This is a genomic window from Streptomyces sp. NPDC102451 (assembly GCF_044765485.1).
Taxonomy (GTDB): domain Bacteria; phylum Actinomycetota; class Actinomycetes; order Streptomycetales; family Streptomycetaceae; genus Streptomyces.
The window spans coordinates 57,040-114,710 of record NZ_JBIWKD010000009.1 but is presented as its reverse complement, the minus strand read 5'-3'; the positions used below and the strand labels follow the sequence as shown (position 1 = coordinate 114,710).

Sequence of the window (57,671 nt, the reverse complement as noted above, 5' to 3'; positions counted from 1 at the left end):
AGGCCTCCGGGGACGACGTCGCCTTGCTCTCCCGCTCGATCAGGACGTTGTACGTGCCGCTCGCCGCGCACGTGGTGCTGTCCTTCTCCACGGTCCGGTGGGCGTACGCGGCGATCGGCCGGGGGAACTCCGCCGACTCGAATGACGCGTCCTCGGAGCTGCACCGGGTGTCGTCGAGGTCCCTGATGCTGATCGTGATGCCGTCGCCGTAGGCGACCTTCCCGCCGGACTTCGGTACGGCCACCGCGGAGACGTACGCATCCGTCCTGTCGTCGAGCTCCAGCCGGTAGTAGAGCTTCTGCCCCTGCCCGATGGAGCTCCTGTAGACCGACCCGGGCTTCAGCTCCGACGCGTCGGCGTTGGTCTCCGTGCCCCGGACCGTCTTCGCCGCGGGATCGAAGGTGTACGCCGCGGGGCCGTCGGCCGCATGCGCCTGCCCCGGCAGCGCCGCCACCGCGCACACCGCCGCGATCGTCGCGAGCGTCACCCGGCCCCTGTTGCGCTGCCTGTTCACGCGCTTCCCCTCGTCGTCCTCGTACCTGCCCTGCGCCGGCTGCGTACGAGCAGGAGACCGGCGGCCAGGGCGGCCACGGCGCCCGCTCCGCCGGCGGCCGCGATGCCGGTCCATCCTGCCCCGCGCGCACCACCGCTGTCTGCGGCCCCCGGCGTATCGCCGTCATTGCCCGCCTTCGTACCGGCGGGCTTCTTCACCAGCGCCGGAGCCCCGTGTTCGGGTCCGGCCAGCTCGTCGCCGAGGACCGCCACCCGCAGCACCACACCGATGCGCGGGTTCTCGGCGATCTCGGCCGCCTTCGCCCCGAGGGTCACCGCGATGTAGAAGGCGCCTCCGGCGTGCACCGGCCGGACCGCCGGCCGGGTCTCGTGACGGTTGGTCCAGGCGACCGGGACGGACCCCATCCGCAGCGCCACGGGCTTGCCGCTGTACATCGCCGTCGTGCGGAACACGCTGCCCCCGCCGACCGGGAAGCGCGCCGGGGTGAACAGCTGTGTCCCGCCGTACGAGTAGGTCGCCGAGCCGCCGTCCACCGTGGGCTCGTTGGCGAACTCGACGTCGTAACGGACCTGCTGGCCCCAGCCCGCCGGCACCTTGTACCAGAGGGTCTGCGACGGCAGGATCCGGTCCCGCCACACACCCCGGCCGATCTCCGTGGCGTCGTTGAAGCCGGTGCCGCCCCGCACGTCACGGGGGTCTCCCGTCGGCAGCGCGGCATGCTCGCCGCCCTTCCCGTACTCCGTCTGCGACTGCGCGGGGGTGACTCCGGCGGCCGGCGGCGCCTCCACGCCGTACACGAGCTCGAGGGGCCAACGGGCGCTGTCGGAGCCCTTCTTGCTCTGCCGCTCGACCACCAGCCAGTAGCGGCCCGGCTCGTCGCACCGGCGGTCGCCGTCCTCGGACGGGATCCGGGCCACGGCCGAGGTCAGCGGGGTCGCACCCTCCTGCTGGAGGAAGCGCTCGGTGCTCGTCCCACAGGTGGAGCCGCCGTCCCCGTACACCAGACCGGTGTTCAGGGCGTCGAGGCTGTCGACGGCCGCACCGGGCTGCGGCACCGCCGTGGCCGCGAAGTCCGCGGTGGAGACCGCGTCCAGGTCCACGGCGTAGTACCGCTTCTCGCCGGGCCCGATGGTGTCCAGATACTGGCCGGGGGCCAGGGAGGGGGCCTTCGCCGTGGTGGCCCCTCCCTCGATGCGCCCGCCCTTCAACCGGTAGCCGTCGGCCGAGAGTTGCGCGGACCGCTGCAGTTGGCGGGCGAGCGCGTCGGCGTCCGGTGCGTCGTAGTAACGCCCGTTGCCCGCCTCCGCGATGCACTCCAGCTGCTCCCGGGCCGCCCCCTCGACCTGGAAGCCCACGGTGTCGATCCGCAGCCCGACCCCCTCCCTGCCGAGCTGTTCGGCCACCTCGCAGGGGCGCGGCGTACCGCAGGTGTCCTCGCCGTCGGAGATCAGAAGGATCGTGCGCGTCCCGATGGCACCGTCCGTGGGCGCCGGAAGGTCCTCGGCGGCCTTGCGCAGGGACAGCCCGATCGGGGTGTCCCCCCGGGGCTCCACGCCCGCGACGGCCTTCTTCACGGCAGCCCGGTCCAGCGCGCTCACCGGACGTACGAGCCGGGTGTCCGTGCAGCCACGGGGCCGGTCCGCGCCGTACACCCTCAGGCCGGTCGGATGCCCCTCGGGAAGCGCGTCGACCACGGTTCCCACGGCCGCGCGGGCGCTCTCCATCCGGGTGCGGCCGGTGCCGTCGTCGTCCGCCATGGAGCCCGAGGAGTCGAGCACCATGACGAGGCTGCCGCCGCCCGCGCCGTCCTGCCGGTCGTCACCCCCGGCCGCCGGTACGGACGCCACGGCGGGCAGCACCCCCGCCACCAGGGCGAACAGTGCTCCGCCGGCCATGAGCGCCGTCCTCGTCCCACGGCGGGCCCTCCCCGCCGGTGTCCCCGCCCTCATCCCTGCACCCACCGCATCCCCCTCGGCCGACCCGCATCTCACGATTGCTTTGCTCATGCAACCTAGTGATTTGCTTGGGTGAACTCAAGGGTGCGGCCGTCACGGTCACGCAACAGCGGGCCCCGGACAGCAGAAAGCCCCGGCCGCTCGGCGGCCGGGGCTTGTAGCAGACTGTTCCGTCTCACACACCTGAACCTGCGGGCACGGAGTCGGTCGCCTCCGTCCACAGATCCTGCTCGGCGCGATCCGCCTGGATCTGGCGGTACACGAGGAGCCCGCCGATGGCGGCCAGTGCGACCAGGAGAAGCTTCTTCACCGCGCGACCTCGTCTTTCCTTGACGTAAGGGACTTCTGGCGCCCGACTATACACACCGGCCGATACCGATCGGTGACCTCCCCGGCACCCGCCCACCACCCCTTCCGGACCCCTTTCGAGGCCCCCCGGCACCCCCCGGGACCGCTTTTTCGGGCCGGTTGAACCATAAGAGTGGTGTTCATCGGAAGATCGGCGCACCGGGGGCGTCGGTCCCGGATTCCAGGGCCCGGATCCACATCATCGGAAAGGTAAGCAAACCGGACCACCTGAAAGCGAGGGGCCATGAGCACCTTCAGGGTCAAGAGCATCTGGACCGCCTTCATCACCGCCTTCTTCGCACTTCTCGCGTCGCTGGGCCTCGCCACCGCCCAGGCCACGGCCGCGCAGCCGACGGTCACGAGCCACGAGCACACGGGTGCGAACCCGGCAACCGCGACCACGCCGTCGGTGCGATGGGCCCTTCCGCGTGACAGCGCGCTGCCACCCACGATGAAGCAGCGCATCCGCGCCGAGGCGCACGGCTCCTCGCCGGCCACCCGCCAGCTGTCCGCCGACACCACTGACTCCGCGTACGCGACGGACAGCACGAGCACCACACCTGCCGGGGACTCGGCCCCGCCACCCTGAGGGCGCCACGAACGCCACCCAGGCCCCTGGTCCGGTTCACACCGGCGGGGGCCTTTTCCGTGCGCCCGTACGCGCCTGGGGCCCGGGCCGGCGAGGAACGCGGCCCGGGCCACGCCGCCGAGGGGCTACCGGCCTCCGTGCCTGCCCGTCAGGAGGTCCTCGTCCGGCTCGCCGTCCCCGTACAGGAAACGGCGCCCACCGAGGTCGGGGTAGAAGTCTCCGGGCGGCACCTCCAGGTCCAGCTCCCCGTCGAGGGGCTCCTTGAGCATGCCGAGTTCCTCCCTCTCCAGATGCAGCTCACAGGCCGGGCAGTCGAAGACCATCGGCGTCAGCACCACCGAGTCCCCCGCCGGTGCGACACGCGTCTCGCCGCCGAGCCAGCCCTGCGACGAGCAGGCGGGGCAGACAGCGGCCTCGTCGTGCTCGATGTAGCCGGGCGAGGAGACGTTGGCGATCGCCGTCAGCACAAGCCCGCGGTCCTCCGCGGTGAAGTGGGCGTAGCGGTCCGCGTAGACCTGACGGGCCCTCGCGAGCTTCCCCTCCAGGTGCACCCGGGCTTCGATCACCCGGATGTCGAGAAGCTTGTCGTGCAGCCCCTTGTATCTGCCCCAGTAGTCGCCGAGCGGCGGCAGCTCGGGGAGGAGGGTGCCGATCACCCGCAGACAGGTGGTGAAGACCGCGTTGACCTCCGCCGGATCGTGGAACGCGGCATGGGCGACCCCGTTACGGGCATCGGCGAGCGGCTGCAGCTCCTGCCGGGAGACCGGCATCCGGCCTTTCAGCACCACCGCGACCCGCGTGTACGCGTCGACGAGCCCGATCGTCCTGGACCGGCTCCGCGGGGCCGAGGCATGGGCCCCGAGTCCTGTCGCGTGGAGCAACGAGTCGAAGTCCTTGCCCTCGACGATCAGCGCCGGGTGGAGATGGGCCAGGTACGCCTTGAGGAGGTGCTCGGCAGCCACTCCGGCGTGATGGACCGCCATGTCCTTCAGCATGGGGCCGTCGGAGAATGCCGTGAACGAAGCGGCCATCCACTTCTGTGACGAGTACCAGAGCCGTTGAGCGTCCCTATTCATGATCCGGACAGTAGAGCCGGAGCCCGGCACATGGGCAGCGATTTCGCCACCCGAGCGCCCCGCCCACAACGCCGAAGGCCCCCCACCGTCTCCGGTGAGGGGCCTTCGTGCTGGTGGGGCTAACAGGATTTGAACCTGTGGCCTCATCCTTATCAGGGATGCGCTCTAACCAACTGAGCTATAGCCCCGCCGCGCTGTTGCGCTGACTTCTGAAGATTAGCGCACGTCGGGGCCAGTCCCAAAATCGATACCCGTCGCCCTACTCGTCCTCGGCGAGCGTGAGCTCCACGCCGCCCACGAAGCCGGCCGACAGGTTGTAGATGAACGCGCCCAGCGTCGCCAGCGCGGTGGCCAGCACCACATCGATCACCGCGATGACCGAGGTGAAGATGAGGACGCGCGGCAGCGACAGGAACGACTGCAGATCGAAGCCGTTGCTCTCGTTCGAGCCGGTGGCCTCGCTGATCGTGCCGCCCACCGTCTCGAAGACGCCCATCGCGTCCATCACCATCCACAGGACGGCGGCCGCGACCACCGTGCAGATGCCCAGCGCGATGGAGAGCAGGAAGCTGACCTTCATCACCGACCACGGATCGGCCTTCGCCACCCGCAGACGTGCCTTACGGGTACGCGGAGTGGTCCGCGCCCCGGTCCGGGGCAGCCGGGTCGCCTGCGTACCTCCTGCGCCCTGTACACCGCCCTGCGTCCCGCCGCCCTGCGTACCGCCCACAGGGGACTGGTACGCCTGCGGCGGGTGGTAGGGCCCCGCCTGGCCCGGTGCGGGCTCCCGCTCGCCGGGCAACGGCCCGGTCGCGTACCCCTCGTACTGCGGCTGAGGTCCCCGAGTGTCCGTCACAGTGCCCCCTTGGGAGTCCGTGGCGGAGCCACGGGCGCCGTCTGCGCCTGCTCCGGAAGCGGCCGAACCGGCGCCCGTGGCTCCACTCACGCTCTACTCCTCGTGCTCCCCGGCCGAAGGCGCCGTGCCTTCGGCTGTGCCCTCGACCACGATCGCGGCATCGGCCTCGACCGTGGCGCCTTCGGCCTCATCGGTCCCGTCGACCTCTTCGGCCTCACGACCGGCCTCGGCGTTGCGCGCGATGCCGACGACGGCATCACGCTTGCCCAGATTGATCAGTTGGACGCCCATGGTGTCACGGCCCGTCTCCCTGACTTCATTGACTCGCGTACGGATGACACCGCCGCCGAGCGTGATGGCGAGGATCTCGTCCGCTTCCTCCACCACCAGCGCGCCGACGAGCGAGCCCCGGTCCTCGACGATCTTGGCGGCCTTGATGCCCAGACCGCCGCGGCCCTGGACGCGGTACTCCTCGACCGCGGTCCGCTTCGCGTACCCGCCGTCGGTGGCAGTGAACACGAACGTACCGGGCCGGACAACATTCATCGAGAGCAGTTCGTCGCCCTCGCGGAAACTCATGCCCTTCACGCCCGACGTCGCGCGGCCCATCGGGCGCAGTGCGTCGTCCGTCGCGGTGAACCTGATCGACTGGGCCTTCCTGCTGACGAGCAGCAGGTCGTCCTCGGCCGACACCAGCTCGGCACCGATCAGTTCGTCGTCGCTGCCATCCTGGGTCTCCCTCAGGTTGATCGCGATGACACCGCCCGACCGCGGGGAGTCGTAGTCCTTCAGCGCGGTCTTCTTCACCAGACCGCCCTTCGTGGCCAGGATCAGATAGGGCGCGGCCTCGTAGTCACGGATCGCCAGGATCTGCGCGATCTGCTCGTCCGGCTGGAACGCCAGGAGGTTCGCGACGTGCTGGCCACGCGCGTCCCGGCCGGCGTCCGGCAGCTCGTAGGCCTTGGCCCGGTAGACCCGGCCCTTGTTCGTGAAGAACAGCAGCCAGTGGTGCGTCGTCGACACGAAGAAGTGGTCGACGATGTCGTCTTCCCTGAGCTTCGTGCCCCGGACGCCCTTCCCGCCGCGCTTCTGCGAGCGGTAGTCGTCCGTCTTGGTGCGCTTGACGTAGCCGCCGCGCGAGATGGTGACGACGATGTCTTCCTCGGCGATGAGGTCCTCGATCGACATGTCGCCGTCGAAGGGGACCAGCTTGGAGCGCCGGTCGTCGCCGAACTTGTCGACGATCGCCGCCAGCTCCTCGCTGACGATCTGACGCTGCTTCGCGGGCGAGGCCAGGATCTCGTTGTACTCGTTGATCTTCGCCTGGAGTTCGTCGTGCTCCGCGGTGATCTTCTGGTGCTCCAGCGCGGCCAGCCGGCGCAGCTGCATCTCCAGGATCGCGTTCGCCTGGATCTCGTCGATCTCCAGCAGGCCCATCAGGCCCTCACGCGCGATCTCCACGGTGTTGCTGCGACGGATGAGCGCGATGACTTCTTCGATCGCGTTCAGCGCCTTGAGCAGGCCGCGCAGGATGTGCGCCCGCTCCTCGGCCTTGCGCAGCCGGAACTTCGTGCGCCGGACGATGACCTCGATCTGGTGCGTCACCCAGTGCCGGATGAACGCGTCGATCGACAGCGTGCGCGGCACCCCGTCGACGAGCGCCAGCATGTTCGCGCCGAAGTTCGACTGCAGATCGGTGTGCTTGTAGAGGTTGTTGAGCACGACCTTGGCGACCGCGTCACGCTTCAGCACGACGACCAGCCGCTGGCCCGTACGCGAGGACGTCTCGTCCCGGACGTCCGCGATGCCGCCGACCTTGCCGTCCTTCACCAGGTCGGCGATCTTCTGCGCGAGGTTGTCGGGGTTGGTCTGGTACGGAAGCTCCGTGACGACCAGGCACTGCCTGTTCTGGATCTCCTCGACCGCGACGACCGCCCGCATCGTGATCGAGCCACGGCCCGTGCGGTACGCCTCCTCGATGCCCTTGCGGCCCACGACCAGCGCGCCAGTCGGGAAGTCCGGGCCCTTGATCCGCTCGATGAGGGCGTCCAGGAGCTCCTCGTGCGAGGCCTCCGGGTGCTCCAGGTACCACTGGGCGCCGGCAGCGACCTCACGCAGGTTGTGCGGCGGGATGTTGGTCGCCATACCGACCGCGATGCCCGCGGAACCGTTGACCAGGAGGTTCGGGAACCGCGCCGGCAGAACCGTCGGCTCCTGGTTACGGCCGTCGTAGTTGTCCTGGAAGTCGACGGTCTCCTCGTCGATGTCCCGGACCATCTCCATGGACAGCGGCATCATCTTGCACTCGGTGTACCGCATGGCCGCGGCCGGGTCGTTGCCCGGGGAACCGAAGTTGCCGTTGGAGTCCACCAGCGGCATGCGCATCGACCAGTGCTGCGCCAGTCGCACGAGCGCGTCGTAGATCGAGGAGTCGCCGTGCGGGTGGTACGTACCCATGACGTCACCGACGACGCGGGCGCACTTGTAGAAGCCCTTCTCGGGCCGGTAGCCACCGTCGTACATCGCGTACAGCACCCGGCGGTGGACGGGCTTCAGACCGTCCCGTACGTCGGGGAGCGCACGCGACACGATGACGGACATCGCGTAGTCGAGGTAGGAGCGCTGCATCTCCGTCTCGAGCCCCACGGGCTCGACACGCATGCCCACACCCGGGACGGCGGGCTCCTCTTCGGGCATCACAGGGGTGTTCTCGTCGGCCATTGCTGGTCAAAGTCCTTTCGCGCTGCGGCTGCGGCTTGCTTGTACGGCCGACTCAGATGTCGAGGAAGCGGACGTCCTTGGCGTTGCGCTGGATGAACGAGCGCCGCGCCTCGACGTCCTCGCCCATCAGCACCGAGAACAGGTCGTCGGCCTGCGCCGCGTCGTCCAGCGTGACCTGGCCCAGCACACGGTGGTCGACGTCCATCGTGGTGACGCGCAGCTCCTCGGCGTTCATCTCGCCGAGGCCCTTGAAGCGCTGGATCGAGTCTTCCTTGATCCGCTTGCCGTTCTGCTTGCCGAGTGCCACCAGGGCGTCGCGCTCACGGTCCGAGTACGCGTACTCGAAGTCGTCACGGCCCCACTTGATCTTGTAGAGCGGCGGGCGCGAGAGGTACACGTGCCCGGACTCGACCAGCGGCCGCATGAAGCGGAACAGGAAGGTCAGCAGCAGGGTGTTGATGTGCTGACCGTCGACGTCGGCGTCCGCCATCAGGATGATCTTGTGATAGCGGAGCTTCTCGATGTCGAAGTCCTCGTGGACCCCGGTGCCGAAGGCCGAGATGAGCGCCTGGACCTCGGTGTTCTGCAGGATCTTGTCGATCCTGGCCTTCTCGACGTTCAGGATCTTGCCCCGGATCGGCAGGATGGCCTGGTACATCGGGTTACGGCCGGACTTCGCCGAACCACCGGCGGAGTCACCCTCGACGATGAAGATCTCGCACTTCGTCGGGTCGTTGGACTGGCAGTCGCTCAGCTTGCCGGGCAGCGAGGCGCTCTCCAGGAGCCCCTTGCGCCGCGTCAGGTCACGCGCCTTGCGGGCCGCGACACGGGCCGTGGACGCCGCGATGCCCTTGCGGATGATGTCGGCGGCCTCGTTGGGGTTCCGGTCGAACCAGTCCGTCAGCTGCTCGTGGACGACCTTCTGGACGAAGGTCTTCGCCTCGGTGTTGCCCAGCTTGGTCTTCGTCTGACCCTCGAACTGCGGCTCGCCCAGCTTCACGGAGATGATGGCCGTCAGGCCCTCGCGGACGTCCTCACCGGTGAGGTTGTCGTCCTTCTCGCGCAGCAGCTTCTTGTCGCGCGCGTAGCGGTTGACCAGCGAGGTCAGCGCCGCGCGGAAGCCCTCCTCGTGCGTACCGCCCTCGTGCGTGTGGATCGCATTGGCGAAGGAGTAGACACCCTCGGAGTACTGCGTGTTCCACTGCATGGCGATCTCGACCGAGAGGAGGCGCTCCTTGTCCTCGGCCTCGATGTCGATCACCGACTGGTGGATCAGCTCGCCCTTGCGGGAGTTGAGGTACTTGACGAAGTCGACGATGCCGTTCTCGTAGTGGTACGTGACGGTCCGGGTCGACTCCTCGTCGGGGACGTCGACCACCTCGGCGCTGTCGGCGCCCGCCGTGGCCTTCGCCGCCTCACGCTCGTCGGTGAGCTTGAGGGTGAGCCCCTTGTTGAGGAACGCCATCTCCTGGAAGCGGCGCGACAGGGTCTCGAAGGAGTAGTCGGTGGTCTCGAAGACGTCTCCGTCGGCCCAGAAGGTGACGGTCGTCCCGGTCTCCTCGGTGGCCTCGTGACGGGCCAGCGGGGCTGTCGGGACACCGAGCTTGTAGTCCTGGGTCCAGCGGTAGCCGTCGGTCTTGACCTCCACGGCCACCCGTGTGGACAGGGCGTTGACGACGGACACACCGACGCCGTGCAGACCACCGGAGACGGCGTAGCCGCCGCCGCCGAACTTGCCGCCGGCGTGCAGCACGGTCAGGACGACCTCGACGGCGGGCTTGCCCTCGGACGGCACGATGCCGACCGGGATACCGCGGCCGTTGTCGACCACGCGCACCCCGCCGTCGGCGAGGATCGTGACGTCGATGGTGTCCGCGTGCCCGGCCATCGCCTCGTCGACCGAGTTGTCGACAACCTCTTGCACGAGGTGGTGGAGACCGCGCTCACCGGTCGACCCGATGTACATACCGGGTCGCTTGCGGACCGCGTCCAGGCCTTCGAGCACGGTGATCGCGCTGGCGTCGTACGAGGCGGTGACCTCGCCGTGCTCACCGGCTGTGGACGGGATGTTCTCGTTGGGGTTGCCGGAATCGGCCACGAAGCGCCCTTTCTGGCACAGCACAGGCCGTTCTCCGGCAGGCGGGAGCGGCTGCGTCGTTCGGCTTGTATCGACGACTCCCGCGAGGAAGCGGGATTGTCCATCAGTCTACCGGTAGCGCCGACATGAATGGGGGTTTGCCGGTGCCTGAGTACGCATGTGCCGCCCTGAACCAGCGGCTGACGACTCCCCATATTCAGGAAGGGGCCCCGGGGGGCTCACGAGGGCTTTGTGCGCTTCGGGCTGTCAACCTCCCGCTACGGTGAGGGACGCCTCACGCTCCCCACGGGAACCAAACCAGCGCATACCCGGGCAGACCGGAAAGGCCGAGCCGTCGGTGAATCAGGACAGAAGCGGATGAGGCGCCCCTGGAGCGGCCCCCGGCCGAGGGCGGTGTCCACCTGCTCCGGATGGGGAAAAGCCCTGCTCAGCCGTAGGTGTCGCCCGGCCCCTTGCTCCCCGGGGTCCGGAGAGGGCCGAATCTGCGCTCCGGACCGCCGGGACCGAGCACTTTGATCATCCGCACGGTCCCGTGGCCCAGGTCCGTGTTCAGCCGGGCCACCAGCTGCGGCGCCAGCAGCCGGAGCTGCGTCGCCCACGCCGTCGAATCGCACTGCACGGTCAGAACCCGCTCGGCCGGATCCTCGTCGTACCGCACCGGCACACAGTGGTTGGCCAGGTCGCCACCGACGATCTGCGGCCAGCGGCCCATCACACCGCCGACGGCGGCCGGGGTCTCCCAGCCCCGCTCGGTGATCAGCCGGTTGATCGCGGATCCCAGAGGCAGCGGATCACGGCCGTCGGACCGTGCCCCCGACCGCAGACCGCCTCCTCGTCTTGCCTGCTTCTTCTGCTGCGCCGCGGCGCCACGGGCGCGGGCCTGCTCCTTCGCCGCGCGCAGGGCCACCCGCGCCAGGTCCACGCCCGACACGTCCGGCTGCTTCGCCGGACCCGGGGCGGAACCCTCGCCGGCCGGCCCCTGGGTGGGCCCGCTCTGATCCGCCGGGCCGCTCACAGCCGCTCCACCGCCCCGGCGGACACCGCGTACCGGGCGCCCGCCAGCACACCCGGGACGTCATCGTCCACAGCCGCCGTCACCAGCACCTGCTCACCGGGGGCCACCAGCTCGGCCAGCCGCTCACGGCGGCGCGCGTCCAGCTCGGCGAAGACGTCGTCGAGCACCAGCACCGGCTCGTTCCCCTCGGTGCGCAGCAGATCGTACGAGGCCAGCCGCAGCGCCAGGGCGTACGACCAGGACTCGCCGTGGCTCGCGTACCCCTTGGCCGGCATCCCTCGCAGGCCGAGCACCAGGTCGTCACGGTGCGGACCGACCAGGGTCACCCCGCGCTCGATCTCCTGCTTACGTGCCTGGACCAGGGCCGCCATCACCTGCTCGTACAGCTCCTCGCGGGTGCGCGCGGGCTCCACATCGGCACCGACGGAGCTGCGGTACTCCAGCGTGACGGGCCCGCCGCCGGGGGCGACATCGGCGTACGCCTTGTCCGCCAGGGGCTGCAGGGTCGCGATCAGATCCAGCCGCTGCGCCAGCAGTTCCGCGCCCACCCGGCCCAGGTGCTGGTCCCAGACGTCCAGGGTGGACAGATCCATCGACCGGCCGCCGTGCCTGCGGGCCATGGCGGCGGACTTCAGCAGGGTGTTGCGCTGCTTCAGCACCCGCTCGTAGTCGGAGCGGACCCCGGCCATGCGGGGGGACCGCGCGGTGATCAGCTCGTCCAGGAAGCGCCGGCGCTCACCCGGGTCGCCCTTCACCAGGGCCAGGTCCTCCGGGGCGAAGAGCACGGTGCGGACTATCCCCAGGACATCACGTGGTCTGACCTGCGACGACCTGTTGATACGGGCCCGGTTGGCGCGGCCGGGATTGAGCTCCAGCTCGATCAGCTGCGAGCGCTGCCCCTGGGTGACCGCGGCCCGTACGACGGCGCGCTCCGCGCCCATGCGGACCAGGGGGGCGTCGGACGAGACCCGGTGGCTGCCGAGCGTCGCGAGATAGCCGACCGCCTCCACCAGATTGGTCTTGCCCTGGCCGTTGGCCCCCACGAACGCGGTGACGCCCGGGTCGAGAGGGACCTCGACCCGGGCGTACGAGCGGAAATCGGCCAGCGAGAGATGCGTGACGTGCATGGTCGCCGACCCTTCCGACTGCGTGTTCTGCTCTGTGCGCCGCTGTGCCGCGGGCTGTCCGCCCGCGGTCCGCGGACTACTTCTTGTTCTCGACCGCGTGGCCGCCGAACTGGTTGCGCAGCGCGGCGATCATCTTCATCTGCGGCGAGTCGTCCTGGCGCGAGGCGAAGCGCGCGAACAGGGACGCGGTGATCGCGGGCAGCGGCACGGCGTTGTCGATGGCGGCCTCGACCGTCCACCGGCCCTCGCCGGAGTCCGCGGCGAAGCCACGGAGCTGGTCGAGGTGCTCGTCGTCGTCCAGCGCGTTGACGGCAAGGTCGAGCAGCCAGGAACGGATGACCGTGCCCTCCTGCCAGGAGCGGAAGACCTCGCGCACGTCGGTGACGGAGTCGACCTTCTCCAGGAGCTCCCAGCCCTCGGCGTAGGCCTGCATCATGGCGTACTCGATGCCGTTGTGGACCATCTTGGCGAAGTGGCCGGCGCCGACCTTGCCCGCGTGGACGGAACCGAAGTCACCCTCGGGCTTGAGGGCGTCGAAGACCGGCTGGACCTTGGCGACGTTCTCCTCGGTACCGCCGTACATCAGGGCGTAGCCGTTCTCCAGGCCCCAGACGCCACCGGAGACGCCGCAGTCGACGAAGCCGATGTCCTTGATGCCCAGCTCGACGGCGTGCTTCTCGTCGTCGGTCCAGCGGGAGTTGCCGCCGTCCACGACGATGTCACCCGGGGAGAGCAGCTCGGCCAGCTCATCGATGGTGGACTGGGTCGCGGCGCCCGCCGGGACCATCACCCATACGACGCGCGGACCCTTGAGCTTGCCCACAAGCTCTTCGAGGCTGTGGACATCGGCGACGTCCGGGTTGCGGTCGTAACCGATGACCGTGTGGCCTGCGCGGCGGATGCGCTCGCGCATGTTGCCGCCCATCTTGCCGAGGCCGACGAGACCGAGCTCCATCAGAGATTCCTTTAGCGTTGTGCCGATTCGTACCCAGGACCGAGCCTACGCCCGGCCGGGACAGCACGGCGGGGTGCAGCACGGTGGGCCCGCTCTGCGCTGAGCTGCCCGCCGGAGACTGCCATGACAGGGACGACCGGCCGGATCAGCCGGAGAGGCGGACCGGCATGATCAGGTACTTGTAGGCGTCGTCCGCCTCGGCGTCGACGGCCGGCCGGCCGCTGAGCAGGGCGGGCTTGGTCGACGTCGTGAAGGAGAGCTGCGCGACCGGGGAGTCGATGGCGCTGAGCCCGTCCAGCAGGAAGGTCGGGTTGAAGGCGATCGAGATGTCGTCGCCCTCCAGCACGGCGTCGACGCGCTCCACAGCCTGTGCGTCGTCGCTGGAACCGGCCTCCAGGATGAGCACACCCTGCTCGAAGCTGAGCCGCACCGGGGTGTTGCGCTCGGCGACCAGCGCCACACGCTTGACGGCCTCGACGAACGGGGCGGTCTCGATGACCGCGACCGAGTTGAACTCGGTGGGGAAGAGCGTCCGGTACTTCGGGAGATCACCTTCGAGCAGTCGCGTGGTCGTGCGACGGCCGGCGCCCTCGAAACCGATGAGCCCTTCACCCGCACCCGAGCCGGACAGCGCCAGCGTCACCGTGTCACCGCTGGTCAGCGCCTTGGCGGTGTCCAGGAGCGTCTTGGCGGGCACCAGGGCCACGGCCGAGGCGTCGGGGTTCTCCGGCTTCCACAGGAACTCGCGGACCGCGAAGCGGTAGCGGTCGGTCGACGCGAGGGTGACGGTGTCGCCCTCGATCTCGATCCGGACGCCGGTCAGGACGGGCAGGGTGTCGTCGCGCCCGGCCGCGATGGCGACCTGGGCGGCAGCCGAGGCGAAGACCTCGCCGGGGACGGTGCCGGTGGCCGTCGGCATCTGCGGCAGTGCCGGGTACTCCTCCACAGGCAGTGTGTGGAGGGTGAACCGCGAGGAGCCGCAGACCACGGTCGCCCGTACACCGTCTGTGGAAATCTCCACCGGCCTGTTGGGCAGGGCGCGGCAGATGTCGGCGAGCAGGCGGCCGGAGACGAGCACCGTGCCGTCCTCCTCGACCTCCGCGTCCACGGAGACCTTGGCCGAGACCTCGTAGTCGAAGCTCGAGAAGCTGAGGGCTCCGTCCTCGGCCTTCAGCAGAAGGCCCGCGAGAACGGGCGCCGGCGGACGGGCCGGGAGGCTGCGGGCCACCCAGGCCACCGCCTCCGCGAGTACATCGCGCTCCACCCGGATCTTCACCGGAACCGCCTCCTGCTGTTGCTCGCTCGCCCTGCTGGCCTTCGTCGTCTGATCGGGGCTCCCCGCCGAGGGGCTGGGGTCACCGCCGGGGTCCAGTCTGACGTACGGCGCCGACACTCGTTGCTGCTCGGGGTCAAGTCGCGCCAAGAGGTTCGCCGAGCTCGCCACTCGAGTTGTGCACAGGCCCCACTTCGAAGCGGATTCCTGGCTAACTCTGAGTGGTAGTAGTAGTAGGCCCTGTGGAAACCGTGGATAACGTCGTTTCTCCAGGTCAGAAGCCGTTTTTTGTCCACCGACCCTGTGGGTGGCACCGGTGGACAACCATGCGTTTCTGTGGACACGCGAAAGTTCTACACACCCGATGCACAGGGCGGGGTGACTTCTCCCCAGGCCTGTCCCCAGCTTTACCCACGTTCCCCACAGCTCAACCGAGGGCCCTCGTGTGACGCCTTTCACTCTGGGCAGTGAAAGGCGGTGTCGGGTTGCCGAACAGTGGACAGGGGTGTGGAGAAGCTGGGGACAACCGGGCTCAGCCTGTGGGCCGCCGGTGGACAACATCATTGTGACCCTGTGGACGAAAAATCTGTCCACAGGCTGTGGATCATCGTTGACCACAAATCCCCAGGCATGTGACCTGGCCTGATGGAGTATCGGCAGCCGGCCCTGTGGACGCAATCTGGACAACTTCGCAGTCCCCAGGCTGTGGACGCCTGTTTCCCCGTACTTCTGTGGAGAAGGGCCTGCTCAGGGCCCGTATTCGAACACTTCCCGCGGACCCGGCCGTCCCGTGAGCCGTCGGCCGGAGCCGGAGCGGGTGCGTGGAGCGGTCCGGAGAGGGGGTCCGGAGTCCTCCACGGCTGTATGTGGGAGGCGCTCCTGGAGGCTTCAGGAACGACGAAGGGCGCCCCGTGAGGACGACGTACGGTCCTCGGGGCGCCCTGGTCGTGCGGTGCAGCTGTCCGGCTGTCCAACTGTCTGGCGCTCTGGCGCTCTGCCGCTCTGGCGGCAGACCGGCGGCTGTTCTGAGCGGTCAGCCGTTCTTGATGCGGTTGGTGAGCTCGGTGACCTGGTTGTAGATGGAGCGCCGCTCCGCCATCAGGGCTCTGATCTTCCGGTCGGCGTGCATCACGGTGGTGTGGTCACGCCCGCCGAACTGGGCACCGATCTTGGGCAGCGAAAGATCCGTCAGCTCACGGCACAGGTACATGGCGATCTGGCGCGCCGTCACCAGGACGCGGCTGCGCGAGGATCCGCAGAGATCCTCCACCGTCAGGCCGAAGTAGTCCGCGGTCGCCGCCATGATGGCCGGCGCGGTGATCTCGGGGGCCGAGTCCTCGCCGCCCGGGATCAGGTCCTTGAGCACGATCTCGGTCAGGCCGAGGTCCACCGGCTGCCGGTTGAGGCTCGCGAAGGCGGTCACACGGATCAGAGCGCCCTCCAGCTCGCGGATGTTGCGCGAGATGCGGGAGGCGATGAATTCGAGTACCTCGGGCGGGGCGTTGAGCTGCTCCTGCACGGCCTTCTTACGGAGGATCGCGATACGCGTCTCCAGCTCCGGGGGCTGCACATCGGTGGTGAGGCCCCACTCGAACCGGTTGCGCAGCCGGTCCTCGAGGGTCACGAGCTGCTTGGGCGGCCGGTCCGAGGACAGCACGATCTGCTTGTTGGCGTTGTGGAGCGTGTTGAAGGTGTGGAAGAACTCCTCCTGCGTCGACTCCTTGCTCGCCAGGAACTGGATGTCGTCGACCAGGAGGATGTCCACGTCCCGGTAGCGCTTGCGGAAGGTGTCGCCCTTCCCGTCGCGGATCGAGTTGATGAATTCGTTCGTGAACTCCTCGGAGCTCACGTACCGGACGCGGGTGCCCGGGTAGAGGCTCCGCGCGTAGTGCCCGATGGCGTGCAGCAGGTGGGTCTTGCCGAGTCCCGACTCCCCATAGATGAAGAGGGGGTTGTACGCCTTCGCGGGGGCCTCGGCCACGGCGACCGCCGCCGCGTGCGCGAAGCGGTTGGACGCGCCGATCACGAAGGTGTCGAAGAGGTACTTGGGATTCAGCCGGGCGTGCGGTTCACCGGTACCGGGCGGGGGCGCGGACTGCGTGCCCATGGGGCCACCGCCGGCCCTTCCGGTCCCGGGGCCGCCCTGGCGGTGCTGCGGCTGCTGCTGGTCCTGCAGATCGTGGCGGTCTCGGCTGTCGCGCTGCTGCTCGTACCCCTGGTGCTCGGGCTGCTGCGGGCGGTAGTCGTGCTGCGGCTGCTGGGGGCGCGGGCTCGCGTACGGGTCGCGGTCCTGGTAGCCGCCGTGCCGGGGCTGCCAGGAGAGGTCCTCCTGGGTGCGGGGCCAGGCGCCGGGCTCGGGGCGGTGCTGCTGGTAGTCCGGGTAGGCCGGGCGGGCCGTCGGCATGCCGTCGTCCGAGGGCCGGGGGCCGTAGTTGTCGTACCCGTCGTTGCGCGGGGGCTCGTCGTGCTGCGGCCCCTGGTAGCGGTGCGACTGCTGCCCCTGGTGGGGCTGGTGCATCGGAGGTGCGGGCGGGGCGGGCGGTTCGCCCGCGGAATCGTCGACCGTGATCGCGATCCGGATGGGCCGCCCGCACTCACGGGTGAGCGTCTCGCTGATCAGCGGTGCGAGCCGGCCCTCGAGGACACGCTTGCCCCACTCGTTCGGGACGGCCAGCAGCGCGGTGTCGGCGACGAGTGCCAGGGGCTGGCAGCGCTCGATCCACTGCTTGTCCTTCGGCTCGATCCCCTGCTGGCCCTCCCCGAGGAGTTGTTCCAGCACTCGCGGCCACACTGCGGCAAGATCGGCAGGTACGTCAGCCACAAGGCACGCTCTCTCGCATGTCCCACGAATGTGTGCTTCTCGGGACGGGATGGGTCGGGTCGGGTGAGGCCCGGCAGGCAGGAAGGAAAGGAACCGGAGTTCAACCACGGTAGTCAGGCCGACCCGCGCGGTTCAAGTTGTTGTCCACAGGCTGTGTACAGCAGGGGGTCGCTCGGAGCTGGTTTGACCGGATGGCGTAGCCGCGCGTACCGTGACCAGGTCGAGTTGTCGATGGCTGCTGCCGCCTGCCTCCGATGGGCAAACATCACGATCTGTGATTGTGAAGCGGTGCACTAAGGCGTTTACGCGAGTTCCTCGTGGGCGCACGGTGACAGCCAGGCGATGTCCCGCCAACACACGAATCATTTCTGGAGCCCCCGAGTGAGCAAGCGCACCTTCCAGCCGAACAATCGTCGTCGCGCCAAGACCCATGGCTTCCGCCTGCGGATGCGTACCCGTGCCGGCCGCGCGATTCTCGCGAACCGCCGTGGCAAGGGTCGCGCCAACCTGTCCGCCTGATCGCGGCCAGGTCATGACGTGCTGCCTACCGAGAATCGGCTGAGGCGGCGCGAGGACTTCGCGGCCGCTGTACGCCGGGGACGTCGGGCCGGACGCCCGCTACTCGTCGTACATCTACGCAGCGGTGTTACGGACCCGCACGTGACAGGGGAGAGTGCTCCCCCGCCGCGTGCGGGTTTCGTTGTCAGCAAAGCAGTGGGTGGAGCAGTCGTTCGCACCGCGGTGAAGCGCAAGCTTCGCCATCTGGTCCGCGATCGGCTTGCTCAGCTGCCCCCCGGTAGCCTTGTTGTCGTACGAGCGCTGCCCGGATCGGGCGACGCCGACCATGCACAGCTGGCCCGAGACCTGGACGCCGCCCTTCAGCGGCTGCTGGGAGGGGGCGCGCGATGAAGTACCCGCTGCTGGCTCTCATCAAGCTGTACCAGTGGACGATCAGCCCGCTCCTCGGGCCCGTCTGCCGCTACTACCCGTCGTGTTCCCACTATGGATATACGGCGATCGACCGGCACGGTGCGATCAAGGGAACAGCGCTGACCGCTTGGCGCATCCTGCGGTGCAATCCGTGGTCACCCGGCGGCGTGGACTACGTACCGCCACGCAAACGTCCGCGTTGGCACGAAATGCTGCGCAACTGTGTGCGTGGCGGCAAGGGCGGGGACTCCGCCGCCGATGTGCCTTCCGGGGGGTCGGTCTCCGAACCCCTGAGCCCGGCCACAGAGACCTCGCCCAAAGCTCAAGGAGCCTGATTAGTGGACACGATTGCCAGTCTGTTCAGCTTTATCACCACACCTGTCTCATGGGTCATCGTCCAGTTCCACAAGCTGTACGGAGCGCTCTTCGGCGATGACACGGGGTGGGCCTGGGGCCTGTCCATCGTGTCCCTGGTGGTCCTGATCCGGATCTGCCTGATCCCGCTTTTCGTCAAGCAGATCAAGTCGACCCGCAACATGCAGGTGCTCCAGCCGAAGATGAAGGCGATCCAGGAGCGCTACAAGAACGACAAGCAGCGTCAGTCCGAAGAGATGATGAAGCTGTACAAGGAGACGGGTACCAACCCGCTCTCCTCGTGCCTTCCCATCCTGGCGCAGTCCCCGTTCTTCTTCGCCCTGTACCACGTGCTCTCGGCCATCGCCTCGGGCAAGACGATCGGCGTCATCGACCAGCCGCTGCTGGACAGCGCCCGTCAGGCACACATCTTCGGTGCCCCGCTGGCCGCGAAGTTCATGGACAGCGAGGAGAAGGTGCAGGCGCTCGGCGCCTCCCTGACCGACGTCCGTGTCGTGACCGCGATCATGATCGTGATGATGTCGGCGTCGCAGTTCTTCACGCAGCGCCAGCTGATGACGAAGAACGTCGACCTGACGGTCAAGACCCCGTACATGCAGCAGCAGAAGATGCTGATGTACATCTTCCCGGTGATCTTCGCCGTCATGGGCATCAACTTCCCCGTCGGTGTCCTCGTGTACTGGCTGACCACGAACGTCTGGACCATGGGTCAGCAGATGTACGTGATCAACCAGAACCCCACCCCGGGCAGCAAGGCGCAGGACCAGTACCTGAACCGCCTGCTGAAGAGCGTGACCGCCCATGGCGAGGTGCGCGGCAGGACACGGCGCAACACCGTCAAGCGGATCGTCTCCAAGGGGCCCGACCGCAACGACATCGAGCGCAAGTTCATCACCGGTCTGGGCAAGCTGGGTCTCGCCGCCCAGGAGGACGGGACGGTGGAGAAGAGTGAAGCCGCCGTTCTCGAGGCGGAGGGCGGTGCTGCGGCCAAGCGGCAGCAGCCCAAGCGCCAGACCAAGGCGCAGCGTCACACCGCAGCTACAGGGCCCGCCACGACGAAGGGCTCCGGCACCACCGACTCGGAGCCCAAGACGTCGCTGGAGAAGCAGGACGCATCGCAGGACGACAAGCCGAAGCAGGCGGGCAAGCCCGCCGCGTCCGGCTCCTCACGCCAAGCCAAGTCCGGACAGCGCAAGGGCCCGCAGCGGCCCAAGCACCCGTCCAAGAAGTAAGAAGGAGTCCATCCGTGACGGAAGGCACCACCACCACGGCCGCTGAGGGCAGCGACACTCTGACCCGCCTCGAGCAGGAGGGGGAGATCGCGGCTGACTACCTCGAAGGCCTGCTCGACATCGCCGACCTCGACGGTGACATCGACATGGACGTGGAGGCGGACCGGGCCGCGGTCTCGATCATCAGCGACTCGGCGCGTGACCTGCAGAAGCTCGTGGGCCGCGATGGTGAGGTGCTGGAGGCGCTCCAGGAGCTGACGCGTCTGGCCGTTCACCGTGAGACCGGTGACCGCAGCCGCCTGATGCTGGACATCGCCGGCTTCCGTGCCAAGAAGCGTGAGGTCCTCGCCGCGCTCGGCGCCAAGGCCGCGGACGAGGCCAAGAGCTCGGGCGAGCCGGTGAAGCTGGAGCCGATGACGCCGTTCGAGCGCAAGGTCGTGCACGACGCCGTCGCGGCAGCAGGTCTGCGCAGCGAGTCCGAGGGCGAGGAGCCGCAGCGCTTCGTCGTCGTTCTCCCGGCCTGACCGGATCCTTGTACTGTCGGCCCCGTCTGTTCGCAGGCGGGGCCGATCTTTGTCAGCCTGATAGTCAGCGTGCTAGAGCGGTACGGAAGGACGGTCCCCCGTGACGGAGGAAGCAGAGCTCCCTCAGGCGCCCGAGGAGGCGCAGGCGGTATTCGGTGAGTTCTTTCCAGAGGCTGTCAGGTACGCGGAGCTGCTCGCGGACGCGGGCGTCAAGCGCGGACTGATCGGTCCGCGCGAGGTGCCGCGCCTGTGGGAGCGCCACCTGCTGAACTGCGCGGTGCTCTCCGAGGTGGTTCCCGAGGGCGTCACGGTGTGCGATGTGGGTTCGGGGGCCGGTCTTCCCGGCATCCCGCTGGCCCTGGTGCGCCCCGACCTGAAGATCACGCTCCTGGAGCCCCTGCTGCGGCGCACGAACTTTCTTCAGGAGGTCGTCGAACTCCTGGGGCTGGACCACGTGACGGTCGTCCGCGGCCGGGCCGAAGAGGTGCTCGGGACGCTGCAGCCCGTCCATGTGGTGACGGCCCGGGCGGTTGCCCCGCTCGACCGGCTCGCCGGCTGGGGAGTACCGCTGCTCCGCCCGTACGGGGAGATGCTGGCACTCAAGGGGGGCACGGCGGAGGAGGAGATCCAGGGGGCTCGTGCCGCTCTGAGCAAGCTGGGAGTCGTGGAGACCGAGGTGCTGCACGTCGGTGAGGGCCTGGTCGATCCGACGTCCACGGTGGTGCGTGTGACGGTCGGGGAGAGTCCGGGCGGTGTGAGGTTCGCCGCAAAGCGGGCCAAGGCCGCACGAGTGGGCCGGACTCGGCGTCGTCGATGAGTGCTGGCCGAGCGGCGGCTCGGCCAGACCCCTATGAATGCTCTGATGTACTTCTGACTCTTTTGTGCTGATGCTCCATGCAAGCAGCGATATGTCCTGCCTGCGGAGTGTCGGGAGCCTGCCGCTGTACTGCAGGGGCATCGTGTTTCACGTGAAACGTCGCTCTCTGCTGCAGGGAATCATCGGCCGTGGTCGTGCGGCTGCCGCGCCGCGCGACCGCAAGCCCGTACGGGCTGCCGAGTTGTCCACAGAACCGGATTCATCCACAGAAGAGTCGGCCTCGCTGGTTCGCGACCCCGAAAGCATGGCAGGCTCTGTTCATTGCGAGCCTGAAGTCGAGGAGAGTGAATCCTTGCGGTCCGACGCCAACATCGCGGGACCGATGACCGATCCGGTCCCCGGTCCCCGTACCGAGTCCCTGGGGGACGGTGTTTCACGTGAAACACCGCCTCCGATGGACGACACACCTATTGGTCGTGCGGCTCAGCTGGCGGTCGAGGCCCTCGGCCGCGCCGGCGAGGGGCTGCCGCGACCAGACCGGACACGCGTCATGGTCGTGGCCAACCAGAAGGGGGGAGTGGGCAAGACGACCTCGACGGTCAACCTTGCTGCTTCACTCGCCCTGCATGGCGCCCGCGTCCTGGTGGTGGACCTCGATCCGCAGGGGAATGCCTCCACGGCTCTGGGGATCGACCATCACGCGGAAGTCCCCTCCATCTACGACGTCCTGGTGGAGAGCATGCCGCTCTCCGAGGTGGTTCAGCCGGTCCCGGACGTCGAGGGCCTCTTCTGTGCACCGGCGACCATCGATCTCGCCGGTGCGGAGATCGAGCTGGTCTCGCTGGTCGCTCGGGAGAGCCGGCTGCAGCGGGCGATCCAGGCTTATGACCAGCCGCTGGATTACATCCTCATCGACTGTCCGCCCTCGCTCGGCCTGCTGACGGTCAACGCGCTTGTGGCCGGAGCAGAGGTACTCATCCCGATTCAGTGCGAGTACTACGCACTGGAGGGCCTCGGTCAGCTGCTGCGTAACGTCGACCTGGTCCGGGGGCATCTGAACCCCGATCTCCACGTCTCGACGATCCTGCTCACCATGTACGACGGCAGGACCAGGCTGGCTTCACAGGTCGCGGAGGAGGTGCGCAGCCACTTCGGCAAGGAGGTGCTGCGGACCAGCATCCCGCGTTCCGTGCGCATCTCTGAGGCTCCCAGCTACGGGCAGACCGTCTTGACGTACGATCCGGGCTCCAGCGGTTCCCTCTCCTACCTGGAGGCGGCCCGTGAGATCGCGCTGAGAGGCGTCGGAGTGCACTACGAGGCCCAGCACGCCCCGGCGGGCGAGCCTGCCCACACGGGCGTCCAGAACAGTCAGCAGAGTCATTCGGAGGGCATGCAGTGAGCGAGCGTCGTAGAGGGCTGGGGCGTGGACTCGGTGCACTGATCCCCGCGGCTCCGCAGGAGAAGCAGGTCGCGAGCCCGGCGTCCGGTACGAATGCGGGGGCCGCGTCACCCGTCATGACCGCTGAGCGTGGTGTGGCCGCCGCAAAGCTGGCCGCGCTGCCCTCCGTCCCGGAGCCGAGCTCTCCGGTCGGTGAGCCGCAGCCGGCCACGGGCCAGACCGATTCCGCCGGGGCGTACTTCGCTGAGATTCCTCTTCCTTCGATCACGCCCAACCCCAAGCAGCCTCGTGAGGTCTTCGACGAGGACGCTCTGGCCGAGCTGGTCACCTCCATCAAGGAGGTCGGTCTTCTCCAGCCCGTCGTCGTACGCAAGGTCGACGAGGACCGCTACGAGCTCATCATGGGTGAGCGCCGTTGGAGGGCGTGCGGCGAAGCCGGTCTGGAACGCATTCCGGCGATCGTCCGGGCGACCGATGACGAGAAGCTCCTCCTGGACGCACTGCTGGAGAACCTGCACCGGGCTCAGCTGAACCCTCTGGAGGAGGCGGCGGCGTACGACCAGCTGCTGAAGGACTTCAAGTGCACGCATGATCAGCTGGCGGACCGGATCGGCCGGTCCCGTCCGCAGGTCTCGAACACGCTCCGTCTGCTGCGGCTCTCCCCGCCGGTGCAGCGCAGGGTTGCGGCAGGGGTCCTCTCCGCAGGGCACGCGAGGGCCTTGCTGTCGGTGGACGACTCCGAGGAGCAGGATCGGCTGGCCCATCGCATCGTGGCTGAAGGGCTGTCGGTGCGGGCCGTCGAGGAGATCGTCAACCTTCTCGGATCCGAGCCCACGAGTTCGGCGAAGCCCCGGGGGCCCAGGGCCGGTGGCCGGGTCTCGCCGGCTCTGACCGATCTCGCGTCGCGGCTCTCCGATCGGTTCGAGACGCGGGTGAAGGTCGACCTCGGGCAGAAGAAGGGGAAGATCGTCGTCGAGTTCGCCTCGATGGAGGATTTGGACCGCATTCTCGGCAGTCTTGCTCCGGGCGAGGGGCGCGTGCTGGAGCAGAGTATCGAGGAAGAGCAGGCGGAGGCCGACGAGGCCTGAGGCAGTCCGCAGTCAGAGGGCGGGCCGAGTTCCGGAAAGTTCTCCGGAACTCGGCCCGCCCTTTGCCGTCTCTCGGTATCCCCATCACCTCTGGGTGGATACGATGCGATCTGGTATGGCGTATCCACCACCGTGATCCACCTCAGAGGAGGCGGGGGCCGTGCGATCAGTGAATCGCAGCCACCTGGTGACAGTCGGTTTGGGGCTTGGTGCTGTCGGGGGGTTCGTCGGCAGCCTGTTCCGAGAACGGAGTGCGCTGGCAGCCGCACGGGATGCGGCGGGCGAAGGAAGTGAGGAACCGCCTACATGGGGCGACGGCTCGTACCGCTCACACTGGACAACCTTCCGGATCTCCCCAGGCGCTGCCGCTCGTGTGTCTTCTGGGAGCTTGATCCGGTCAGCGGGGAAGCTGCGGTAAAAGCGGGCAGACCCGAACTCGAGAAGGAAGCCTGGATCTCCGCTGTCCTGCTGGAGTGGGGCTCCTGTGGGCGGCTCGTCTATGTGGACGATGTCGCGGCCGGGTTCGTTCTGTATGCACCTCCCGCCTACGTCCCCCGCTCCACGGCGTTTCCCACCAGCCCGGTGTCCCCCGATGCCGTCCAGCTGATGACCGCATTGATCGTGCCTGGTTTCCAGGGGCAGGGTCTCGGGCGGGTGATCGTGCAGACGGTCGCCAAGGACTTGCTGCGACGGGGCTTCAAGGCGATCGAGGCCTTTGGCGACGCCCGCTGGAAGGAACCCGCGTGTGTGCTGCCGGCGGATCATCTGCTTGCGGTCGGCTTCAAGACGGTGCGGCCTCACCCCGCTCATCCGCGGCTGAGGCTCGAGCTGCGTACGACGCTCTCCTGGAAAGAAGATGTCGAGCTGGCCTTGGACAGACTTCTGGGCGCCGTCCAGAAGGAGCCGGCGCTTCGGCCGCTCTGACTCCTGCGTCCGATGGCTGAGGAGCATACGGAAACGGGCCCACCCCGAAGGGTGAGCCCGTTTCACGTGAAACAGTCAGGTGCTACTTCGGGGCGATGAAGCCCTCCAGGTCGCGGAGAATCGCGGCCTTCGGCTTTGCACCGACGATGGTCTTGGCGACCTCGCCACCCTGGTACACGTTGAGCGTGGGGATCGACATCACGCCGTACTTCGCCGCGGTGGCCGGGTTCTCGTCGATGTTGAGCTTGACGATCTCGATCTCATTGCCGTACTCAGCCGCGATGGCCTCCAGCGAAGGCGCGATCTGGCGGCACGGGCCGCACCAAGCGGCCCAGAAGTCCACCAGCACGGGCTTGTCGTTCTTCAGGACGTCCTCATCGAAGGAGTCGTCGGTTACGTTCTTCAGGGCGCCGGCCACGGCGACCTCCTTAGCTTCGCGGGGTGTGGGTTGGGGGATGCAGTCAGACTGCCGGGGTCTTCTCCGGCTCGGCGAGGTGCTCGTCGGAGAGCGCAGCCAGGAATCGCTCCGCGTCGAGAGCCGCCGAGCAGCCGGTACCGGCTGCTGTGATGGCCTGTCGGTAGGTGTGGTCGACGACGTCACCGGCGCCGAAGACACCCTTCAGGTTGGTGCGCGTCGAGGGGGCCGCGACCTTGAGGTAGCCCTCGTCGTCGAGGTCGAGTTGGCCCTTGAAGAGCTCCGTGCGCGGGTCGTGGCCGACGGCGATGAACAGGCCCGTCACCGGGAGCTCGGAGGTCTCGCCCGTCTTGGTGTTGCGGAGGGTGAGGCTCGAGAGCTTCTGGTCCCCGTGGACCGTGGCGACCTCGCTGTCCCATGCGAACTTGATCTTCGGGTCGGCGAAGGCGCGCTCCTGCATGGCCTTGGAGGCTCGCAGGGAGTCGCGGCGGTGCACGATCGTGACGGACTTGGCGAACCGGGAGAGGAAGGTCGCCTCCTCCATGGCAGTGTCGCCGCCACCGACCACGGCGATGTCCTGGTCCTTGAAGAAGAAGCCGTCGCAGGTCGCACACCAGGAGACACCGCGTCCGGACAGGGCGTCCTCGTTGGGCAGACCGAGCTTGCGGTGCTGGGATCCCGTGGTGACGATGACGGCCTTGGCGCGATGCACCGTGCCTGCGGTGTCCGTGACGGTCTTGACGTCTCCGGAGAGATCGACGGACACGACATCGTCGGGGATGAGCTCGGCGCCGAAGCGCTCGGCCTGGGCACGCATGTTGTCCATGAGCTCGGGGCCCATGATGCCGTCCTGGAAGCCCGGGAAGTTCTCCACGTCGGTGGTGTTCATCAGTGCACCGCCGGCGGTGACGGCGCCCTCGAACACCAGCGGCTTCAGCGACGCGCGAGCGGTGTACAGGGCGGCGGTGTAACCAGCCGGCCCGGAGCCGATGATGATCACATTACGGACGTCGCTCACGGGTTCTTCCTCGTCTCTGCGGACTGCCTACTGCCTACTGGGGTCGGTTCCACGACTCTCACCCCACCCAACGGATCCTACGGGGCATGCATTCCCGAATGACCGGTCCGGCTCCCGGCAGGGACCTCAGGGGCGTGTGTAGGAGTGCGTGAGCAGCAGCTGGCCCTTTGCCGCGGGGGTGGAATCCACGCAGGCAGCGTCGACGACATAGGCCTGGACACGTGTCGGGTCCGTCGCATGGGGCAGCACGACAAGGAAGGCGGCTGTTCCTTCGTAGCTGCCCTCTTCGACTGCCAGAGCAGGGGCGTTCCGGCCGGTGCCCTGCTGGACGCAGGGCGGAACATCGACGATCGGTGCGCGGAGGGGCGTACGAGGGGACGCGGCTTCGGAGGACGGGTCCCCCGGGGACGACTTGGTATCCAGGGACGGCTTGTCCACGTCGTAGCCCGGAGTCTCGGAAGTCTCACCCAGGAGCGTATGGACGTGGCCTTCCAGCGTGCCCGCCGAAAAGTCCCCCTGGCTCTTCGCTGCGGCGCTGACACCACGGTCGGCCGTCTTGCTGGCCGAGTCCTGGGACACCTGCAGGGACTGGAGCAGGAAAACGCTCATGCCGACGGCTGCCGCGCCGAAGGCGGTGCCGAGGATCACCGTGCGGCGTCGACGTCGGGACGGGCTCCGGCCGGGGCCGGTGGCGCCACGCGGGCGACCCGCGGGCCGAGGAGCAGCCGCGCTCTCCGCCGCTGTTTCACGTGAAACAGCGACGGGTGCGTCGGGATCCGGGGCGGCCGCGGCTTCCGAGGCCAGCGCCGCGTCGATCCGGTCGGCCACGTCGTCAGGCATGCGGTCGCCGGGAGACCACGTGGCCCCCAGCAGCGAGCGGATCTCCTCCAGTGAGGAGTGGATGTCGGCGCACTCGTCACACGTGTCGAAGTGCTGACGGAGCTCTGCCTCGCGGGACGGTGGGAGAAGGCCTTCGGTGAAGTCGGAGATCTCCGGGACGTCCGGGTGCTGTGCCGTGTCGGCTGTGGATGTCATGCGAGCCCACCTCCACCCTTCACGCCGGCAGGATCACCATCACCTGCGTCTCTCGGTCCTGACGCCGGTGGGACGGATGGCCCCTGCGTCCGGTTCCTTCCCATGGAGACGTCCTTGCCGTCCTCTCTGTTGCTGCGCAGATGGGCCAGGAGAGGAAGCAGTCTGGCCCGGCCTCGTGCACACCGGCTTTTCACGGTGCCGGTCGGTACGTCGAGGATGCGGGCTGCCTCGGCAACGGGGTAGGCCTGCATGTCCACGAGGACGAGCGCGGCGCGCTGCTCGGCGGGCAGGGTTGCCAGTGCGGCCAGAAGCTCTCGGTGCAGGTCCTGCCGTTCGGCGGGAGCCTCGGCGGATTCGTGGGGCTCCATGAGCTGATCGAGCCGCTCGGCGTCGTCGACCGGCGAGGTCTTCCGGGAGGCGGCCTTGCGGGCGCGGTCCAGGCAGGCGTTGACGGTGATCCTGTGCAGCCAGGTGGTGACGGCCGACTGGCCACGGAAGGTGTGAGCGGCGCGGAACGCGGAGACGAGGGCGTCCTGCACGGCGTCAGCGGCCTCCTCGCGGTCGCCGAGTGTGCGCAGGGCTACCGCCCAGAGCCGGTCACGGTGTCGTCGCACGAGCTCACCGAAGGCGTCCGGTTCGCCTGCCACGTGCTGCGTCAGGAGATCCTGATCGCTGATGTCGGCGAATCTGGCGTCGTTCAACGGTGAGCCCCCTCCCCTGGTGCTGCCGTCAGCTCGTGATCTTGATGTCCGAGACCTTGCCCCTGTAGTTACCGTCGTCACTCATCGGGAGCTTGGTCAGCCAGACCAGAACGTACCGTGCCTGCACCGGCTTGTCGGGCTTGAGGGACACCTTTGTTCCGGATCCCTTGGTGACCTTGGTGAAACCGTCCGGCATCTGAGGAACGGACGAGCTCTCGGTGGTCCTCAGCTCGACGGACGTACTGCCGCCGAGGAAGGAGACCTCGACGTTGCCCACCTGCTGGACCTTGCCGAGGTCGAGCACGACGCCGACGCCTTCCTTGAGGCGTCCGAAGTCGGCGCTGAAGTAGCCGTCCGTGTTCCAGTAGGAGCTCGTGTCCCCGTCGTAGACGTTCTTTATCGAGGCGGGCTTCTCGGAGCCGTCCACGCCGAGCGGGTCGTAGTCCTGGGCTCCCACGATGGTGACGGGCTTGCTGGGCTCGACGGCGTTGTTGTCGTCCTGCCCGTCCTCGGCAGTCTGTGTCGGGGTCGGTTCCCCGGAGTCGCCGCCCTGGGCGAGGACGGTTTCCGCCAGCTGCCAGCTTCCGAGGCCCAGAGCGGCGATGAGCAGGGCGGACACGGCCCACTTGAGCGCCTTGCCCGTGCGGCTCTGGAGCGGCGGCGGGGGAGCCGCGATGACGGGCTGCGTGGCTGAGGTGGGCCGTACCGAGGGACGTCCGTAGGTGCCCTGCTGGTACGTCGTGCGCTGGTACTCGGGAGGCGCGGTGAAGGCGGGTTCCGGGGGCAGGATGCGCGGCATGGCCGCGACGGCCTTCGCCAGCTCGTCCGGGGTGGTGCACGGCTGTTCCTGGCGCGATGCGGTCGCGCCGTCGTTGGCCAGCGCGCGCATGGCGAGCTCGGACAGGCCTCGGTGGACGCCGGCCCGCACCTGGTCCGGAGGGATCAGGCCCAGGTCCTTGGGGAGGCCGGTGAGACCGTACGCGTCGCTCTCGTAGGGCCAGCGCCGGGTCAGGGCGGCATAGAGGAGTGCGCCGATGGCCTCGGTGTCCGTGCGCAACGGCTGATCGGCGGTGATGCCGCGCAGAGCGGCGTTCACGGCCAGGCCGCGGATCCGGTACTGGCCGGTCGAGCTGCGCAGCACGGCGCCGGGTGTGAGGCGCAGATGAGCGAGGCCTTCGCGGTGTGCGGCGGCCATGGCCTGGGAGATCTGGCTCACGAGCTGGTAGGCGTCGTGGGCTTCGAAGGGGCCGGCGGCCAGCAGCGCCGTGAGCTCGGTGGCGTCGGGGAGCCATTCGTGGACGACGTAGACGAGGTCGTCCTCCTCCACGGCGTCCAGGACCTGGACGAAGCGGGGGTCACCGAGCAGCGCGGAGGAGCGGGCCGCGGCCAGCACCGAGCGGGCGCGCGGGTGGTCGGCGGGCAGCAGGTGGACGCCCACCGCGCGCCGCAGCTTCTCGTCGACAGCCCGCCAGCTGCTGAATCCGTCCAGTCGGGTGACGCACTCCTCGAGGCGGTAGCGTCTGGCCAGTTTGTGGCCGCTGTGCAGATCGGGCGACGCCGGAACGGCGTCCGAGCTGTCGCCCACGCTCTCCGCGTCCTTCGAGGTTGCGCCCTCGGCGCCCTCTGTGTCCTGGGTTGCCGTCCCGTCGGTCGTGGCCGCGTCCGCCTTGGCGGTCAGCGGCTCGTCGCCGCTGTTGTCGGCCACGTCGACAGCAGCCGTGCTACGTTCCGCCACCGTCGTTCCTGCCTCCCCATCCGTTGCGCGATGCCAGCCAGCTCTGCACAGTCACGCCAATTGTGCCCACACTCCGGCGCTATGCACGACACGCGGTGTCCAGCGATGGTTGTGCGACGCGGAGCGCATTCAGCGTCCGAGCCGTCCCCGGACCATGCCGACCATGCCGTTGAGCTCCTCGATACGCATCTTCTTCGCGGCGGCGAAGAAGATGCCCAGCAGGATGACGCTGCCACAGACCAATGCCACCACGGAGCCGCCGGCTCCTTCGCCGAGGGCCTTCAGAAGAACGAAGCCCACGCCGCCGCCGACCACTGCCGCAGGGATCGCGGCCAGGCAGAGACGGGCGTAGGTCCGCACCACACGGGCCCCGTCGAGGTCGCCGCCGAGCCGGTTGCTGAGACGTCGCCAGGCGATGCCGACACCGACCGCGTAGGCCAGCCCGTAGGAGGCCGCCATTCCCACGACTGCCCACTGCGCCGGAAGAATCACGTAGCAGAGGGCGGAGGCCGCGGCATTGACCGCTGCGACGATCACCGTGTTGTAGAAGGGGGTCCGGGTGTCCTCGTACGCGTAGAAGCCGCGCAGCACGACGTACTGCACGGAGTACGGGATGAGGCCGAGGCCGAACGCCATCAGGATGAAGCCCATCGACCGTGCGGCCTCGGTGCCGCTGGAGGCGTAGAGCAGGGTGCACATCGGCAGGCCGAGCGCCAGGAACGTGAAGGCGACCGGCACGATGGCCACCGCCGAGTTGCGCAGACCCTGCGAGATGTCGTCGCGGACGGCCCCGGGGTCGTTGTCGTGGGCGGCGCGGGAGATGCGGGGCAGCAGGGCCGCCATGACCGAGACGGTGATGATGGCCTGGGGCATGCCCCAGATCAGTTGGGCGTTGGAGTAGGCGAGGAAGCCCGAGCCGTCCCTGCCCGCGAGTTTGCCCGCGGAGGTCGCCAGCTGGGTGACGACCAGCACGCCGGCCTGGTTGGCCAGGACGAACAGGACCGTCCACTTGGCGAGCTTTATGGTCTTGCCGAGCCCGTGGCCCCTCCAGTCGAAGCGGGGGCGGAATCGGAATCCGGCCTCGCGGAGGTACGGGATCATCGCCAGCGCCTGGACCACCAGGCCGAGCAGCGTCCCGATGCCCAGGAGCCTGACGCCCTCCGGCGGGATCGTCTCCACGCCCATCCGGGATTCGGCCGAGGTCCCGTAGACCCAGATGAACAGGCCGAAGGTGAAGATCATGACGATGTTGTTGAGGACCGGGGTCCACATCATCGCGCCGAACTTCCCACGGGCGTTGAGGATCTGGCCCATCACCACATGGACGCCCATGAAGAAGATGGTCGGCAGGCAGTAGCGGGCGAAGGTGACCGCCACCGAGTCCGCTGCCGGATCGTTCGCGATCGTGCGTGACATGAGGTGCACCAGCTGCGGTGCTGCGAACACCGCGACCGCGACGATCACTCCGAGCGCGACCATGACGAGCGTCAGCAGCCGGTTGGCGTACGCCTCGCCCCCGTCCTCGTCGTCCTTCATGGACCGGACGAGCTGAGGAACGAAGACCGAGTTCAGCCCACCGCCCACGGTGAGGATGTAGATCATCGTCGGCAGGGTGTACGCGATGGTGAAGCTGTCACCGAGCAGCGCGGCACCCAGCGCCGCGGTGATCACGAGGCTGCGGACGAAGCCGGTGAGCCGGGACACCAGGGTGCCCGCCGCCATCAGCGCGCTGGACTTCAGTATCCCGGCGGCCCGGCCGCCGGACTTCGGCGGCACGGGTGCCGGAGCGGCTTCGGGCTCGGCCGGAGGCCCGGGAGGCCGGCCCGACCCCTCCTGGTCGCGGAAGAGGTGGGCGAAGGCGTCCTGCTCGTCGCGGTCGCCGGAAGCCTGGGTGACCAGGTCGTCCACTCCTACGTACTGGGTGGTCGAGGCGTGGTCCCCGTAGGGCAGGTGGCGGGAGGGGCCTGCGGGCTCCGGTGGCGGCGTCTGGGCCCAGATCCGGGGGTCGGGGGCGTGCTGGGCGGCGGGAGGCTGCTGATAGAGGGCCTGCGGCTCCTGGTAGGTGCCCGGAGGCGGTGGGGGGTGTGAGGCGCGGTCGTACAGCGCCTCGGCCACCGGATCCTGGGCGGCGAGGTCCTGGGCACGGTACGGGTCGTGGTCGTACGCGTGCTGCAGGTACGGATCGGGTGCCTCTCCGTCCTGCCCGGCGCCCGGTGGCACCGGCGGCCCGCTGGAAGACCCAGCTCCGCCCGCGCCCTGGCCGCGGTCACCGTCGTACGGCGCGTTCATCGAAACCCCACCTCATTGTCCCCGGCCGACAGGCCCCGACAGACATCGCTCAACGGTCCACTTTCTCACCCGGGCCCGACGGGTTCCCGCTTTCCGGACCGGTGTCCGGCGTCGGGTCACTCGGCTGCTCGGGTTCGCCGCCGTTGTTCTCCACTGCGCCGCCCGCGACGGTGCGCTTGCGGTGGGTGTACATCCTGATGCCTGCCAGGACCAGCAGCAGCAGTCCCCCGGCGATCACCAGAAGCACGGTCGGTGTGACTTCCGAGACCTTCACGGTGAAGGTCATCTCCTCGCCGTAGGGCACGCCGTCCGTGGTGAAGAGCCGCGCCGTGACCTGGGCCTGTCCGTTGGCGTTGGCCGAGGCGTCGAACTTCACGGACTGGCTGTGTCCGCCGGCGATCTCGACGCGTCGTTCGGCGACCGCTCCGCCGTCGTTGAGCTTGAGCCGAGTGGCGTTGCCCGATGTGAGACGGAGCACGAGGTGATCGACATCCTGAACCAGTTGGTTCTGCACGGTCACAGGAATCGTCGCGCTGCGCCCGGAGAGAGTGACGTCCGACTTCGTGATCAGCCGCACCTCGTTGGTGAGGCCCTGCAGGTAGGTGCGGACCGCGTCGCGGTACTGCTGCGCCTGCAGTGGCCTGCCGCGCCACGACGTCGAGACGGCCCGGTTGATCGCGTTCCCGAAGGGAGTCACCACCCGGTCGGGCTGCGTGAGGATGACCTGGAAGCTGTTGAGCGAGTCCTGTGTCGTCCTGATGTCCTGGAACGCCTGGGTGGGCAGCTCCTGGTTGCGCAGCCTCTTCGGGTACTGGGAGGCCCTGGGCACCTGAGTGGTGGCCTGTGCGTCGGGCTTCTGCTCGGCTGCCTCCGTCAGGTCGAGAGGCTGCGTCCAGCGTTCGGCCGTGAGGGCCTGCAGGGCACGCGCCATGCTCTGTGCCTGGGCGGCGGTGGGAGTCCGCTGGGGCGCGACGACGATGCTGCGTTCGTTGTCGGGTGCCTGCTCCGTCACTGCCAGCGTCTGGGCCAGGAACTTCTGGACGGCGAGGGTCGAGGCACCGGCCTTGGACAGGTCGCCGGTGAACGCGGTGGAGAGCCGGTAGTCGGAGACGACGGCGGTGGTGCCACCGCCGATCGGCCGCGCCGACGTCGGTGTGTAGGGCAGCCCGCCGGTCTCGTCGAGGCTGTCGCTGCGGGCGATCACCTTGTGTGCCCCGGCAGAGGTGGCGACGTCGACCACGGAGGGGTCGATCGCGCCGTCCACCGGCCAGGCGAAGTCGGTGGACGGCTTCACGTGCAGAACGGTTTCCACCGTCGTGCCAGCGACCTCGGTGGCCGTCTGCAGATGGCCGAGGGCTCCTGAGACGTTCTTGCCGCGATGGGCGATGGAGGCGAGATCGGGGTCGGCGAACGGCAGGGCCACCACCGTCCCGTCCTTCACGGCCGCTTGCAGATCCGTGAGCCACTTCTTGGCGATGGCCTGGTTCGTCCCCGCGGCGGTGGTGTCACCGACCTTGACGCGGTAGTTCTTCGTCATCGCGTCGACAGAGGCGAGCAGGTCCGGATCGATCACCCAGGTGACGTCGAGCTGCCGCCCCAGTGAGACCAGCTGCTCCAGCCGGCCCCCGGGAGCGAGCTCGAGAGCCAGATCGTCGTCGGCGAAGACAGGGGTCTGCTGTTCGTCGGAGCCCGTCTCGGCGGTGACGTGTGCCGATGCGATCAGCGGCCAGAGGAAGGTGAGCTTGGTCTTGCTCTCGGCGTCCTGCGCCTGCCACGGAAGGAAGGTCCGCTGGATGCCGAGCACCTGGTCGTAGGCGTAGTCGGTGGTCCGGCCCGTGAGGGACACCCCGAGCTGGTAGACCCCGTCGGCGCCCAGGTCCAGCTTGTCCACCGGAACGGCGAGGCTGAAGTCCTGACTGACCCCGGACGCGAGTTCGGGGACCTTCAGTGTGTACGCGCCCCCGAGCTTGGCCGGGTCGCTGCCCGGCAGGTACCCGGTGCGCTTGGCGGCCTCGTCGATCGCCCCTCGGCCGGACAGCCTCGGCCCGACGCGCAGGTCGACCTCCGCATCCGTGACCGCCTTCTTGCCCTTGTTGGTCAGGGTGCCGGAGATGGTGAGGGTGTCGCCCTCGACCGGTGCGCTGGGGGCGAGCGTGTCCAGAGACACATCGACGGTGTGTGATCCGGTCGGGGTCTTCGTGGCCGCCTCGGCCTGAGCCGAGGGCGCTGCGGGGCCGGCCAGGAGGCCGGCGATCAGCGGTACCCCGACGATCAAGGAGGCTGTGCGCCGGAGCCACCGGCGGGCAGGGGAGGGATTCATCCCCTGAAAGTCTGCCGCCTCGGCCACGCGTACCCGTCCCTCGTCGTCGTCAGCTGGTGCCGGTCCTGCCGGTCTCTGCGTCCCCGCATGGTAACGATGCGCCCGACGCCTGAGTGCCGGGGACCGTGCCACATGATCGGGAGAGTCTCGCAGGGCACCGAGAAACGATGACGCCCGGGCCGGTCGGTGCACGTACCCTTTTCTGTTGTGCCGAACGCCAACGAAGACAGCCCCCGTGCACTGAGTCAGGTGCAGCACCGCGCAGTCAGCGAACTGCTGCGGGTGTCCCCCGTCGCCGATGACCTCGCCCTCCGATTCCAGGAGGCCGGATTCGGACTCGCCCTGGTCGGCGGGTCGGTCCGCGATGCGTTGCTCGGCAGGCTCGGAAACGACCTGGACTTCACGACCGACGCCCGCCCGGAGGACGTACTCAAGATCGTCCGCCCCTGGGCCGACTCGGTCTGGGAGGTCGGAATCGCCTTCGGCACCGTCGGCTCGCAGAAGGACGGCTACCAGATCGAGGTGACGACCTACCGGTCGGAGGCGTACGACAGGACCTCACGCAAGCCCGAGGTCTCCTACGGCGACTCGATAGAGGACGACCTCGTGCGCCGTGACTTCACGGTCAACGCCATGGCCGTCGCTCTGCCGCAGAAGGAGTTCATCGACCCGCACGGCGGCCTCGACGACCTGGCGCAGCGCGTACTGCGTACCCCGGGCACGCCTGAGGCGTCCTTCTCCGACGATCCGCTGCGCATGCTGCGGGCCGCTCGCTTTGCCGCGCAGCTGGACTTCGAGGTGGCCCCCGACGTCGTCAAGGCCATGACGGACATGGCGGAACGCATCGAGATCGTCTCGGCCGAGCGGGTCCGTGAGGAGCTCAACAAACTGCTGCTCTCCGGTCACCCCCGCAAGGGGCTGGGACTTCTCGTGGACACTGGACTGGCCGACCGGGTGCTGCCCGAGCTCCCCGCGCTGCGCCTGGAAAGTGACGAGCATCACCGCCACAAGGACGTCTACGAGCACTCCTTGACGGTCCTGGAGCAGGCCATCGACCTCGAGGAGGACGGTCCGGACCTCGTGCTGCGCCTCGCGGCCCTGCTCCACGACATCGGGAAGCCGAGGACGCGGCGCTTCGAGAAGGACGGCCGCGTCTCGTTCCACCACCACGAAGTGGTGGGGGCCAAGATGGCCAAGAAGCGGATGACCGAGCTCAAGTACTCCAACGACATGGTCAAGGACGTCTCCAAGCTGGTGGAGCTGCATCTGCGCTTCCACGGATACGGCGACGGGGAATGGACCGACTCCGCGGTGCGCAGGTATGTGCGGGACGCGGGACCGCTGCTGGACCGGCTGCACAAGCTGACGCGCTCCGACTGCACGACGCGGAACAAGCGCAAGGCGAACGCTCTGTCGCGCACCTACGACGGGCTCGAGGAGCGCATCGCGCAGCTGCAGGACCAGGAGGAGCTGCAGGCGATCCGGCCCGACCTGGACGGCAACGAGATCATGCAGATCCTGGGCGTGGAGCCCGGGCCGGTGATCGGTAAGGCGTACTCGTTCCTGCTGGAGCTGCGGCTGGAGAACGGCCCCATGGAGCGCGATGCCGCGGTCTCCGCCCTCAAGGAATGGTGGGCTGCGCAGAGCTGAGTCCGGCTGCGGATCGAAGGACTCCGAGCCGGGAGCTGAGCGGGCCGTCGTGTTTCACGTGAAACACAACGGCGCCGGGTGGCGGTCCGGGTGTCAGTGAGGGGCGTTGTTTCACGTGAAACAACGCCCCTCACTCCTTGATGCGGGCGCGCTGGAGCGCGATGCTCACGCGGCGCCGACGGAGCATGGCCACCGAGACGATGGCGTAGAGCACGGCAACAGTGAGAACCACGACGACGGACCGCCCGTCAGGAGGAAGCACGAGGGCGGACATTCCCGCGGCGGCGACGAAAGCGACGTTGAACAGCACGTCGTAGAGCGCGAAGACCCGGCCGCGGTAGGCGTCGTCCACCGAGGTCTGCACCTCGGTATCGGTCGCGATCTTCGCCCCTTGGGTCACGAGCCCGAGAACGAAGGCCGCAGCCAGCATCGGGCCGGGGGTGAACGGAAGCCCCAGGGCGGGCTCCAGGAGGGCTGCCGCTCCGGCGCAGCCGGCCAGCCAGCCGTATCGCCCGAAGCGTCCGACCGCCCATGGGGACATCAGGGCGGCGACGAAGTACCCCGCGGCCGAAGCGCCGAGCGCGAGGCCGAGGAGCGCCAGGCCGTCGGACTCGCCGTCGGACCAGGCGTAGCGGCACAGCATCAGCACCATCACCGTGAGCGCTCCGTAGCAGAAGCGGAGCACCGTCATGGCCGCAAGAGCGTGTGCCGCGTCCCGCCGCTCGGCCAGATGGCGCAACCCGGCGGTGAGCCCTCGTGCGGTCGTACCGAGCGCCTCGCGCACGGGTACACGGTGCAGGTCCCGGTCCGGTCCGAGGAGGGTGCGGGGCAAGGTCAGGGAGGCGAGCGCCGAGAGGAGGTAGAGGACCGCCCCCAGCAGGACCACGGCCGCATCGGACCCGTCCGTCAGCAGTCGGATGCCCAGGGCCAGCCCTCCGCCCGCGGTGGCGGCCAGCGTGCCGGCCGTCGGGGAGAGGGAGTTGGCGAGGACGAGCCGTTCGGTGTCGACGACGCGAGGGAGGGCTGCTGACAGCCCGGCCAGCACGAAACGGTTGACGGCGGTGACGCAGAGGGCGGAGACGTAGAAGAGCCAGTCCGGCACGGAGCTCAGGAGTAGCAGGGCCGTGCAGCAGGCCAGTGCGGCGCGCAGCAGATTTCCGTACAGGAAGACCTGGCGGCGGGGCCAGCGGTCGAGCAGGACCCCCGCGAACGGGCCGATCAGCGAGTACGGGAGCAGCAGCACGGCCATGGCCGAGGCGATGGCACCCGGCGTCGCCTGGTTCTCCGGAGAGAAGACGACGTACGTGGCGAGCGCGACCTGATAGACACCGTCGGCCGACTGGGAGAGCAGTCGTACGGCAAGCAGGCGACGGAAGTTCCGAAGGCGCAGGAGCACGCCCAGATCACGCACGACAGGCATGTGTGCAAGGGTCACACAGGTGGGGGGCCTCCGGGCGGATTGCCCGGGGACCCCCCACATGGAGAAGCGTCGGTGAAGCAGTGACCGCTGGGTCAGCGCTCGACGTCGCCGGCGATGAACTTCTCGACGTTCTCGCGGGCCTCGTCGTCGAAGTACTGGACCGGCGGGGACTTCATGAAGTACGAGGAGGCCGAGAGGATCGGGCCGCCGATGCCGCGGTCCTTGGCGATCTTCGCGGCGCGCACGGCGTCGATGATGACACCGGCGGAGTTCGGGGAGTCCCAGACCTCGAGCTTGTACTCCAGGTTCAGCGGGACGTCACCGAAGGCACGGCCCTCGAGGCGCACGTACGCCCACTTGCGGTCGTCCAGCCAGGCCACGTAGTCCGACGGGCCGATGTGTACGTTGTCCGCACCGAGCTCACGGTCACGGATCTGCGAGGTGACGGCCTGCGTCTTCGAGATCTTCTTGGACTCCAGGCGCTCACGCTCGAGCATGTTCTTGAAGTCCATGTTGCCGCCGACGTTCAGCTGCATCGTGCGGTCCAGGATGACACCCCGGTCCTCGAAGAGCTTCGCCATCACACGGTGCGTGATGGTGGCGCCGACCTGGGACTTGATGTCGTCACCGACGATCGGGACACCGGCCTCGGTGAACTTGTCGGCCCACTCCTTGGTGCCGGCGATGAACACCGGGAGGGCGTTGACGAACGCGACCTTGGCGTCGATGGCGCACTGCGCGTAGAACTTCGCAGCCACCTCGGAACCGACGGGGAGGTAGCAGACGAGAACGTCGACCTGCTTGTCCTTGAGGATCTGGACGATGTCGACGGGGGCCTCGGCGGACTCCTCGATCGTCTCGCGGTAGTACTTGCCCAGGCCGTCGTGGGTGTGACCGCGCTGAACGGTCACGCCCGTGTTCGGCACGTCGGCGATCTTGATGGTGTTGTTCTCGCTGGCGCCGATGGCGTCCGCGAGGTCGAGGCCGACCTTCTTCGCGTCGACGTCGAAGGCGGCGACGAACTCGACGTCGCTCACGTGGTACTCGCCGAACTGGACGTGCATCAGACCGGGCACCTTGCCGGCCGGATCGGCGTCCTTGTAGTACTCGACGCCCTGCACCAGCGAGGCGGCGCAGTTGCCCACGCCGACGATGGCTACGCGAACCGAACCCATGCCGATTGCTCCCTGTGTGTTCTCGTGTTCCCCGATGACGCCTTGCGGTTCTTCGGGGATGTCACTTGGTGTCGTCGGACGGATCCGGCCGGGTGTCGTCTCGGTGCCGGGGCAGGCCGCCCGTCTCTCCTGATGTGTCGTGCTGAGTGGAGCTCTCGGGCGAGGATCGTCGCTGATCCCGTCCCGACCGCTCGCTCTCGATGAGCTCGTTCAGCCAGCGCACTTCGCGCTCCACGGACTCCATGCCGTGTCGCTGCAGCTCAAGCGTGTAGTCATCGAGTCGTTCACGGGTGCGGGCGAGGGAGGCGCGCATCTTCTCGAGGCGCTCCTCCAGCCTGCTGCGGCGGCCTTCGAGGACGCGCATCCGCACTTCGCGCTCCGTCTGCCCGAAGAAGGCGAAACGAGCGGCGAAATGCTCGTCCTCCCAGGAGTCCGGACCGGTGTGCGAGAGCAGCTCCTCGAAGTGCTCCTTACCTTCTGCCGTCAACCGGTAGACGATCTTGGCGCGGCGGCCGGCCAGGGAGGACGCGGGAGCGACCCCACGTCCGGTGGCAGGGGGCAGTGCCGGAACGCTTCCCGGTTCCTCGATCAACCAGCCGTTGGCGACCAGCGTCTTGAGGCAGGGGTAGAGGGTGCCGTAGCTGAAGGCGCGGAAGATCCCCAGCGAGGTGTTGAGGCGCTTGCGCAGCTCATACCCGTGCATGGGTGACTCGCGGAGCAGGCCGAGTACGGCGAATTCGAGGATGCCGGAGCGTCTGCTCACCTTCGCCTCCTCTTCCGTCCGGTGCTTCCACGGGCCTGTCGGGCCCACCTTATGCCGTGCTGATGTATCGACTCGATACATCAGCACGATAGATCGACTCGTGATGTACGACAAGGGGAGGCTTAGTGAGCGGCGTCACATCCCGGATTCATAGGGAGTGACTTGCGTAATTTGGGGTGAAGTTCGGTCCCCGGAGGTTTTTGACCGTGCGTAGTCTGTGCGGCATGCAGACCACCGGGAACCGTGAGACGACGCCGAGCGTCCGTTATCGCGGACTGCCGGATGTACTGCGGGTGAGCCTTCCGCAGGGCTTGTCCGTAATTCGGGGGGACCGGATCTCAACTGCCGCTTCCAGGCGCTCTCGCCTGCCCGAGGAGTAGTCGTTCGATGAGCGAGCACCGTCGCAAAGCGCCGCAACCGCAAGGTGGCGGGCGCGCAGCGGCCAGACGAGCCGCCCAGCAGCCTTCTGGACGCCGCACCGATGCGTCACGCAGAGCAACGCAAGGATCACCTTCCGGAGCGCACGGCGAGGAGCCGTCGTACGGCGGCCGCGCCGAGGCCCGTCGAGCCGCCCAGCGGGGCGGGGGCGGCCGGCGGCGGGGAGGTGGCGACGGCAGCGGTCACGAAGGCCGCGGGCGGGGCCGCGTGGACGCCGGTAAGAAGCGCTTCATCGACTACCCGCGGGCCGGTAAGTACGGCGTCCGCCGCTGGGTCCCGTCGTGGAAGCTGGTCTCCGGTCTGTGCCTGGGCTTCCTGGGTCTGATGATGGGGGCGGCCGGCATCGCGTACGCGCTGGTCGTGCCGCCCGAGGTCAATAAACTCGCCACCGCGCAGAACAACGTCTACTACTGGGCCGACAACACTCAGATGGTCGCCACGGGCGGTTCGGTCAACCGCCAGGAGATCGAGTACGCCCAGATCCCCGAAGCGATGCGCAACGCCGTCATCTCGGCCGAGAACAAATCGTTCGAGCACGACAGGGGCATCGACCCCATGGGTATCGCCCGCGCCTTCTACAACATGGCCCGGGGAGGTGAGACCCAGGGCGGCTCCACGATCACCCAGCAGTACGTGAAGAACTCCATGCTGTCCCAGGACCAGACCCTGAGCCGGAAGTTCAAGGAACTCTTCATCACGCTCAAGGTCGGCGAGACGGTGGGCAAGAAGAAGGTCATGGAGGGGTACCTCAACGTCTCCTACTACGGCCGGGGTGCATCGGGTCTCCAGGCGGCGGCGCGTGCCTATTACGGCAAGGACGCCACGGACCTGGACGAGAGCGAGTGCGCCTTCCTGGCGACGCTGCTCAAGGGCGCGAGCTACTACGACCCGGCAGGCGCCCCCGACGTCGACCCGGTGAAGGCCTCCGCCAAGGAGAACACCCGGCGTGCCAAGGCACGCTGGAAGTGGATCCTCGACGAGGAGGTCAAGGACAAACGGCTGAGCGCGGCCAAGCGCGCCACGTTCACCGAGTTCCCCATGCCGGATCCTCCGAAGAAGGACGCCAAGCTGGGGGGCCAGACCGGCTACCTGGTCGACCTCGCCACGAAGTACTTCCTCGCGCACAACGAGGACGGCGTCACCGAGAAGGAACTCTCCCGGGGCGGCTACGAGATCCACACGACCTTCGACAAGAAGAAGGTCACCCAGCTCGAGAAGTCGATCACGAAGGTCTACAAAGCCAAGATCGACGAGAAGGAGCGCCCGGACAAGGACACGCATGTCGAGTTCGGCGGAGCGTCGGTGGACACCAAGACGGGCGCCATCCTCGCCACGTACGGCGGTCAGGACGCGACGAAGCACTACACCAACAACGCCGACGCGACCGGTGCGCAGGTCGGTTCGACGTTCAAGCCGTTCGTGCTGGCGGCCGCCATGCAGTACGGGAAGCGCGACCCCGAGGGCGACCCGGACCAGAGCGAGTCGGAGCGTACGCCCGTCTCCCCGAAGAGCATCTACAACGGCGACAACAAGCTGAAGATCAACCAGTACAACGGCGACGTCTGGATGAACGATGACGGCAAGGAGTGGCTCCAGACCAACGACGGCGACCACAGCTACGGAGACATCACCCTCCGGACCGCCATGCAGGAGTCGGCGAACTCCCCGTACGTCCAGCTCGGCATGGACGTCGGCACCGACAAGGTGAAGCAGGCCGCCATGTCCGCGGGGCTGCGCGACGACGACTACATGGCGAACGCGAACGTCCCCTCGTTCTCCATCGGGACGTCCTCGCCGAGCGCCATCCGGATGGCCGGCGCGTACGCCACCTTCGCGACCAGCGGTAAGCAGCGGGAGCCCTTCTCGGTCACCGAGGTCAAGCACGAGGGCGAGGTCATCTACCAGCACAAGACGGAGACCAAACCCGCGTTCCCCAGCGTCGTCGCGGACAACGTCACCGACGTGCTGAAGAACGTCGTCGAGAACGGCACGGGTACACCCGCCCAGCTGCCGGGCCGCGATGTGGCCGGTAAGACCGGTACCACGGACGGCAACAAGTCGGCCTGGTTCGTCGGCTACACCCCGCAGATCTCGACGGCCGTCAGCATGTTCCGGATGGACGACGACGAGACGAAGAAGGACCGCAAGTTCCTGGAGATGTACGGCACGGGCGGTGAGAAGTCGATCCACGGTGCCTCGTTCCCGGCGCAGATCTGGCACGACTACATGACCGACGCGACGAAGGGCATGAAGGTCGTCAGCTTCCCGAAGCCCGAGCCGTACGGCGACACCGTCTTCGGCGGCGGCGCGGTCAGCCCCAGCCCCACGCCGAGCCCGACGCCTTCGCCCTCGGAGTCCAGCGCGGAGCCGACGCCGTCTGCCACCCCGTCGTCCCCGTCCCCCTCGCCGAGCGACACGTGTGCGCCGCTCGACTGGGAGTGCAGGAACAACCAGAACGGCGGGACCACCACCGGTAACGACAACGGGGGGACCACGGACGGGTCCACCGACGGTGGGACGGACACCGGGGCCACGAACGGCGGGACGGACACCGGAACGACCGACGGAACGACCGACGGGTCGACCGAGGGCGAGGAGAACAGCCGCGGCGGGATCTTCGGCGGCGGCGGATAGCACCACCCGGGGCGCGTGGGCCGGACAACCCGCACCACGCGCCCTCCGGGGGCCCTGAGGGCCCGCCGGGCACGCGTACGAGGGCTGTCTGCACCCGCCAGGTGCCGGACGGCCCTTTCGTGTGTGACGGCCCTTTCGTGTGTCCCGGACGAGGCCCACGCCCGCACACAGCGCCGTACGGCAGGATGTGCGGCATGCCAAGCGCAGAAGACACGAGCGTGCACCAGGAGCCGTCCGTCGTACCGCCCACGCGACAGGACGAGATCGCCGCGGCGGGCAGCGAACTGATCGGCGGGCCCGCGGGCCGCTGGGCACGTTTCGGATCGGGGCCGCTCACACCGGTGCGCGTCATCGTGCTCGTGGCGATCGGGATGTTCGCGCTCGGCATGGTGCAGAAGATCCCCTGCTACGACTGGGCCTGGTTCCGCGGGACCAGCTCGCAGTACACGCACGCCTGCTACTCCGACATCCCGCACCTCTACGTCGGACGCGGCTTCGCCGACGGCCTCGTGCCGTACGTCGACCGGCTGAGCGGCGACATGGCGTACCTGGAGTACCCCGTCCTGACCGGTCTCTTCATGCAGATCGCGTCCTGGCTGACGCTGACCCCGTCCTCGGACCCCGCACAGCAGCGCGAGCAGATGTACTGGATGGTCAACGCGGGCATGCTGATGATCTGCGCGGTGATCCTCGCGGTGTGCGTCGCCCGTACGCACCGGCGCCGCCCCTGGGACGGCCTGCTGGTGGCGCTCGCCCCCGCCCTCGCGCTCACCGCGACGATCAACTGGGACCTGCTCGCCGTCGCGCTGACGGCCGCGGCGATGCTCATGTGGTCGCGCGGCAGGAGCCTCGCCTTCGGCATCCTCATCGGCCTCGCGACCGCCGCCAAGCTCTATCCCGTACTGCTCCTCGGGCCCCTGTTGGTGCTGTGCTGGCGCGCCGGGAAGTGGCGGGAGTACGGATCGGCGCTCCTCGGTGCGGCGGCGGCCTGGCTGGTCGTGAACCTGCCGGTGATGCTGTACGCCCCGGAGGGGTGGAAGAAGTTCTACACGTTCAGCCAGGAGCGGCAGATCGACTACGGCTCGTTCTGGCTGATCATCACCCAGCGCACCGGTCGGCCCATCGATGTGTCCACGGTGAACACGGCCTCCGTGCTGCTGATGGTCGTGCTGTGCGCCGGGATCGCCGGGCTGGCCCTCACCGCCAGGCACCGGCCGCGCTTCGCCCAGCTGGCGTTTCTCGTGGTGGCCGCGTTCATCCTGACGAACAAGGTCTACTCACCGCAGTACGTGCTCTGGCTGATCCCTCTGGCCGCGCTCGCCAGGCCCCGGTGGCGGGACTTCCTCGTCTGGCAGGCCTGCGAGGTCATGTACTTCCTGGGGATCTGGTTCTACCTCGCGTACACGACGAGCGGTGACAAGCACCAGGGGCTGCCGCAGGAGGGCTACCAGGTCGCGATCGCCCTGCATCTGGCGGGAACGCTCTACATGTGCGCGGTGATCGTCAGGGACATCCTGCGGCCGGAGCGGGATCCCGTACGGCAGGACGGGTCCGACGATCCTTCGGGCGGGGTACTCGACGGGGCGCCGGACCGGACGGCGCTCCTGCAGGTGCACCCTCACCCGGCCCGGCACGCGGAACCCGCGGTCGAGGGACCGCGGGTGGAGTGGGGCACCGCCGGAAGGGCGGCCTCCGACTGAGGGGAGGCCGGCCCACCGGCCCGTGAGGACCGGCTCTACCGGTCCACGAGGCGGTCGAACTGGGTGGTGGTGTGGCGCAGGTGGGCCACCAGTTCGTCGCCGACCCTCGGCTCCTGGGAGTCCGAGGGCACGAAGAGGATCGAGACCTGCATGTGCGGCGGCTCGGCGAACCAGCGCTGCTTGCCGGCCCAGACGAACGGCGACAGATTGCGGTTGACCGTGGCCAGCCCGGCGCGCGCCACGCCCTTGGCACGAGGCATCATCCCGTGCAGGGCCTTCGGCGCCTCCAGGCCGACACCGTGGGAGGTCCCGCCGGCAACGACGACGAGCCACCCGTCGGACGCGGCCTTCTGCTGGCGGTAGCCGAAGCGGTCGCCCTTGACGACACGCGTGACGTCGAGCACCGCGCCCCGGTACTCCGTCGCCTCGTGGTCACCGAGCCAGAGCCGTGTGCCGATGCGGGCGCGGAAGCGGGTCTGCGGGAACTGCTGCCGCAGCCGGGCCAGTTCCTCGGCCCGCAGATGGCTGACGAACATGGTGTGCAGCGGCAGCCGGGCGGCGCGCAGACGGTCCATCCAGGTGATGACCTCCTCAACCGCGTCCGACCCGTCGGTGCGGTCGAGTGGCAGGTGCAGCGCGAATCCTTCGAGGCGTACGTCCTCGATGGCCGCGTGCAGCTGGCCGAGCTCCTCCTCCTTCACGCCGTGGCGCTTCATCGAGCTCATGCACTCGATGACCACGCGCGCGCCCACCAGGGCGTGCACGCCGTCCACTGAGGAGACCGAGCGGATGACGCGGTCGGGCAGCGGCACCGGCTCCTCGCCCCTGCGGAAGGGGGTGAGCACCAGGAGGTCGCCGCTGAACCAGTCCTTGATACGGGCGGCCTCGTACGTGGTCCCGACGGCGAGGGTCTCGGACCCGAAGCGGATCGCCTCGTCGGCCAGACGCTCGTGTCCGAAGCCGTATCCGTTGCCCTTGCAGACGGGGACGAGGTCCGGGAACTGGTCCAGCACGGACTTCTGGTGCGCCCGCCAGCGCGCGGTGTCGACGTAGAGGGAGAGCGCCATGGCCGGCCCGGAACCTTTCTGGTGGCTGCGGTGTGAGGGAGGAGGGGGAGCTGATGGACGGTGGTCGGGATGCGGTCAGCGGCGCGACATGTACATATCGAGCGCCTTGTGCAGCAGCTTGTTGAGGGGGAAGTCCCACTCGCCGACGTATTCGACGGCTTCCCCGCCGGTGCCGACCTTGAACTGGATCAGACCGAAGAGGTGGTCGGTCTCGTCCAGCGAGTCGCTGATGCCGCGCAGGTCGTAGACGGTCGCGCCCATCGCGTACGAGTCGCGGAGCATCCGCCACTGCATGGCGTTGGAGGGCCGGACCTCGCGCCCGATGTTGTCCGAGGCGCCGTAGGAGTACCAGACGTGCCCGCCGACGACGAGCATCGTGGCAGCCGACAGGTTCACGCCGTTGTGCCGGGCGAAGTACAGCCGCATGCGGTTGGGGTCCTCGGAGTTGAGCACCGACCACATGCGCTGGAAGTACGAGAGGGGGCGCGGCCGGAAGTGGTCGCGCACCGCGGTGATCTCGTACAGCCGCTGCCATTCGGCGAGGTCCTCGTAGCCGCCCTGGACCACCTCGACGCCGGCCTTGTCGGCCTTCTTGATGTTGCGCCGCCAGAGCTGGTTGAAGCCCTTGAGTACGTCCTCGAGGGAGCGGTTGGCCAGCGGGACCTGGAAGACGTAGCGGGGCTGGACGTCACCGAAGCCGGCGCCGCCGTCCTCGCCCTGCTGCCAGCCCATCTTCCGCAGCCGGTCCGAGACCTCGAAGGCGCGCGGCTCGATGTGGCTGGCCTCGACGTCACGCAGCCGCTTCACGTCGGGGTCCTGGATACCCGACTTGATGGCGGCCGAGTCCCAGCGGCGGATGACCACGGGAGGGCCCATCTTCACCGAGAAGGCACCCTGCTGCTTCAGGTGGGCGAGCATCGGCTGGAGCCACTCGTCGAGGTTCGGGGCGTACCAGTTGATGACCGGGCCCTCGGGGAGGTACGCGAGATAGCGCTTGATCTTGGGCAGCTGCCGGTAGAGCACCAGCCCGGCGCCGACCATCTCGCCGTTCTTGTCGAACCATCCCAGGTTCTCCGAGCGCCATTCGGTTTTCACATCAGCCCACGCCGGGACCTGGCAGTGACTGGCCGAGGGCAGACTCTGGATGTACGCCAGATGCTGTTCTCGGCTGATGGTCCTCAGGGTCAGGCTCATGCGGGGCGCTCCTCGGCAGGTGTGTCCCCATCGGTCAGGGGCTCCGGCTCTCGCGCCGAAGCCTACTGTGACCGAGGGGCGCCCGGTCTGGCCCCGTCCGGACCGGACCGGGCACCGCCCGCGCGGGACTGCCTCGCCCGTGGACCGCACCGGGGGCCGAGCGTGCCGGCCCCCGGCTCTGCCGGTCAGGTGATGACGCCGCCGAAGAGACCGCCGTGCGCCATGCCGAGGTAGAAGCCGACGGCGGAAGCGCCGATCCCCATGATCAGACCGAAGCGCTCCCAGGTGGTCCTGGAGATGTACTGCCCGTAAGCGCCGGTCAGGATCCCGATCAGCCCGGCCCACGAGCTGACCAGGTGCAGGCTGTGGAACATCGCCGTCACGAACGCGAGGATGCCGAGGACCCCGGTCACCACCATCAGTGCTTCCTGCAGCGGATGTGGCTTGCCGTCCGTGGCGAAGAGGGACCCGGTGGCCGGACGGCGGTTGGCCATCCGGCTGGGGGCGGGCCTGCTTCCGGCAGGTCGGACTGTCTGAGCCATGGAGCACCTCCTGGCGGGAAGGGCGGTGCGATGTAGCGCCTCTCACACCGCATCTGTCTTGATTGTGCGCCCTGAACACCGGATTTCAACCGGGAGCCGGTCTGCGGGTAGTCTGTACGGTCTGCACCGGTGTCTGCCTTGAGCCAGCACTGCAGCTCCCCTCGACTCTCGAAGACGGGCGTTGTCAGTGGCGGCTGTTTTACTCGGAGACACTGATGCTTACGCATCACGACCCTCCTGCCACGGAACGACCGTGGCCGCTGAGTCCAAAGGAGGTGGGTTCCACATGCGTCACTACGAAGTGATGGTCATCCTCGACCCCGATCTCGAGGAGCGAGCAGTCTCCCCGCTGATCGAGAACTTCCTCTCCGTCGTCCGTGAGGGCAACGGAAAGGTCGAGAAGGTCGACACCTGGGGCCGTCGTCGTCTCTCTTACGAGATCAAGAAGAAGCCTGAGGGCATCTACTCGGTCATCGACCTGCAGGCCGAGCCTGCGGTCGTCAAGGAGCTCGACCGACAGATGAACCTGAACGAGTCGGTCCTCCGGACCAAGGTCCTCCGTCCCGAGACCCACTGAGCATCTAGCTCAGCGGTCATCGGGTTCGAGTAGCAAGCAGCCAGAAGCAATCCCCGCCGAGAGGTTCACCCATGGCAGGCGAGACCGTCATCACGGTCGTCGGCAATCTCGTCGACGACCCCGAGCTGCGCTTCACCCCGTCCGGTGCGGCGGTCGCGAAGTTCCGTGTCGCGTCCACTCCCCGCATCTTCGACCGGCAGACCAATGAGTGGAAGGACGGCGAAGGCCTGTTCCTCACCTGCTCGGTCTGGCGTCAGGCGGCGGAGAACGTCGCGGAGTCGCTCCAGCGAGGCATGCGCGTCGTCGTGCAGGGCCGGCTGAAGCAGCGGTCCTACGAGGACCGTGAGGGCGTCAAGCGCACGGTCTACGAGCTGGACGTCGAGGAAGTCGGCCCCAGCCTGAAGAACGCCACGGCCAAGGTCACCAAGACCACGGGTCGAGGTGGCCAGGGCGGTGGCCAGGGTGGATACGGCGGCGGCCAGCAGGGCGGCGGCAACTGGGGCGGCGGTCCCGGTGCCGGTGGCCAGCAGGGCGGCGGCGGTGCTCCCGCCGACGACCCGTGGGCCACCAACGCTCCGGCCGGCGGCGGCCAGCAGGGCGGGGGCCAGCAGGGCGGCGGGGGCGGCTGGGGCGGAAGCTCCGGCGGTTCCGGCGGCTCCGGCGGCGGCTACTCGGACGAGCCTCCCTTCTAAGGGCTGCTCGTACCCCACTTCTTGATCACACAGGAGAAACACCATGGCGAAGCCGCCTGTGCGCAAGCCTAAGAAGAAGGTCTGCGCGTTCTGCAAGGACAAGACCCAGTACGTGGACTACAAGGACACGAACATGCTGCGGAAGTTCATTTCCGACCGCGGCAAGATCCGTGCCCGCCGCGTCACCGGCAACTGCACGCAGCACCAGCGTGACGTCGCCACGGCAGTCAAGAACAGCCGTGAGATGGCGCTGCTGCCCTACACGTCCACCGCGCGATAAGGGAAGGGTGACCGAATCATGAAGATCATCCTCACCCACGAGGTCACTGGCCTCGGTGCCGCCGGCGACGTCGTGGACGTCAAGGACGGGTACGCCCGTAACTACCTGGTTCCGCGTGGCTTCGCCATTCGCTGGACCAAGGGTGGCGAGAAGGACGTGGCGCAGATCCGCCGCGCCCGCAAGATCCACGAGATCGCGACGATCGAGCAGGCCAACGAGATCAAGGCCAAGCTCGAGACCGTGAAGGTCCGTCTGGCTGTTCGCTCCGGCGACGCCGGCCGCCTCTTCGGTTCCGTCACCCCGGCTGACATCGCCTCGGCGATCAAGTCTGCCGGTGGTCCGGACGTCGACAAGCGTCGCGTCGAGCTCGGCTCGCCGATCAAGACGCTCGGCGGACACCAGGTGTCCGTCCGTCTGCACCCCGAGGTTGCCGCGAAGCTCGGTATCGAGGTCGTTGCTGCCTAAGGGCACAGCTCAGCAGAGCTAGGTGAAGGGCCGCACCCCTGGGTGCGGCCCTTCGTCGTTCGGGTGCTGCGTTTCGTCGTGCGGGTGTGGTCCTTCGTCGTTTCACGTGAAACCGAGCAGGCGACCGCTACTCAGGTGGGCGTGCTTCAGCGGGTGGCTCCGGTGACGACCCATCGGCCGGACCGTGCGCGCACCCACAGCGTCACCAGCCTGACGGTCATCATCAGCGCCATCGCCCCCCAGAGAGCGGTGAGCCCTCCTCCGAAGCTGGGGACGAGGAGAGCGACCGGTGCGAAGACAGCGAGGGTCACGACCATGGCCCATGCGAGATAGCGGCCGTCCCCTGCTCCCATGAGTACGCCGTCGAGAACGAAGACCACACCGGAGATCGGCTGGGAGAGCGCGACGACCAGGAGCGCCGGCAGCAGGGTGTCCTGTACGGATGCGTCACTCGTGAACAGCGGGACGAAGAGTGGCCTGGCGAGCATGATTACCGCCCCGAGAACCACTCCTGACGCGATCCCCCACTGAACCATCCGGCGGCAGGCCTCGCGGGCACCCTTGGCATCGTTCGCGCCCAGATAGCGGCCGATGATGGCCTGCCCGGCGATGGCGATGGCGTCGAGTGCGAAGGCCGTGAGGCTCCAGAGCGACAGGATGATCTGGTGCGCGGCGACATCCGTGTCGCCCAGCCGGGCCGCGACGGCGGTCGCGATCATCAGGACCGCCCTCAGCGAAAGCGTGCGGATCAGCAGGGGTACGCCCGCCTGGGCGCTGGCTCGGATGCCCGCGGCATCAGGGCGCAGCGATGCCCCGTGGCGGCGGGCCCCACGGACCACGACGATCAGGTAGACGAGGGCCATGCCCACCTGGGCGATGACGGTTCCCCAAGCGGATCCTGCGATCCCGAGCCCGGCACCGTAGACCAGCCCGACGTTGAGCGCACCGTTGGCCGCGAATCCACCGATGGCGACATAGAGCGGCGTCCGGGTGTCCTGCAGCCCGCGCAGGACACCCGTCGCCGCCAGCACCACGAGCATGGCGGGGATGCCGAGGCTGGAGATCCGTAGATATGTGGTGGCGTAGGGGGCGGCGGTGTCGGAGGCCCCGAAGATGTCGACCAGCCACGGTGCCAGGGGGAGCGCGGCAGCGACGACGGCGGCTCCGATCAGCAGAGCGAGCCAGATGCCGTCCATTCCCTGACGGATGGCGGATGCCAGGTCTCCCGCGCCGACCTGGCGGGCGACCGCGGCTGTGGTGGCGTAGGCGAGGAAGACGAAGACGCTCACCGCGGTCGTCAGCAGGGCCGCGGCGACCGCCAGGCCGGCCAGTTGCGGAGTGCCGAGATGGCCGACGATGGCACTGTCGACCATGACGAAGAGGGGCTCGGCAACGAGCGCGCCGAAGGCCGGGACGGCGAGTGCGATGATCTCGCGGTCGTGCCGACGGCGGGAGGGCGGCTGTGCCGTGTGCGCCTGGGTCATGGGGGCCAATCTAATCTTCCACAGGTAAGAGATGCAATGCGGCAGAGGTCCTTACCCGGCTGTGGTTTCCGGGTCAGCCGGGAGGTCGTTTGCGGTGATCTTGAGCTGAGGGCAAAAGTTTTTCTCCCCCACAGCCGGTGGATCGAGAAAATGCAGGTCAGCCGCCTCTTTGGTGGTCGCGTATGAGTTTGTCCACAGTGCTGTCCCCCGGTCCGTGCACAGGATCGGATGGGTTCTCCACAGCATCTGGTCCGTCGTCCACATGCCCTGTGGATAACCAGATTGGCTGACGGTGCGGACAGGCCTACCGTGGTGCGGCGCCCGCACTCCGTTCCGGCATGGAAGTCCGCAGAACTTGAGGCGCCGGAAGCGGAGTCGGGCGTCTTGTTTGTCGGTGCCGTGCCGTAAGAAAGAGTGGCACGGCTAGGTCCGCGAAGCGGACGGGAGGAGGTGGCCCGGTGAGCATTCCCGAGCCTTTGGACGATCCCTGGGCCGATGTCGGTCCCAGTGACCGCCTGCCCGTTTCCCGTCAGCGCCGCGGAGAGGGCAAGGGGCGCGACGAGCAGCACGAGAGGGGCCGGGAGAGCGGCTGGGACGGCGGGTCGTCCGGCTTCGAGCGGGTGCCCCCGCAGGACCTCGACGCCGAGCAGTCCGTCCTCGGCGGCATGCTGCTCTCCAAGGACGCCATCGCGGACGTCGTGGAGATCATCAAGGGCCACGACTTCTACCGTCCGGCCCACGAGACCGTCTATACGGCGATCCTCGACCTCTACGCCAAGGGGGAGCCGGCCGACCCGATCACGGTGGCGGCCGAGCTGGTCAAGCGCGGCGAGATCACCAAGGTCGGTGGAGCTCCGTATCTGCACACGCTGGTCCAGTCCGTGCCGACCGCGGCCAACGCTTCGTACTACGCGGAGATCGTCCACGAGCGGGCGGTGCTCCGGCGCCTCGTCGAGGCGGGCACGAAGATCACTCAGATGGGATACGCGGCCGACGGGGATGTCGACGAGATCGTCAACTCCGCGCAGGCCGAGATCTACGCCGTCACGGAGCAGCGCACCAGCGAGGACTACCTGCCGCTGGGCGACATCATGGAGGGTGCTCTCGACGAGATCGAGGCCATCGGGTCCCGCAGCGGCGAGATGACCGGTGTGCCGACCGGGTTCACCGATCTCGACGCGTTGACCAACGGTCTGCACCCCGGCCAGATGATCGTCATCGCGGCCCGTCCCGCCATGGGTAAGTCCACCCTCGCCCTCGACTTCGCCCGGGCCTGCTCGATCAAGAGCAATCTGCCGAGCGTGATCTTCTCCCTGGAGATGGGGCGCAACGAGATCGCGATGCGTCTGCTGTCCGCCGAGGCCCGGGTGGCCCTCCACCACATGCGCTCCGGCACCATGACCGACGAGGACTGGACGCGGCTCGCCCGCCGGATGCCGGACGTGTCGGCCGCACCGCTCTACATCGACGATTCGCCGAACCTCTCGATGATGGAGATCCGGGCGAAGTGCCGTCGCCTCAAGCAGCGCAACGACCTCAAGCTCGTGGTCATCGACTATCTGCAGCTGATGCAGTCCGGTGGTGCCAAGCGGGCGGAGAGCCGCCAGCAGGAGGTCTCGGACATGTCCCGAAACCTCAAGCTGCTCGCCAAGGAGCTTGAGCTCCCGGTCATCGCGCTGTCCCAGCTGAACCGTGGACCCGAACAGCGCACGGACAAGAAGCCGATGGTCTCCGACCTCCGTGAGTCCGGCTCCATCGAGCAGGACGCCGACATGGTGATCCTGCTGCACCGTGAGGACGCGTACGAGAAGGAGTCACCGCGCGCGGGCGAGGCGGACCTGATCGTGGCGAAGCACCGTAACGGTCCGACAGCGACGATCACCGTGGCGTTCCAGGGCCACTACTCCCGCTTCGTGGACATGGCGCAGACCTGATGTCCTGAGCCGCGGGTTCCCGGACTCGGAGTCCTCCTCCCGCCGGCTGTGTCCCCTGCGGCTCTCTATGTGGGCATCAGCCCAGGCCTGCGGCCTTGTCCGCGCGTCGGGCGAAGACGTCCTCACGACGGGCTTCCATCTGCCGCAGCGCTTCCTTGCGGTCCCGCTTGGAAAGGCGGTCCAGGTACGTGTGCCCCGCGAGGTGATCGGTTTCGTGCTGGAGGCACCGGGCGAAGTAGCCCTGTCCCTCGACGACGAGCGGCCGGCCGTCCTTGTCGAACCCGCGGACGACGGCGCGATCGGTACGGGGGACCGCCATCGTGGCGCCGGGCACGGACAGACAGCCCTCGAAGTCGTCGAGGAGCCGACGGCTGCCCGGATCGGGCAGATCCAGCACCGGATTGATGATGTGGCCTACATGCCGGACCCCGTGGTCGTCCGGACAGTCGTACACGAACAGCCGCAGGTCGGTGCCGACCTGATTGGCGGCCAGTCCGGCCCCGTCGGCCACGTACATCGTCAGGAACATGTCGTCGATCAACGTCGACAGCTCGGCGGAGTCGAATGCGGTCACCTCCCGGCACGGACGGCTCAGGACCTCCTCTCCCACAACCGTGACCCGGCGCACCGATCCCCGCCGGGCCTCGGGCGGCAGGTCCGGATACGAGTCGACGGGCCGGCCCATCACATGGACCCGCCGGTCGACGGGACGGGACCGCTCGTGCCGCACGGACATGGCCAGCTCCTCTTCTGCGTAAGCAGGTTCTGCGTACACCAGGGACTGCTGCTACTGGTGCTTGCCAAGCTCTTTGCAAAGTAGCAGAGTTTGCAAAGTGACTGAAGATGACCTCACCACCCCGCACGGGCGGACAGGCCGCGGCGCCGGAGAAGAGCTGCGCGAGCACGAGGTCCGCACGGCCCTCCTGGAGCTGCTCGCCGAAGTCGGGACCGTCACGGCGACGGAAGCCGCTGCCCGCCTGGGCCACAGCTCCGGGCTCTGCTCCTTCCACCTGCGGCAGCTCGCGCGCCATGGATACATCGAGGAGGCGCCCCACAGCGGAGGCCGCGTACGCCCCTGGCGTCTGAGCCGGCCCGACCTGGCTGCCGGTGACCCGGCTGCCAGTGGGGCCACGGAGGAGCAGTTCGGCGACCTGGCCCGAGGGCTTGAGGACGAGAGCTGGCAGCGATGGCTGACCCAGCGGGACGAGGCGCCGTCGGAGTGGCGCCACGACGAAGCATTCAGTGCGGTCGCCTATCTGACACCCGAGGAGATGGGCCAGGTCGCGGAGGTGGTGCGACGGGCGCTCGCTCCCTACCAGGACCGTGAACAGCGCCCTCTGGCCCGGCCCGACGGGGCCCGGCCGGTGGCTCTCATCACCCGGCTGTTCCCTTTGCTGCCCCACCCGGCGGACGGGGCGGAACGCGACTGAGAAGCCGCAGAATTGGTTCGTCAGGCCCCGAGGCACGGGTCATGCTGGAGCATGACCTCTTCCGAAAATCTGCTCCCCAGTACCCGGCGCGCTCTGTTGCACCGTGTCGCCACCGCGCAGTCCGAAGGCCGGACCCCTTCTCTCGTTGCCGCGGTGCAGAGGGACGGGCAGATCGCCTGGAGCGGCGCCCGTAGCTGTGTGGACGGCCATGAGCCCGACCGTGATACGCAGTTCAGGATCGGCTCCATCACCAAGACGTTCACCGCTGTGCTGGTGATGCGGCTGCGCGACGAAGGGCTGCTGGATCTGGACGACCCGCTGGAGAAGCATCTTCAGGGCACGGCTGCCGGGCAGCTGACCGTCTTCCAACTGCTGGGCCACAGCGGCGGCCTGGGGGCCGAGACTCCTGCTCCCTGGTGGGAGAGGACGCCGGGCGCCACGCGTCCTGAGCTGTCGGATGTGCTCGGCGAGCGGCCCGCGGTCCACCCGTCCGGCCACCGGCACCATTACTCGAACCCGGGTTACACACTGCTCGGCTCGCTCGTGGAGAGGCTGCGCGGCGACTCCTGGGCCGAGGTGCTGCACCGGGAGATCCTGGAGCCGCTGGGGATGGACCGTACGGCTCCGCAGGCGAGTGCCCCGCACGCGGGCGGCTGGGCCGTCCATCCGTGGGCGGACGTCATGCTGCCCGAACCGGCCGAGGACCTCGGACTGATGGCACCGGCCGGTCAGCTCTGGTCGACGACCACCGACCTGCTTCGCTTCGCGGCCTTCCTGGCACAGGGCGACGATCGGGTGCTACGCGCTTCCTCGGTCGCGGAGATGCGTGCTCCCGCGGCTCCGCCCGAAGCGGGTGACTGGGCCGGAACGTACGGTCTCGGCCTTCAGGCTGTTCGGCGCGGGGGCCGCACGCTCCTCGGCCACTCGGGATCGCTCCCCGGCTTCCTTGCCACGCTGTGGTTCAGTGTCGAGGACGACGTCGCGGCCGTGGTGCTCTCGAATGCCACCTCCGGCCCCTTGGTCGGTACGGTCGCCGCCGATCTCCTGCAGATCGTCGCCGACGCCGAGCCGAGGATTCCCGAGCCCTGGCGCCCGCTGCCGGAGGTCGACCAAGAGCTGCTGGCGCTGACCGGGCCCTGGTACTGGGGCACGCAGGTCCACGCCCTGAAGCTGCTCGCGGACGGGGGTATCGAACTCCAGCCGTTGCGGGGTGCCGGCCGCAGCGCCCGGTTCCAGGCACGCCCCGACGGAACCTGGACCGGTCTCAACGGCTACTACGCGGGGGAGACGCTCAGGGTCGTGCGCGCCGATGACGGCACGGTGGACCATCTCGACCTGGGATCCTTCGTCTTCACCCGAGAGCCGTACGACCGGAGTGCGGCCATTCCGGGTGGCGTGGACGAGGGCGGCTGGCGAGGACTCGCCCTCTGATGAGCGGGGGCGGGCGTTTCACGTGAAACACGTTCGGATCAGGCTGTCAGCTCGCGCTCCAGAGGCGTACGGAAGCGCGGGGTGATCCGGGCATCGCCCGCCCACGCCGACAGCCGGGCGGCCTCTGCCTCGATGAGCTGTGAGGCCTCCTGGCCCACATCGGACAGCAGCCGCCACACCGGCGCGCCATCCGCGCGCTGGGCCCAGCCCCCGACTACCGCGCCGTTCCACCACACCGTCGGCCCGATGTTGCCGGCACGGTCGAAAAGGGCGGCACGATGATCGAAGGGCAGGTGGAAGCCGCGGTCGGCCCAGCCCATGGCGCTCGGGTCTAGACCGGGCAGCAGGGCCGCCCAGGGCTCCGGGGCTGGTTCGGCGGTGAGGTCCCCCGGGGCGACCCAGCCGACGGCCCCGTTGTCGAGCAGGACCTCCTCGGCGCCCACGGCAGCCAGGGCCGTACGCGTCTCACGGACGCCCCAGCCCGTCCACCACTTCAGATCGCCTTCGGTCGCGGGGCCGTAGGAACGGAGCCAGCGTCCGGCCAACTCCGCCCGCGCCTCGGCAGGGTCCGACGGGGGCCGTGGCTCGGCGGACGTCCAGCGGAACTGGCTGGAGGTCCATGAACCGCGCGGACGGTCCCGCCGGATACGCCCGTCGGCGGCCAGCACCCGGATCACTCGGGAGGCGATCCCCTGCACCGTCTCCTGTCTCGTCCCCGGGAAGACGGTGATCTTCGTGCGCAGCGCGGGTACGGCGGCTGACAGCTCGCTCCCCGTGGCATGGCCGCGAGCGGTCAGAGCGGCGAGTGTCTGCGTCTCGGTATCGGCGAGCCAGCGCTCGTCCAGTCCCTTGCCGTCCTCCCGTAGGTGCTTGAGGAGCTTCCGGCGTTCCTTGGCCGCCACGGTCCGTGCGCTCGACGCGTCGACGGCGGGTGCGACCTCCGTGGACACGGTGAACAGTGTGTTCCGCATGGAGAGCAGCCGCACCAGCGAGACGTCCTCGTAGAGCGCCCGCTCCACCGCTCCGGCTCCGGGGTCGGCCAGCCGCGCGCAGACGGAGAGGAAGACCGTGGCGGCATCGGTCGCGTGCAGGGCGACGAGGGCGTCGGCCACCGCGACGGCGGACGTGGCCCGTACGGACGGGGCCAGCAGATGGCGCCGGCCGAGTCTGGCCCGGCGCTGCTCGTCATCGACGCGATGCACGTGATACCTCCCGGAGCGCGGAGCTGTGCGGAGCTGAGCGGAACGTGCGGGTTCAGAGGGTGAGCTTGAAGCCCACATGGCTCGCGGTGAAGCCGAGGCGCTCGTAGAAGCGATGGGCGTCCGCACGGGTGGCGTCCGATGTCAGCTGGACCAACTGGCAGTCCTGCCGCCGGGATTGGTCGACCGCCCACTGGATCAACTGGGTCCCGAGGCCGCCGCCGCGCTCGTCTGCGTGGACACGGACACCCTCGACGATGGAACGGGTCGCACCACGTCGGGACAGTCCGGGCACGATCGTGAGCTGGAGGGTCCCCACGACGCGGCCCTGGCGCACCGCCACGGTCAGATGCTGATTCGGGTCGTCGGCAAGCCGCCGGAACGCTACGTCGTACGGGGCGAGATCGTCCGGGGACTCGCGCTGCGCCCCCAGCGGGTCGTCGGCGAGCATGGCCACGATGGCGGGGATGTCCGCGAGTGCGGCGGGACGTATGTCGAGATCGCTCATGATCGGCAGACTACGCAATCCGCCGGTTCAGGCGGGGACCTTCAGGGCCTCGACCGTCCGGACCAGCGGGGCGAGCTCCGGGCTCTCCGCAGCCTCGTCGAGAGCGGCACGGAGCGCGGTGTCGTTGGTCGGCCTGGCCTCGTTCAGCAGAGTGAGACCCGCTTCGGTGACATCCGTATAGATGCCGCGCCGGTCCGTGTCACAGAGGTACCGGGTGAGCAGCCCGCGGTCCTCGAGCCGGGTGACCAGCCGTGTGGTGGCGCTCTGGCTCAGCACCACGGCGTCCGCCACCTGCTTCATCTGCAGATGGCCGCCCGTGCCGCTGTGCTGGCGGCTCAGGACGTCGAGCAGGGAGAACTCGCGCGCGCTGAGGCTGTGGCGGGACTGCAGGGCCCGTTCGATGCGGGCCTCGATCTTCCCGTGGAGCAGGGAGAGGGCGCACCAGCTCTGGGCGAGGGCTGTCAGTGCGGGGTCTGTCGCTGTCATGGTCTCTCCTCCGTACGGGAGCTGCTTCCCTCCAGGATAGGGCACATGCGCAATAGCCCGCGCTTGCAATTAACAGGCGTCTGCAATTATTGTGGGCGCTCGTAAGACGCAGGCGCACACTTCAGGAAGGTGGCATCCATGCCGCTCGCGCTCCTTGCCCTCGCCATCGGGGCATTCGGTATCGGCACCACCGAGTTCGTGATCATGGGGTTGCTTCCCGACGTCGCCGCGGACTTCCAGGTATCGATCCCGACCGCAGGCTTTCTGGTCACGGGCTACGCCCTGGGCGTGGTCCTCGGCGCTCCGTTGATGACGATCCTGGGCACTCGCGTGACCAGGAAACGGATGCTGATGCTCCTCATGGGGCTGTTCATCGTGGGGAACGTCGTGTCCGCGCTCGCCCCCGTCTTCGGCGTGATGCTGGCCGGACGCGTGATCGCCTCGCTCGCCCA

At 68.5% G+C, this 57,671-nt stretch carries 51 protein-coding genes and 1 tRNA gene (2 of these 52 only partly in view); 21 read left to right on the top strand and 31 right to left on the bottom strand.

Features of this window, described 5'->3' with window-relative positions:
• The 3 genes from ACIRD8_RS21585 to ACIRD8_RS21575 form a co-directional block, all read right to left on the bottom strand.
• Positions 1-514 carry the 5' portion of a hypothetical protein gene (locus ACIRD8_RS21585; RefSeq protein ID WP_403993754.1) on the bottom strand. 836 nt of this gene lie to the left of the window's left edge, so 514 of the gene's 1,350 nt are visible here — the first part of the coding sequence; its start codon is at positions 512-514; its stop codon lies off the left edge, out of view.
• Entirely contained in the window at positions 511-2,409 is a 1,899-nt protein-coding gene (locus tag ACIRD8_RS21580; protein ID WP_403993752.1) for a VWA domain-containing protein, read from the bottom strand. Before ACIRD8_RS21580 ends, ACIRD8_RS21585 begins: the two co-directional genes overlap by 4 nt.
• A gap of 235 nt (positions 2,410-2,644) precedes the next feature.
• Positions 2,645-2,779, bottom strand: coding sequence for a DLW-39 family protein (locus tag ACIRD8_RS21575; protein WP_003958712.1), 135 nt, complete (start codon positions 2,777-2,779; stop codon positions 2,645-2,647).
• Positions 2,780-3,061: 282 nt separating this feature from the next.
• Between ACIRD8_RS21575 and ACIRD8_RS21570 the strand changes: the two genes are divergently transcribed.
• Entirely contained in the window at positions 3,062-3,406 is a 345-nt protein-coding gene (locus ACIRD8_RS21570) for a DUF6344 domain-containing protein (protein WP_403993750.1), read from the top strand.
• A gap of 125 nt (positions 3,407-3,531) precedes the next feature.
• Here ACIRD8_RS21570 and ACIRD8_RS21565 read toward each other — a convergent pair whose 3' ends face one another.
• From ACIRD8_RS21565 to dnaA, 10 genes are all read right to left on the bottom strand, one after another.
• Positions 3,532-4,482 carry a hypothetical protein gene (locus ACIRD8_RS21565; protein WP_403993748.1) on the bottom strand — a complete coding sequence of 317 codons (951 nt, stop codon included), beginning with the start codon at positions 4,480-4,482 and terminating at the stop codon, positions 3,532-3,534.
• Positions 4,483-4,593: 111 nt separating this feature from the next.
• A tRNA-Ile gene (locus ACIRD8_RS21560) sits at positions 4,594-4,670 on the bottom strand.
• A gap of 71 nt (positions 4,671-4,741) precedes the next feature.
• The gene (locus ACIRD8_RS21555) at positions 4,742-5,338 is read right to left on the bottom strand and encodes a DUF3566 domain-containing protein (protein WP_403993745.1); all 597 of its coding nucleotides are present in this window, start codon (positions 5,336-5,338) and stop codon (positions 4,742-4,744) included.
• 93 nt (positions 5,339-5,431) lie between these two features.
• Positions 5,432-8,059: a DNA gyrase subunit A gene (gene gyrA / locus ACIRD8_RS21550; RefSeq protein WP_403993742.1), complete on the bottom strand. Its 2,628-nt coding sequence runs from the start codon at positions 8,057-8,059 to the stop codon at positions 5,432-5,434.
• 52 nt (positions 8,060-8,111) lie between these two features.
• Complete coding sequence (gene gyrB / locus ACIRD8_RS21545) at positions 8,112-10,181, bottom strand: DNA topoisomerase (ATP-hydrolyzing) subunit B (RefSeq protein ID WP_323179185.1); 2,070 nt, start codon at positions 10,179-10,181, stop codon at positions 8,112-8,114.
• Positions 10,182-10,584: 403 nt separating this feature from the next.
• On the bottom strand, positions 10,585-11,172 hold the full coding sequence (locus tag ACIRD8_RS21540; protein WP_403993739.1) for a DUF721 domain-containing protein: 588 nt from the start codon (positions 11,170-11,172) through the stop codon (positions 10,585-10,587).
• Positions 11,169-12,299: a DNA replication/repair protein RecF gene (gene recF / locus ACIRD8_RS21535; protein WP_403993736.1), complete on the bottom strand. Its 1,131-nt coding sequence runs from the start codon at positions 12,297-12,299 to the stop codon at positions 11,169-11,171. The genes ACIRD8_RS21540 and recF overlap by 4 nt, the downstream gene beginning before the upstream one ends.
• A gap of 76 nt (positions 12,300-12,375) precedes the next feature.
• The gene (gene gnd / locus ACIRD8_RS21530; protein ID WP_403993733.1) at positions 12,376-13,254 is read right to left on the bottom strand and encodes a phosphogluconate dehydrogenase (NAD(+)-dependent, decarboxylating); all 879 of its coding nucleotides are present in this window, start codon (positions 13,252-13,254) and stop codon (positions 12,376-12,378) included.
• Positions 13,255-13,399: 145 nt separating this feature from the next.
• Positions 13,400-14,530, bottom strand: coding sequence for a DNA polymerase III subunit beta (dnaN, locus tag ACIRD8_RS21525; protein WP_033296764.1), 1,131 nt, complete (start codon positions 14,528-14,530; stop codon positions 13,400-13,402).
• Between the two features lie 1,030 nt (positions 14,531-15,560).
• Entirely contained in the window at positions 15,561-17,348 is a 1,788-nt protein-coding gene (gene dnaA, locus ACIRD8_RS21520) for a chromosomal replication initiator protein DnaA (RefSeq protein WP_403993730.1), read from the bottom strand.
• Positions 17,349-17,729: 381 nt separating this feature from the next.
• Between dnaA and rpmH the strand changes: the two genes are divergently transcribed.
• The 9 genes from rpmH to ACIRD8_RS21475 all read left to right on the top strand — a co-directional run bounded on the left by rpmH (position 17,730) and on the right by ACIRD8_RS21475 (position 24,637).
• Entirely contained in the window at positions 17,730-17,867 is a 138-nt protein-coding gene (gene rpmH / locus ACIRD8_RS21515) for a 50S ribosomal protein L34 (RefSeq protein WP_014047156.1), read from the top strand.
• A gap of 18 nt (positions 17,868-17,885) precedes the next feature.
• On the top strand, positions 17,886-18,257 hold the full coding sequence (gene rnpA / locus ACIRD8_RS21510; RefSeq protein ID WP_099173276.1) for a ribonuclease P protein component: 372 nt from the start codon (positions 17,886-17,888) through the stop codon (positions 18,255-18,257).
• Entirely contained in the window at positions 18,254-18,613 is a 360-nt protein-coding gene (gene yidD, locus ACIRD8_RS21505) for a membrane protein insertion efficiency factor YidD (RefSeq protein WP_099173275.1), read from the top strand. The genes rnpA and yidD overlap by 4 nt, the downstream gene beginning before the upstream one ends.
• Before the next feature lie 3 nt (positions 18,614-18,616).
• Positions 18,617-19,885 carry a membrane protein insertase YidC gene (gene yidC / locus ACIRD8_RS21500; RefSeq protein WP_403993727.1) on the top strand — a complete coding sequence of 423 codons (1,269 nt, stop codon included), beginning with the start codon at positions 18,617-18,619 and terminating at the stop codon, positions 19,883-19,885.
• 14 nt (positions 19,886-19,899) lie between these two features.
• The gene (locus ACIRD8_RS21495; protein WP_099173273.1) at positions 19,900-20,409 is read left to right on the top strand and encodes a R3H domain-containing nucleic acid-binding protein; all 510 of its coding nucleotides are present in this window, start codon (positions 19,900-19,902) and stop codon (positions 20,407-20,409) included.
• A 100-nt stretch (positions 20,410-20,509) separates the two neighbouring features.
• On the top strand, positions 20,510-21,226 hold the full coding sequence (rsmG, locus tag ACIRD8_RS21490) for a 16S rRNA (guanine(527)-N(7))-methyltransferase RsmG (protein ID WP_403993724.1): 717 nt from the start codon (positions 20,510-20,512) through the stop codon (positions 21,224-21,226).
• Positions 21,227-21,530: 304 nt separating this feature from the next.
• Positions 21,531-22,625: a ParA family protein gene (locus ACIRD8_RS21485; protein ID WP_104787405.1), complete on the top strand. Its 1,095-nt coding sequence runs from the start codon at positions 21,531-21,533 to the stop codon at positions 22,623-22,625.
• Positions 22,622-23,713, top strand: coding sequence for a ParB/RepB/Spo0J family partition protein (locus tag ACIRD8_RS21480; protein WP_403993722.1), 1,092 nt, complete (start codon positions 22,622-22,624; stop codon positions 23,711-23,713). The genes ACIRD8_RS21485 and ACIRD8_RS21480 overlap by 4 nt, the downstream gene beginning before the upstream one ends.
• A gap of 306 nt (positions 23,714-24,019) precedes the next feature.
• Positions 24,020-24,637 carry a GNAT family N-acetyltransferase gene (locus ACIRD8_RS21475; protein ID WP_403993719.1) on the top strand — a complete coding sequence of 206 codons (618 nt, stop codon included), beginning with the start codon at positions 24,020-24,022 and terminating at the stop codon, positions 24,635-24,637.
• A gap of 82 nt (positions 24,638-24,719) precedes the next feature.
• Here ACIRD8_RS21475 and trxA read toward each other — a convergent pair whose 3' ends face one another.
• The 7 genes from trxA to ACIRD8_RS21440 form a co-directional block, all read right to left on the bottom strand.
• Entirely contained in the window at positions 24,720-25,055 is a 336-nt protein-coding gene (gene trxA / locus ACIRD8_RS21470) for a thioredoxin (RefSeq protein WP_403993716.1), read from the bottom strand.
• A 43-nt stretch (positions 25,056-25,098) separates the two neighbouring features.
• On the bottom strand, positions 25,099-26,070 hold the full coding sequence (trxB, locus tag ACIRD8_RS21465) for a thioredoxin-disulfide reductase (RefSeq protein WP_403993713.1): 972 nt from the start codon (positions 26,068-26,070) through the stop codon (positions 25,099-25,101).
• A 126-nt stretch (positions 26,071-26,196) separates the two neighbouring features.
• Positions 26,197-27,105 (bottom strand): hypothetical protein, encoded by a 909-nt coding sequence (locus ACIRD8_RS21460; RefSeq protein ID WP_403993710.1) that lies wholly within the window; start codon positions 27,103-27,105, stop codon positions 26,197-26,199.
• Positions 27,102-27,806: an RNA polymerase sigma factor SigM gene (gene sigM / locus ACIRD8_RS21455; RefSeq protein WP_403993707.1), complete on the bottom strand. Its 705-nt coding sequence runs from the start codon at positions 27,804-27,806 to the stop codon at positions 27,102-27,104. The genes ACIRD8_RS21460 and sigM overlap by 4 nt, the downstream gene beginning before the upstream one ends.
• A gap of 28 nt (positions 27,807-27,834) precedes the next feature.
• Positions 27,835-29,541 (bottom strand): serine/threonine protein kinase, encoded by a 1,707-nt coding sequence (locus ACIRD8_RS21450; RefSeq protein WP_403993705.1) that lies wholly within the window; start codon positions 29,539-29,541, stop codon positions 27,835-27,837.
• Between the two features lie 129 nt (positions 29,542-29,670).
• Positions 29,671-31,830 carry a murein biosynthesis integral membrane protein MurJ gene (gene murJ, locus ACIRD8_RS21445; RefSeq protein ID WP_403993702.1) on the bottom strand — a complete coding sequence of 720 codons (2,160 nt, stop codon included), beginning with the start codon at positions 31,828-31,830 and terminating at the stop codon, positions 29,671-29,673.
• A gap of 49 nt (positions 31,831-31,879) precedes the next feature.
• Positions 31,880-34,177 carry a DUF6049 family protein gene (locus ACIRD8_RS21440; protein WP_403993700.1) on the bottom strand — a complete coding sequence of 766 codons (2,298 nt, stop codon included), beginning with the start codon at positions 34,175-34,177 and terminating at the stop codon, positions 31,880-31,882.
• A gap of 180 nt (positions 34,178-34,357) precedes the next feature.
• On the opposite strand from ACIRD8_RS21440, the gene ACIRD8_RS21435 reads away from it, so the two are divergent.
• Complete coding sequence (locus ACIRD8_RS21435) at positions 34,358-35,800, top strand: CCA tRNA nucleotidyltransferase (protein WP_403993697.1); 1,443 nt, start codon at positions 34,358-34,360, stop codon at positions 35,798-35,800.
• A gap of 130 nt (positions 35,801-35,930) precedes the next feature.
• Here ACIRD8_RS21435 and ACIRD8_RS21430 read toward each other — a convergent pair whose 3' ends face one another.
• From ACIRD8_RS21430 to ACIRD8_RS21420, 3 genes are all read right to left on the bottom strand, one after another.
• Positions 35,931-37,220 (bottom strand): MFS transporter, encoded by a 1,290-nt coding sequence (locus tag ACIRD8_RS21430; RefSeq protein WP_403993694.1) that lies wholly within the window; start codon positions 37,218-37,220, stop codon positions 35,931-35,933.
• Positions 37,221-37,312: 92 nt separating this feature from the next.
• On the bottom strand, positions 37,313-38,395 hold the full coding sequence (locus tag ACIRD8_RS21425) for an inositol-3-phosphate synthase (RefSeq protein ID WP_403993692.1): 1,083 nt from the start codon (positions 38,393-38,395) through the stop codon (positions 37,313-37,315).
• Between the two features lie 61 nt (positions 38,396-38,456).
• Complete coding sequence (locus tag ACIRD8_RS21420) at positions 38,457-39,158, bottom strand: PadR family transcriptional regulator (protein WP_099173258.1); 702 nt, start codon at positions 39,156-39,158, stop codon at positions 38,457-38,459.
• A gap of 762 nt (positions 39,159-39,920) precedes the next feature.
• On the opposite strand from ACIRD8_RS21420, the gene ACIRD8_RS21415 reads away from it, so the two are divergent.
• Both ACIRD8_RS21415 and ACIRD8_RS21410 read left to right on the top strand, forming a co-directional pair.
• Positions 39,921-42,230 carry a transglycosylase domain-containing protein gene (locus tag ACIRD8_RS21415; protein ID WP_403994159.1) on the top strand — a complete coding sequence of 770 codons (2,310 nt, stop codon included), beginning with the start codon at positions 39,921-39,923 and terminating at the stop codon, positions 42,228-42,230.
• A 194-nt stretch (positions 42,231-42,424) separates the two neighbouring features.
• Positions 42,425-43,930, top strand: coding sequence for a glycosyltransferase family 87 protein (locus tag ACIRD8_RS21410; protein WP_403993689.1), 1,506 nt, complete (start codon positions 42,425-42,427; stop codon positions 43,928-43,930).
• A gap of 35 nt (positions 43,931-43,965) precedes the next feature.
• Here the strand turns inward: ACIRD8_RS21410 and ACIRD8_RS21405 are convergent, their stop codons facing one another.
• From ACIRD8_RS21405 to ACIRD8_RS21395, 3 genes are all read right to left on the bottom strand, one after another.
• Positions 43,966-44,997: an alanine racemase gene (locus tag ACIRD8_RS21405; RefSeq protein WP_403993687.1), complete on the bottom strand. Its 1,032-nt coding sequence runs from the start codon at positions 44,995-44,997 to the stop codon at positions 43,966-43,968.
• Positions 44,998-45,072: 75 nt separating this feature from the next.
• Entirely contained in the window at positions 45,073-46,191 is a 1,119-nt protein-coding gene (locus ACIRD8_RS21400; RefSeq protein WP_033296787.1) for a peptidoglycan bridge formation glycyltransferase FemA/FemB family protein, read from the bottom strand.
• 185 nt (positions 46,192-46,376) lie between these two features.
• The gene (locus ACIRD8_RS21395; RefSeq protein WP_403993684.1) at positions 46,377-46,733 is read right to left on the bottom strand and encodes a hypothetical protein; all 357 of its coding nucleotides are present in this window, start codon (positions 46,731-46,733) and stop codon (positions 46,377-46,379) included.
• A gap of 286 nt (positions 46,734-47,019) precedes the next feature.
• Here ACIRD8_RS21395 and rpsF point away from each other — a divergent pair, with 286 nt between their 5' ends.
• From rpsF to rplI, 4 genes are all read left to right on the top strand, one after another.
• Positions 47,020-47,310, top strand: coding sequence for a 30S ribosomal protein S6 (rpsF, locus tag ACIRD8_RS21390; RefSeq protein ID WP_006604399.1), 291 nt, complete (start codon positions 47,020-47,022; stop codon positions 47,308-47,310).
• A 71-nt stretch (positions 47,311-47,381) separates the two neighbouring features.
• Entirely contained in the window at positions 47,382-48,002 is a 621-nt protein-coding gene (locus tag ACIRD8_RS21385) for a single-stranded DNA-binding protein (RefSeq protein WP_403993682.1), read from the top strand.
• A 43-nt stretch (positions 48,003-48,045) separates the two neighbouring features.
• Complete coding sequence (gene rpsR, locus ACIRD8_RS21380) at positions 48,046-48,282, top strand: 30S ribosomal protein S18 (protein ID WP_003967857.1); 237 nt, start codon at positions 48,046-48,048, stop codon at positions 48,280-48,282.
• 18 nt (positions 48,283-48,300) lie between these two features.
• Complete coding sequence (gene rplI, locus ACIRD8_RS21375; protein WP_387398385.1) at positions 48,301-48,747, top strand: 50S ribosomal protein L9; 447 nt, start codon at positions 48,301-48,303, stop codon at positions 48,745-48,747.
• Positions 48,748-48,893: 146 nt separating this feature from the next.
• Here the strand turns inward: rplI and ACIRD8_RS21370 are convergent, their stop codons facing one another.
• Positions 48,894-50,231, bottom strand: a complete 1,338-nt coding sequence (locus tag ACIRD8_RS21370; RefSeq protein ID WP_403993679.1) for an MATE family efflux transporter — start codon at positions 50,229-50,231, stop codon at positions 48,894-48,896.
• Positions 50,232-50,707: 476 nt separating this feature from the next.
• Here ACIRD8_RS21370 and dnaB point away from each other — a divergent pair, with 476 nt between their 5' ends.
• Positions 50,708-52,165 carry a replicative DNA helicase gene (dnaB, locus tag ACIRD8_RS21365; protein WP_356709443.1) on the top strand — a complete coding sequence of 486 codons (1,458 nt, stop codon included), beginning with the start codon at positions 50,708-50,710 and terminating at the stop codon, positions 52,163-52,165.
• 76 nt (positions 52,166-52,241) lie between these two features.
• On the opposite strand, the gene def is transcribed toward dnaB, so the two are convergent.
• A complete protein-coding gene (gene def, locus ACIRD8_RS21360) occupies positions 52,242-52,901 on the bottom strand; it encodes a peptide deformylase (RefSeq protein WP_403993677.1) in 660 nt (219 codons plus the stop codon).
• Between the two features lie 97 nt (positions 52,902-52,998).
• Between def and ACIRD8_RS21355 the strand changes: the two genes are divergently transcribed.
• Both ACIRD8_RS21355 and ACIRD8_RS21350 read left to right on the top strand, forming a co-directional pair.
• Positions 52,999-53,595, top strand: coding sequence for an ArsR/SmtB family transcription factor (locus ACIRD8_RS21355; RefSeq protein ID WP_403993674.1), 597 nt, complete (start codon positions 52,999-53,001; stop codon positions 53,593-53,595).
• A gap of 51 nt (positions 53,596-53,646) precedes the next feature.
• Positions 53,647-55,026, top strand: a complete 1,380-nt coding sequence (locus ACIRD8_RS21350) for a serine hydrolase domain-containing protein (protein WP_403993671.1) — start codon at positions 53,647-53,649, stop codon at positions 55,024-55,026.
• Positions 55,027-55,064: 38 nt separating this feature from the next.
• On the opposite strand, the gene ACIRD8_RS21345 is transcribed toward ACIRD8_RS21350, so the two are convergent.
• From ACIRD8_RS21345 to ACIRD8_RS21335, 3 genes are read right to left on the bottom strand one after another with little or no spacing between them, the layout of a single operon-like run.
• Positions 55,065-56,228 carry a winged helix DNA-binding domain-containing protein gene (locus ACIRD8_RS21345; RefSeq protein ID WP_403993668.1) on the bottom strand — a complete coding sequence of 388 codons (1,164 nt, stop codon included), beginning with the start codon at positions 56,226-56,228 and terminating at the stop codon, positions 55,065-55,067.
• 52 nt (positions 56,229-56,280) lie between these two features.
• Positions 56,281-56,733 carry a GNAT family N-acetyltransferase gene (locus ACIRD8_RS21340; protein ID WP_403993665.1) on the bottom strand — a complete coding sequence of 151 codons (453 nt, stop codon included), beginning with the start codon at positions 56,731-56,733 and terminating at the stop codon, positions 56,281-56,283.
• A gap of 27 nt (positions 56,734-56,760) precedes the next feature.
• The gene (locus ACIRD8_RS21335; protein ID WP_403993662.1) at positions 56,761-57,219 is read right to left on the bottom strand and encodes a MarR family winged helix-turn-helix transcriptional regulator; all 459 of its coding nucleotides are present in this window, start codon (positions 57,217-57,219) and stop codon (positions 56,761-56,763) included.
• A gap of 138 nt (positions 57,220-57,357) precedes the next feature.
• Here ACIRD8_RS21335 and ACIRD8_RS21330 point away from each other — a divergent pair, with 138 nt between their 5' ends.
• Positions 57,358-57,671 carry the start of an MFS transporter gene (locus ACIRD8_RS21330; protein WP_403993659.1) on the top strand. The gene runs 934 nt beyond the window's last position, so the window shows 314 of its 1,248 coding nt (coding positions 1-314); its start codon is at positions 57,358-57,360; the stop codon falls past the right edge of the window.

Excerpts from the sequence above, each read along its gene's own strand:
- ACIRD8_RS21580 (WP_403993752.1), bottom strand. The coding sequence starts at position 2,409 with ATGGCCGGCGGAGCACTGTTCGCCCTGGTGGCGGGGGTGCTGCCCGCC.
- ACIRD8_RS21570 (WP_403993750.1), top strand. The coding sequence starts at position 3,062 with ATGAGCACCTTCAGGGTCAAGAGCATCTGGACCGCCTTCATCACCGCC.
- ACIRD8_RS21565 (WP_403993748.1), bottom strand. The coding sequence starts at position 4,482 with ATGAATAGGGACGCTCAACGGCTCTGGTACTCGTCACAGAAGTGGATG.
- gyrA (WP_403993742.1), bottom strand. The coding sequence starts at position 8,059 with ATGGCCGACGAGAACACCCCTGTGATGCCCGAAGAGGAGCCCGCCGTC.
- recF (WP_403993736.1), bottom strand. The coding sequence starts at position 12,299 with ATGCACGTCACGCATCTCTCGCTGGCCGATTTCCGCTCGTACGCCCGG.
- gnd (WP_403993733.1), bottom strand. The coding sequence starts at position 13,254 with ATGGAGCTCGGTCTCGTCGGCCTCGGCAAGATGGGCGGCAACATGCGC.
- yidD (WP_099173275.1), top strand. The coding sequence starts at position 18,254 with ATGAAGTACCCGCTGCTGGCTCTCATCAAGCTGTACCAGTGGACGATC.
- ACIRD8_RS21485 (WP_104787405.1), top strand. The coding sequence starts at position 21,531 with ATGGCAGGCTCTGTTCATTGCGAGCCTGAAGTCGAGGAGAGTGAATCC.
- ACIRD8_RS21475 (WP_403993719.1), top strand. The coding sequence starts at position 24,020 with ATGGGGCGACGGCTCGTACCGCTCACACTGGACAACCTTCCGGATCTC.
- ACIRD8_RS21460 (WP_403993710.1), bottom strand. The coding sequence starts at position 27,105 with ATGACATCCACAGCCGACACGGCACAGCACCCGGACGTCCCGGAGATC.
- murJ (WP_403993702.1), bottom strand. The coding sequence starts at position 31,830 with ATGAACGCGCCGTACGACGGTGACCGCGGCCAGGGCGCGGGCGGAGCT.
- ACIRD8_RS21430 (WP_403993694.1), bottom strand. The coding sequence starts at position 37,220 with ATGCCTGTCGTGCGTGATCTGGGCGTGCTCCTGCGCCTTCGGAACTTC.
- ACIRD8_RS21425 (WP_403993692.1), bottom strand. The coding sequence starts at position 38,395 with ATGGGTTCGGTTCGCGTAGCCATCGTCGGCGTGGGCAACTGCGCCGCC.
- ACIRD8_RS21415 (WP_403994159.1), top strand. The coding sequence starts at position 39,921 with ATGATGGGGGCGGCCGGCATCGCGTACGCGCTGGTCGTGCCGCCCGAG.
- ACIRD8_RS21410 (WP_403993689.1), top strand. The coding sequence starts at position 42,425 with ATGCCAAGCGCAGAAGACACGAGCGTGCACCAGGAGCCGTCCGTCGTA.
- ACIRD8_RS21405 (WP_403993687.1), bottom strand. The coding sequence starts at position 44,997 with ATGGCGCTCTCCCTCTACGTCGACACCGCGCGCTGGCGGGCGCACCAG.
- ACIRD8_RS21400 (WP_033296787.1), bottom strand. The coding sequence starts at position 46,191 with ATGAGCCTGACCCTGAGGACCATCAGCCGAGAACAGCATCTGGCGTAC.
- ACIRD8_RS21395 (WP_403993684.1), bottom strand. The coding sequence starts at position 46,733 with ATGGCTCAGACAGTCCGACCTGCCGGAAGCAGGCCCGCCCCCAGCCGG.
- rpsF (WP_006604399.1), top strand. The coding sequence starts at position 47,020 with ATGCGTCACTACGAAGTGATGGTCATCCTCGACCCCGATCTCGAGGAG.
- ACIRD8_RS21385 (WP_403993682.1), top strand. The coding sequence starts at position 47,382 with ATGGCAGGCGAGACCGTCATCACGGTCGTCGGCAATCTCGTCGACGAC.
- rpsR (WP_003967857.1), top strand. The coding sequence starts at position 48,046 with ATGGCGAAGCCGCCTGTGCGCAAGCCTAAGAAGAAGGTCTGCGCGTTC.
- rplI (WP_387398385.1), top strand. The coding sequence starts at position 48,301 with ATGAAGATCATCCTCACCCACGAGGTCACTGGCCTCGGTGCCGCCGGC.
- ACIRD8_RS21370 (WP_403993679.1), bottom strand. The coding sequence starts at position 50,231 with ATGACCCAGGCGCACACGGCACAGCCGCCCTCCCGCCGTCGGCACGAC.
- def (WP_403993677.1), bottom strand. The coding sequence starts at position 52,901 with ATGTCCGTGCGGCACGAGCGGTCCCGTCCCGTCGACCGGCGGGTCCAT.
- ACIRD8_RS21350 (WP_403993671.1), top strand. The coding sequence starts at position 53,647 with ATGACCTCTTCCGAAAATCTGCTCCCCAGTACCCGGCGCGCTCTGTTG.
- ACIRD8_RS21340 (WP_403993665.1), bottom strand. The coding sequence starts at position 56,733 with ATGAGCGATCTCGACATACGTCCCGCCGCACTCGCGGACATCCCCGCC.
- ACIRD8_RS21335 (WP_403993662.1), bottom strand. The coding sequence starts at position 57,219 with ATGACAGCGACAGACCCCGCACTGACAGCCCTCGCCCAGAGCTGGTGC.